The sequence below is a fragment of the Meridianimarinicoccus zhengii genome, from assembly GCF_003254465.1.
GTDB classification, from domain to species: Bacteria; Pseudomonadota; Alphaproteobacteria; order Rhodobacterales; family Rhodobacteraceae; genus Meridianimarinicoccus; species Meridianimarinicoccus zhengii.
On sequence record NZ_QDFI01000015.1, the window covers coordinates 1 to 57671 of the forward strand.

53 protein-coding genes and 2 tRNA genes (1 of these 55 running past the window's edge) are annotated in these 57671 nt (G+C 67.8%); 42 read left to right on the plus strand and 13 right to left on the minus strand.

The window, feature by feature from the left end; all coding sequences use genetic code 11:
- From DDE13_RS06835 to DDE13_RS06870, 8 genes are all read left to right on the plus strand, one after another.
- Positions 1-833, plus strand: an 833-nt coding sequence (locus DDE13_RS06835; RefSeq protein ID WP_222626044.1) for a heparinase II/III family protein, incomplete at its 5' end; no start/stop codon positions are given.
- Complete coding sequence (gene purH, locus DDE13_RS06840; protein WP_111402785.1) at positions 830-2413, plus strand: bifunctional phosphoribosylaminoimidazolecarboxamide formyltransferase/IMP cyclohydrolase; 1584 nt, start codon at positions 830-832, stop codon at positions 2411-2413. The genes DDE13_RS06835 and purH, both read left to right, overlap by 4 nt.
- A 6-nt stretch (positions 2414-2419) precedes the next feature.
- The gene (locus DDE13_RS06845; protein WP_111402787.1) at positions 2420-2887 is read left to right on the plus strand and encodes a signal peptidase II; all 468 of its coding nucleotides are present in this window, start codon (positions 2420-2422) and stop codon (positions 2885-2887) included.
- Positions 2888-2954: 67 nt separating this feature from the next.
- On the plus strand, positions 2955-3467 hold the full coding sequence (locus DDE13_RS06850) for a DUF3035 domain-containing protein (RefSeq protein ID WP_111402789.1): 513 nt from the start codon (positions 2955-2957) through the stop codon (positions 3465-3467).
- A gap of 84 nt (positions 3468-3551) precedes the next feature.
- Positions 3552-4910, plus strand: a complete 1359-nt coding sequence (locus DDE13_RS06855) for a M16 family metallopeptidase (RefSeq protein ID WP_111402908.1) — start codon at positions 3552-3554, stop codon at positions 4908-4910.
- Positions 4907-6223, plus strand: a complete 1317-nt coding sequence (locus DDE13_RS06860; RefSeq protein ID WP_111402791.1) for a M16 family metallopeptidase — start codon at positions 4907-4909, stop codon at positions 6221-6223. Before DDE13_RS06855 ends, DDE13_RS06860 begins: the two co-directional genes overlap by 4 nt.
- A 44-nt stretch (positions 6224-6267) precedes the next feature.
- Entirely contained in the window at positions 6268-8100 is a 1833-nt protein-coding gene (gene mutL, locus DDE13_RS06865; protein WP_111402793.1) for a DNA mismatch repair endonuclease MutL, read from the plus strand.
- Positions 8097-9251 carry a DNA recombination protein RmuC gene (locus tag DDE13_RS06870; protein ID WP_111402795.1) on the plus strand — a complete coding sequence of 385 codons (1155 nt, stop codon included), beginning with the start codon at positions 8097-8099 and terminating at the stop codon, positions 9249-9251. Before mutL ends, DDE13_RS06870 begins: the two co-directional genes overlap by 4 nt.
- 76 nt (positions 9252-9327) lie before the next feature.
- On the opposite strand, the gene DDE13_RS06875 is transcribed toward DDE13_RS06870, so the two are convergent.
- Together DDE13_RS06875 and DDE13_RS06880 are read right to left on the minus strand one after the other, a co-directional pair.
- Complete coding sequence (locus DDE13_RS06875) at positions 9328-9975, minus strand: ChrR family anti-sigma-E factor (protein WP_222626045.1); 648 nt, start codon at positions 9973-9975, stop codon at positions 9328-9330.
- An 8-nt stretch (positions 9976-9983) separates the two neighbouring features.
- The gene (locus tag DDE13_RS06880) at positions 9984-10490 is read right to left on the minus strand and encodes a sigma-70 family RNA polymerase sigma factor (RefSeq protein ID WP_394340289.1); all 507 of its coding nucleotides are present in this window, start codon (positions 10488-10490) and stop codon (positions 9984-9986) included.
- A 321-nt stretch (positions 10491-10811) separates the two neighbouring features.
- Between DDE13_RS06880 and DDE13_RS06885 the strand changes: the two genes are divergently transcribed.
- The 8 genes from DDE13_RS06885 to DDE13_RS06920 all read left to right on the plus strand — a co-directional run bounded on the left by DDE13_RS06885 (position 10812) and on the right by DDE13_RS06920 (position 17825).
- Complete coding sequence (locus tag DDE13_RS06885) at positions 10812-12101, plus strand: NAD(P)/FAD-dependent oxidoreductase (protein ID WP_111402801.1); 1290 nt, start codon at positions 10812-10814, stop codon at positions 12099-12101.
- Complete coding sequence (locus tag DDE13_RS06890) at positions 12098-12862, plus strand: DUF1365 domain-containing protein (protein WP_235868621.1); 765 nt, start codon at positions 12098-12100, stop codon at positions 12860-12862. The genes DDE13_RS06885 and DDE13_RS06890 overlap by 4 nt, the downstream gene beginning before the upstream one ends.
- Positions 12859-14103 carry an MFS transporter gene (locus tag DDE13_RS06895; protein ID WP_111402805.1) on the plus strand — a complete coding sequence of 415 codons (1245 nt, stop codon included), beginning with the start codon at positions 12859-12861 and terminating at the stop codon, positions 14101-14103. The genes DDE13_RS06890 and DDE13_RS06895 overlap by 4 nt, the downstream gene beginning before the upstream one ends.
- Positions 14104-14106: 3 nt before the next feature.
- Positions 14107-14694, plus strand: coding sequence for a DUF3833 domain-containing protein (locus DDE13_RS06900; protein WP_111402807.1), 588 nt, complete (start codon positions 14107-14109; stop codon positions 14692-14694).
- Positions 14691-15434 (plus strand): SDR family NAD(P)-dependent oxidoreductase, encoded by a 744-nt coding sequence (locus tag DDE13_RS06905; RefSeq protein ID WP_111402809.1) that lies wholly within the window; start codon positions 14691-14693, stop codon positions 15432-15434. Before DDE13_RS06900 ends, DDE13_RS06905 begins: the two co-directional genes overlap by 4 nt.
- An 81-nt stretch (positions 15435-15515) precedes the next feature.
- Positions 15516-15887 carry a DUF3775 domain-containing protein gene (locus DDE13_RS06910; protein WP_111402811.1) on the plus strand — a complete coding sequence of 124 codons (372 nt, stop codon included), beginning with the start codon at positions 15516-15518 and terminating at the stop codon, positions 15885-15887.
- Positions 15888-16165: 278 nt separating this feature from the next.
- The gene (locus tag DDE13_RS06915; RefSeq protein ID WP_111402813.1) at positions 16166-16414 is read left to right on the plus strand and encodes a hypothetical protein; all 249 of its coding nucleotides are present in this window, start codon (positions 16166-16168) and stop codon (positions 16412-16414) included.
- A gap of 526 nt (positions 16415-16940) precedes the next feature.
- Entirely contained in the window at positions 16941-17825 is an 885-nt protein-coding gene (locus DDE13_RS06920) for a PAS domain-containing protein (protein ID WP_162630894.1), read from the plus strand.
- A 103-nt stretch (positions 17826-17928) separates the two neighbouring features.
- Here the strand turns inward: DDE13_RS06920 and ykgO are convergent, their stop codons facing one another.
- Positions 17929-18054: a type B 50S ribosomal protein L36 gene (ykgO, locus tag DDE13_RS06925; RefSeq protein WP_111402817.1), complete on the minus strand. Its 126-nt coding sequence runs from the start codon at positions 18052-18054 to the stop codon at positions 17929-17931.
- Positions 18055-18193: 139 nt separating this feature from the next.
- Positions 18194-18268: transfer RNA gene (locus tag DDE13_RS06930), tRNA-Val, on the minus strand.
- Positions 18269-18434: 166 nt separating this feature from the next.
- Between DDE13_RS06930 and DDE13_RS06935 the strand changes: the two genes are divergently transcribed.
- Entirely contained in the window at positions 18435-19286 is an 852-nt protein-coding gene (locus DDE13_RS06935; RefSeq protein ID WP_111402819.1) for an N-formylglutamate amidohydrolase, read from the plus strand.
- 267 nt (positions 19287-19553) lie between these two features.
- A complete protein-coding gene (locus DDE13_RS06940) occupies positions 19554-20330 on the plus strand; it encodes a transglutaminase-like domain-containing protein (RefSeq protein ID WP_111402821.1) in 777 nt (258 codons plus the stop codon).
- Positions 20331-20545: 215 nt separating this feature from the next.
- On the opposite strand, the gene DDE13_RS06945 is transcribed toward DDE13_RS06940, so the two are convergent.
- Entirely contained in the window at positions 20546-21583 is a 1038-nt protein-coding gene (locus DDE13_RS06945; protein WP_235868622.1) for a LacI family transcriptional regulator, read from the minus strand.
- A 185-nt stretch (positions 21584-21768) separates the two neighbouring features.
- On the opposite strand from DDE13_RS06945, the gene DDE13_RS06950 reads away from it, so the two are divergent.
- Together DDE13_RS06950 and DDE13_RS06955 are read left to right on the plus strand one after the other, a co-directional pair.
- Positions 21769-23157: an ABC transporter substrate-binding protein gene (locus tag DDE13_RS06950; protein ID WP_111402825.1), complete on the plus strand. Its 1389-nt coding sequence runs from the start codon at positions 21769-21771 to the stop codon at positions 23155-23157.
- Positions 23158-23236: 79 nt separating this feature from the next.
- On the plus strand, positions 23237-24574 hold the full coding sequence (locus tag DDE13_RS06955; RefSeq protein WP_111402827.1) for a GH1 family beta-glucosidase: 1338 nt from the start codon (positions 23237-23239) through the stop codon (positions 24572-24574).
- Positions 24575-24667: 93 nt separating this feature from the next.
- On the opposite strand, the gene DDE13_RS06960 is transcribed toward DDE13_RS06955, so the two are convergent.
- On the minus strand, positions 24668-25546 hold the full coding sequence (locus DDE13_RS06960; protein WP_111402829.1) for a DMT family transporter: 879 nt from the start codon (positions 25544-25546) through the stop codon (positions 24668-24670).
- Positions 25547-25668: 122 nt separating this feature from the next.
- Here DDE13_RS06960 and DDE13_RS06965 point away from each other — a divergent pair, with 122 nt between their 5' ends.
- The 3 genes from DDE13_RS06965 to DDE13_RS06975 are packed head-to-tail and all read left to right on the plus strand — an operon-like array spanning position 25669 to position 28667.
- A complete protein-coding gene (locus DDE13_RS06965) occupies positions 25669-26280 on the plus strand; it encodes a MarR family winged helix-turn-helix transcriptional regulator (protein WP_111402831.1) in 612 nt (203 codons plus the stop codon).
- A complete protein-coding gene (locus tag DDE13_RS06970; protein ID WP_111402833.1) occupies positions 26267-27427 on the plus strand; it encodes a P-loop NTPase in 1161 nt (386 codons plus the stop codon). Before DDE13_RS06965 ends, DDE13_RS06970 begins: the two co-directional genes overlap by 14 nt.
- A complete protein-coding gene (locus tag DDE13_RS06975) occupies positions 27420-28667 on the plus strand; it encodes a DUF6522 family protein (protein WP_111402835.1) in 1248 nt (415 codons plus the stop codon). The genes DDE13_RS06970 and DDE13_RS06975 overlap by 8 nt, the downstream gene beginning before the upstream one ends.
- 159 nt (positions 28668-28826) lie before the next feature.
- Here the strand turns inward: DDE13_RS06975 and DDE13_RS06980 are convergent.
- Positions 28827-28913, minus strand: a tRNA-Leu gene (locus DDE13_RS06980).
- A gap of 139 nt (positions 28914-29052) precedes the next feature.
- Here DDE13_RS06980 and DDE13_RS06985 point away from each other — a divergent pair.
- Complete coding sequence (locus tag DDE13_RS06985) at positions 29053-30036, plus strand: complex I NDUFA9 subunit family protein (protein WP_111402837.1); 984 nt, start codon at positions 29053-29055, stop codon at positions 30034-30036.
- 6 nt (positions 30037-30042) lie between these two features.
- Here the strand turns inward: DDE13_RS06985 and DDE13_RS06990 are convergent, their stop codons facing one another.
- Positions 30043-30846, minus strand: coding sequence for an undecaprenyl-diphosphate phosphatase (locus DDE13_RS06990; protein ID WP_111402839.1), 804 nt, complete (start codon positions 30844-30846; stop codon positions 30043-30045).
- 204 nt (positions 30847-31050) lie between these two features.
- Here DDE13_RS06990 and DDE13_RS06995 point away from each other — a divergent pair, with 204 nt between their 5' ends.
- The 8 genes from DDE13_RS06995 to DDE13_RS07030 all read left to right on the plus strand — a co-directional run bounded on the left by DDE13_RS06995 (position 31051) and on the right by DDE13_RS07030 (position 41317).
- Entirely contained in the window at positions 31051-32520 is a 1470-nt protein-coding gene (locus DDE13_RS06995; RefSeq protein WP_111402841.1) for an NAD(P)-dependent oxidoreductase, read from the plus strand.
- A 133-nt stretch (positions 32521-32653) separates the two neighbouring features.
- Entirely contained in the window at positions 32654-33208 is a 555-nt protein-coding gene (locus DDE13_RS07000; RefSeq protein WP_162630895.1) for a hypothetical protein, read from the plus strand.
- Positions 33209-33225: 17 nt separating this feature from the next.
- Entirely contained in the window at positions 33226-37764 is a 4539-nt protein-coding gene (gene gltB / locus DDE13_RS07005) for a glutamate synthase large subunit (RefSeq protein ID WP_111402845.1), read from the plus strand.
- Positions 37765-37893: 129 nt separating this feature from the next.
- Positions 37894-38451, plus strand: coding sequence for a hypothetical protein (locus DDE13_RS07010; protein ID WP_111402847.1), 558 nt, complete (start codon positions 37894-37896; stop codon positions 38449-38451).
- A gap of 65 nt (positions 38452-38516) precedes the next feature.
- Positions 38517-39245, plus strand: coding sequence for a monofunctional biosynthetic peptidoglycan transglycosylase (gene mtgA / locus DDE13_RS07015; protein WP_111402849.1), 729 nt, complete (start codon positions 38517-38519; stop codon positions 39243-39245).
- Between the two features lie 69 nt (positions 39246-39314).
- Positions 39315-39980 carry an FtsZ-binding protein FzlA gene (gene fzlA / locus DDE13_RS07020; protein WP_111402851.1) on the plus strand — a complete coding sequence of 222 codons (666 nt, stop codon included), beginning with the start codon at positions 39315-39317 and terminating at the stop codon, positions 39978-39980.
- Between the two features lie 11 nt (positions 39981-39991).
- Complete coding sequence (gene queG / locus DDE13_RS07025; RefSeq protein ID WP_111402853.1) at positions 39992-41059, plus strand: tRNA epoxyqueuosine(34) reductase QueG; 1068 nt, start codon at positions 39992-39994, stop codon at positions 41057-41059.
- Positions 41060-41128: 69 nt separating this feature from the next.
- On the plus strand, positions 41129-41317 hold the full coding sequence (locus tag DDE13_RS07030; RefSeq protein ID WP_111402855.1) for a hypothetical protein: 189 nt from the start codon (positions 41129-41131) through the stop codon (positions 41315-41317).
- Here the strand turns inward: DDE13_RS07030 and rlmJ are convergent.
- Both rlmJ and DDE13_RS07040 read right to left on the minus strand, forming a co-directional pair.
- Entirely contained in the window at positions 41305-42087 is a 783-nt protein-coding gene (gene rlmJ, locus DDE13_RS07035; protein WP_111402857.1) for a 23S rRNA (adenine(2030)-N(6))-methyltransferase RlmJ, read from the minus strand. The two genes, DDE13_RS07030 and rlmJ, sit on opposite strands and share 13 nt — an antisense overlap.
- Before the next feature lie 15 nt (positions 42088-42102).
- Positions 42103-42972: a branched-chain amino acid aminotransferase gene (locus tag DDE13_RS07040; protein ID WP_111402859.1), complete on the minus strand. Its 870-nt coding sequence runs from the start codon at positions 42970-42972 to the stop codon at positions 42103-42105.
- Positions 42973-43129: 157 nt separating this feature from the next.
- Here DDE13_RS07040 and DDE13_RS07045 point away from each other — a divergent pair, with 157 nt between their 5' ends.
- From DDE13_RS07045 to DDE13_RS07080, 8 genes are all read left to right on the plus strand, one after another.
- Positions 43130-43615, plus strand: coding sequence for a MarR family winged helix-turn-helix transcriptional regulator (locus DDE13_RS07045; RefSeq protein ID WP_111402909.1), 486 nt, complete (start codon positions 43130-43132; stop codon positions 43613-43615).
- Between the two features lie 4 nt (positions 43616-43619).
- Positions 43620-44333, plus strand: a complete 714-nt coding sequence (locus DDE13_RS07050) for a response regulator (RefSeq protein ID WP_235868624.1) — start codon at positions 43620-43622, stop codon at positions 44331-44333.
- Between the two features lie 142 nt (positions 44334-44475).
- Entirely contained in the window at positions 44476-45438 is a 963-nt protein-coding gene (locus tag DDE13_RS07055; RefSeq protein WP_111402861.1) for a histone deacetylase family protein, read from the plus strand.
- Positions 45435-45677, plus strand: a complete 243-nt coding sequence (locus tag DDE13_RS07060; protein ID WP_111402863.1) for an exodeoxyribonuclease VII small subunit — start codon at positions 45435-45437, stop codon at positions 45675-45677. Before DDE13_RS07055 ends, DDE13_RS07060 begins: the two co-directional genes overlap by 4 nt.
- Positions 45674-46567, plus strand: a complete 894-nt coding sequence (locus DDE13_RS07065; RefSeq protein WP_394340288.1) for a polyprenyl synthetase family protein — start codon at positions 45674-45676, stop codon at positions 46565-46567. Before DDE13_RS07060 ends, DDE13_RS07065 begins: the two co-directional genes overlap by 4 nt.
- A 44-nt stretch (positions 46568-46611) precedes the next feature.
- Positions 46612-48540, plus strand: a complete 1929-nt coding sequence (gene dxs / locus DDE13_RS07070) for a 1-deoxy-D-xylulose-5-phosphate synthase (protein ID WP_111402865.1) — start codon at positions 46612-46614, stop codon at positions 48538-48540.
- A 568-nt stretch (positions 48541-49108) separates the two neighbouring features.
- Complete coding sequence (locus tag DDE13_RS07075) at positions 49109-50947, plus strand: hypothetical protein (protein ID WP_162630896.1); 1839 nt, start codon at positions 49109-49111, stop codon at positions 50945-50947.
- The gene (locus tag DDE13_RS07080; RefSeq protein ID WP_162630897.1) at positions 50940-53213 is read left to right on the plus strand and encodes a hypothetical protein; all 2274 of its coding nucleotides are present in this window, start codon (positions 50940-50942) and stop codon (positions 53211-53213) included. Before DDE13_RS07075 ends, DDE13_RS07080 begins: the two co-directional genes overlap by 8 nt.
- A 123-nt stretch (positions 53214-53336) precedes the next feature.
- Here the strand turns inward: DDE13_RS07080 and DDE13_RS07085 are convergent, their stop codons facing one another.
- The 3 genes from DDE13_RS07085 to DDE13_RS07095 are packed head-to-tail and all read right to left on the minus strand — an operon-like array spanning position 53337 to position 56055.
- A complete protein-coding gene (locus DDE13_RS07085) occupies positions 53337-54077 on the minus strand; it encodes an ATP-binding cassette domain-containing protein (protein WP_111402871.1) in 741 nt (246 codons plus the stop codon).
- Positions 54074-55033 carry an ABC transporter permease gene (locus DDE13_RS07090; RefSeq protein WP_235868625.1) on the minus strand — a complete coding sequence of 320 codons (960 nt, stop codon included), beginning with the start codon at positions 55031-55033 and terminating at the stop codon, positions 54074-54076. Before DDE13_RS07090 ends, DDE13_RS07085 begins: the two co-directional genes overlap by 4 nt.
- Before the next feature lie 50 nt (positions 55034-55083).
- On the minus strand, positions 55084-56055 hold the full coding sequence (locus DDE13_RS07095; protein ID WP_111402875.1) for an ABC transporter substrate-binding protein: 972 nt from the start codon (positions 56053-56055) through the stop codon (positions 55084-55086).
- Between the two features lie 166 nt (positions 56056-56221).
- On the opposite strand from DDE13_RS07095, the gene DDE13_RS07100 reads away from it, so the two are divergent.
- Both DDE13_RS07100 and DDE13_RS07105 read left to right on the plus strand, forming a co-directional pair.
- A complete protein-coding gene (locus DDE13_RS07100) occupies positions 56222-57172 on the plus strand; it encodes a sugar-binding transcriptional regulator (RefSeq protein WP_222626046.1) in 951 nt (316 codons plus the stop codon).
- 129 nt (positions 57173-57301) lie between these two features.
- Positions 57302-57671, plus strand: the beginning of a protein-coding gene (locus DDE13_RS07105; RefSeq protein WP_111402877.1) for a tagatose-bisphosphate aldolase. It continues 536 nt past the right edge of the window; only the first 370 of its 906 coding nucleotides appear in the window; the start codon lies at positions 57302-57304; its stop codon lies beyond the right edge, outside the window.

Consider the following 57671-nt stretch of genomic DNA (forward strand, 5'->3'; position numbering starts at 1 on the left):
CCGTGTCCAGCGCGCGCCGCGCGCCGCCGCCCGCGCTGCCGATGGGCTACGCGCGGTTGGCGCGCGGTCCCGTGACGGTGATCGCCGACATGGCCGCACCGCCCGAAGCAAGCCCCGGCACCGCCCACGCGGGCACGCTGGCGTTCGAAATGACGGTCGGAGGGGCGCCGCTGATCGTCAGCATCGGCAGCGGTGCGGGCTTTGGCCCGGACTGGCAGGAAGCCGCGCGCCAGACCGCGTCGCACTCCACGCTCGTGCTCGGGGGGCGGTCGCTGGCCACACTGGCGCCGGGACGCGGCGGCACGGTGCTGCGCGACGGGCCGACCGAGGTGGAAACCGACCTGCACCTGGACGTGCCCGATTGCCATGTGGTCGGCGCCCATAACGGCTATGGCCCGGCCTTCGGGCTGGTCCATGCCCGCAGGCTGGACCTGTCGCTGGCGGGCGACGAACTGGCGGGCGAGGACCTGATCAGCGCCGTCAGCGCGGCCGACCGAGCGCGGTTCGCCGGTATCGCGGGCGGCGTGGCCTTCGCGCTGCGGTTCCATCTGCATCCGGACGTCAAGGCCGATCTCGACCCGGACAGCGGGTCGGTGACCCTGCGACTGCCGGGCCGGGATGTGTGGCATTTCTCCCATGACGGGGGGGCGACGATCCGGCTTGACCCCGGCGTCTATCTGGAGAAAACCCGCCCCGAACCCGCGACCGGCCGTCAGATCGTGCTGGCAGGACGGATCGCCGCGCCCGCGCTGACCCTGCGCTGGCGTCTGACCCGCGACCGCGCGACCCCGGCCTTCGCGCCCCGGAACCGATACGAGGACACCAACCCATGACCGATCGCACCCCCATCGCCACCGCGCTGATTTCCGTGTCGGACAAGACCGGGCTGGTGGCGTTCGCCACGGCGCTGGCGGGGGCGGGTGTGCGTCTGCTGTCCACGGGCGGCACGGCGCGGACCCTGCGCGACGCGGGCCTGGCGGTGACGGACGTGGCCGAGGTGACGGGCTTTCCCGAGATGATGGACGGGCGCGTCAAGACGCTCCATCCAGCGGTGCATGGCGGGCTTCTGGCGCTGCGCGACAACCCCGACCATGTCGCCGCGATGCAGGCTCACGGGATCCGGGCGATCGACCTGCTGGTGGTGAACCTCTATCCGTTCGAGGCGACGGTGGCGGCGGGCGCCGATTATGACACCTGTATCGAGAATATCGATATCGGCGGCCCGGCAATGATCCGCGCGGCGGCGAAGAACCACGCCCATGTGGCTGTGGTGGTGGACCCGGAGGATTACGGCCCCGTGCTGAATGCTGTCGAAGCGGGCGGCACCGACCTGATCTTGCGGCAACGGCTGGCGCAGATCGCCTATGCCCGCACGGCGGCCTATGACGCGGCGGTTTCCACATGGATGGCGGGCGCCATCGATGAGCCGACTCCGCGGCGGCGCGCCGTGGCGGCGACGCTTGCGCAGCCCATGCGCTATGGCGAGAACCCGCACCAGGCCGCGGCGTTCTACACCGATGGCAGCGCGCGGCCCGGCGTGGCGACGGCGGTGCAGCACCAGGGCAAGGCGCTGTCCTACAACAATATCAACGATACCGATGCCGCGTTCGAGCTGGTGGCCGAATTCGCGCCCGAAGACGGCCCGGCCTGCGTGATCGTCAAGCACGCCAATCCCTGCGGCGTTGCGCGCGGCGCGACGCTGGCCGCGGCGTATGGGCGCGCCTTCGACTGCGACCGCACCTCGGCCTTTGGCGGGATCATCGCGCTGAACCAGCCGCTGGACGGCCCCACCGCAGAGGCGATCAGCGGCATCTTCACTGAGGTCGTGATCGCGCCGGGTGCCGACGATGCTGCGCGCGCGGTCTTTGCCGCGAAGAAGAATCTGCGCCTGCTGACCACCGATGGCCTGCCGGACCCGACAGCACAGCAACTGACATGGCGGCAGGTGTCGGGCGGGTTTCTCGTGCAGGACAAGGACACGGGCCGGATCGGCGCCGGTGACCTGAAGGTGGTGACAAAGCGCGCGCCGACCGATGCCGAACTGGCGGACCTTCTGTTCGCGTGGCGCGTGGCCAAGCACGTCAAGTCGAACGCCATCGTCTATGCCAAGGACGGGGCCACGGTAGGCGTGGGGGCTGGGCAGATGAGCCGGGTGGACAGCACCCGCATCGCCGCGCGCAAGGCGCAAGACATGGCCGAGGCGCTGGGGCTGGACGCAGCCCCGACCCACGGATCGGTCGTGGCCTCCGACGCGTTCTTCCCCTTCCCCGACGGGCTGCTGACTGCGGCCGAGGCCGGCGCGACCGCCGTGATCCAGCCCGGCGGGTCCATGCGCGACGCCGAGGTGATCGCGGCGGCCGACGCGGCAGGGCTGGCGATGGTTTTCACCGGCCAGCGTCATTTCCGGCACTGACCCGCGATGCGCGGGCTGATCATCGCGGCGCTGATCGTCTTCGCGCTGGACCAGGGCAGCAAGTGGGTGGTGGTCCACTGGCTGGGTCTGAAGCACCGGCTCGCCATCGACGTGCTGCCGCCTGTGCTGAACTTCCGCATGGGCTGGAACGAGGGCGTGAATTTCGGCCTGTTCGCCGGGCATCCCGTGGCGGTCCGCTGGGTGCTGATCGCGCTCGCCGTGGCGATCTGCGCCTGGGTGATCCGTTTTGCGCGGCGCGACGGGCGCCCGGCGATCATGTGGGCCGCGGGTGCGCTGGTGGGCGGTGCGATGGGCAACGTGCTCGACCGGGTGGTCTATGGCGCTGTGGCCGATTTCCTGAACATGTCGTGCTGCGGGATCACCAACCCCTTCGCTTTCAACGTCGCGGATGTCGGCGTCTTCGGGGGGGCCATCGCGCTGGTGATCTGGGCACAGCCCGAAAAGACCCGGTGACGGCGCGCGCGGCCTGCGCTAGACACGGGGCCGCGACCCGACCCGAGCCCGACCCGAGGATGAAACCGTGACCCTGCGTGTGCCGACCCTGATCCTGCTTCTGCCCTGCCTGCTGGCGGCTTGCGGCGCATCGGACCCGCAGCTCATGAGCTTCCCGGGCAGCCGTTCGCCGAGCGAGTTTCTGGTGGCGCCCGCGAAACCGCTGGAAACGCCACCCGATCCGACCGCCCTGCCGCCGCCCGCGCCGGGCATCGCGAACCGTGCGGATCCGACGCCGGTCGAGGATGCCATGGTTGCGCTTGGCGGCCGGCCCGATGCCGGGGTGGCGGGGGACAGTGCGTTCCTGACCCATGTGTCGCGCTATGGCCGCGACCCGGAAATCCGCGCGACCCTCGCCGCCGAGGATCTTGCCTTCCGGCAGTCCAATCCGGGGCGCGTGCTGGAACGGGTCTTCAACGTGAACCGCTATTTCGACATCTACGCAGACCTGTCGCTGGACCAGCAGGCGGAACGCGACCGGCTGACGGCGGCGGGCGTGCCGACCAGCACCGCGCCGCCTGCCGCGCTCCAGCCGGACTGACCGCTCACGAAACCGCGCGCGGCCTTGCGCGGGCCGCGCCGGGGCGTATCTGTCACCAAACGGAGGATCGCCCCGATGATGTCCATGTCCCGACGGTGCAGCGGGTTCGTCGCCGCTTTCGCGCTTGTCGCGGCCCCGCTGGCCGCCATGGCGGCGCCGGATGCCGGCGTCAGCCAGTTCACACTCGACAACGGCATGGAAGTCGTGGTGGTCGAGGATCATCGCGCGCCCGCCGTGGTGCACATGGTCTGGTATCGCACCGGGGCGGCCGATGAACCGGCGGGCGTGTCGGGCATCGCGCACTACCTCGAACACCTGATGTTCAAGGGCACCGATGACATGGGACCCGGCGAATTCTCGGACGTGGTCCGCGCCAACGGGGGACAGGACAACGCCTTCACCTCGTGGGATTATACCGGGTATTTCCAGCGGGTCGCGGCCGACCTTCTGCCTGACATGATGGCCATGGAAGCCGACCGGATGACCGATCTGGTGCTTACGGATGCCGTGGCCCTGCCCGAACGCGACGTGATCCTCGAGGAACGCGCGCAGCGGGTGGACAGCGACCCCGGATCAATCCTGCGCGAACAGATGCGGGCGGCGCAGTATCTCAACCATCCCTACGGCGTGCCGATCATCGGCTGGCGGCACGAGATGGAACGGCTGGATACCGAAGCGGCGATCGATTTCTACCGGACGCATTACGCGCCCAACAACGCCATCCTGATCGTGGCGGGCGACGTGACGCCCGGAGACGTGCGCGCGCTGGCCGAGGAACACTATGGCCCCATTCCGGCCAACCCGGAGATCGGGGCGCGCATGCGTCCCGCCGAGCCGCCGCAGATGGCCGCGCGCCGTGTCGTGCTGGAGGATGCCCGCGTGGCGCAGCCCTACGTCGCGCGCAGCTACCTCGCCCCCGAACGCGACGCGGGCGATCAGGGCCGCGCCGCCGCGCTGACGCTGCTGTCGGACCTGCTGGGCAGTGGAACGGACAGTTTCCTGTCGGAACGGATGCAGTTCGGATCGGGCAACGCGATCTATACCGGCGCGTGGTACGGCGGCATGTCGCTGGATGCCACGACCTTCAACGTGACCGTGGTACCGGGCGAGGGCGCGACCCTTTCCGAGATCGAGGCGGAACTGGATGTGGTACTGGCCGACTTCATCGAAACGGGCGTGGATGCCGACAAGCTCGCGCGGCTGAAACGGCAATATGCCGCCGATGCGGTCTATGACATGGACGACGTGCAGCGGCGTGCCCAGCGGATCGGATCGGCGTTGACGAGCGGGCTGACGCTTGATGACGTGGCCGCATGGCCCGACGCGATCCAGGCGGTGACCGCCGACGACATCCTTGCCGCAGCGCGCGACGTGCTGCGCCCAGAGGCTTCGGTCACCGGCTGGCTGACCGCGCCCGCCGAGACCCCCGAGGTGACCCAATGATCCCCCGCATCCTCTTCGCCGCGCTCGCGGTTGCTACACTGGCGCTGCCCGCCGCGGCCGAGATCGACATCGAGGAGATCGAAACCCCCGGCGGCATTTCGGTCTGGCTGGTGGAGGAACCGACGATCCCCTTCGTGGCGCTGGAAATCGTGTTTCGCGGTGGAACATCCCTCGATCCGGCAGACAAGGGCGGGGCGGTCAACCTGATGACCGCGTTGCTGGAGGAAGGGGCCGCCGACATGGATGCGCGCGCCTTCGCCGCCGCCCGCGACGATCTGGCCGCGAGCTTCCGCTTCGACGCGAGCGATGACAGCGTCAGCGTGTCTGCGCGGTTCTTGTCGGAGACACAGGAGGCCGCCGCCGACCTGCTGCGCGTGGCGCTCGTGGAGCCGCGCTTCGACGACGATGCGGTGGAACGGGTCCGGGCGCAGGTCCTGTCCGGTCTGCGGTCCGATGCCGAGGACCCCAACGCCATCGCGGGGCGGGCCTTCGCCGCGGCGGTCTATGGCGACCATCCCTATGCCCGGCCCGGCGACGGCACGCTGGACAGCGTGGCGGCGCTGACCCGCGACGATCTTCTGGACGCGCATGCCGGTGCCCTGGCCCGCGACCGGGTGCATGTGGCGGCTGCGGGGGACATCACCGCCGAGGATCTGGCCGCGCTCGTCGACCGGGTGCTGGGTGGGCTGCCCGAAACGGGGGCCGAATTGCCCGGTCCGGCGGCGCGGTCCTTCGACGGCGGCACCGCGGTCATCGACTTCCCGACGCCGCAATCGGTGATCAGTTTCGGGCAGCCGGGCATAGACCGCCATGACCCCGATTTCTTCGCGGCCTATGTGGTGAACCAGATCCTTGGCGGCGGCGGATTCGGGTCGCGTCTGACCGAAGAGGTCCGGGTGAAACGCGGGCTGACCTACGGGATCTATTCCTATCTCAGCGCGAAGGATCACGCGGACCTGTATGTCGGGGGTGCGTCGACCGCCAATGCCCGTGCCGCCGAAACCGTGGATGTCGTGCGCGCGGAATGGGCGCGCATGGCCGCCGAAGGCCCGACCGAGGCCGAGGTGGAGGCCGCCAAGACCTATCTGATCGGCGGCTACCCGCTGCGGTTCGACAGCAACGCGTCCATCGCGCGGATCATGGTTGGGATGCAGCTTGACGGGCTGACGCCCGATTACATCGCCACGCGCAACGACAAGGTCGCGGCCGTGACGGTCGAAGATGTGCGGCGCGTGGCGGCTGAACTGCTCGACCCCGATGCGCTGACATTTTTCGTGGTGGGCCAGCCCGAGGGTCTGACCGCCGGGAACTGATCGCCCCCTAGTGAATCACCTCCGCTCATGCTAGGTCTGGTGTCATGCAGGCACCAGACCCCAACATCCACCAGGCTACCCCCAGGATTGCGCAGCTTTCCGAGGCGGCGATCAATCGTATCGCGGCGGGGGAGGTCGTGGAACGCCCGGCATCCGCGGTCAAGGAACTGGTGGAAAACGCGCTCGACGCGGGGGCGCGGCGCGTCGAGGTGGCCTTTGCCGATGGCGGGCGGACGCTTCTGCGTGTCACCGATGACGGGCACGGCATACCCGCGGCGGACCTGCCGCTTGCGCTTGCGCGGCACGCCACGTCCAAGATCGACGGGTCGGACCTGCTGAACATCCACAGCTTCGGCTTTCGCGGCGAGGCGCTGGCGTCGCTCGGGGCGGTCGGGCGGCTGACCGTCACCAGTCGCCATGGCGGGGCCGATGCCGCCAGCATTTCCGTCGCTGGCGGGCGGCAGGGCGATGTGCGCCCCGCGGCACTGCGGGTGGGCACGGTGGTGGAGTTGCGCGACCTGTTTCACGCCACACCCGCCCGCCTGAAGTTCCTGCGCACCGACCGTGCAGAGGCGCAGGCGATTGCCGACGTGGTCAAGCGGCTGGCGATGGCGGAGCCCTTCGTGGGCTTCACCCTGCGCGACCTGACCGGCGGCGGCGATGGGCGCGTGGTGCTGCGCGCGGATCCCGAAGGCGGCGATCTGTGGGGGGCGCTGGACGGGCGGCTCGGGCGGATCATGGGGCGCGATTTCGCGGACAACGCGCTGCGGATAGATGCTGTGCGCGACGGGATCGCCCTGCGCGGTCTGGCGGCGCTGCCGACCTATTCCCGCGGGGCCGCGGTAGCGCAGTTCCTATTCGTTAATGGCCGCCCGGTGCGCGACAAGCTGCTGATCGGTGCGCTGCGGGCGGCCTATGCCGACGTGCTGTCGCGGGACCGGCACCCGGCGGCGGCCCTGTTCATCGATTGCGACCCGGTGCTGGTGGACGTCAACGTGCACCCGGCCAAGGCCGAGGTGCGGTTCCGCGATCCCGGCCTCGTGCGCGGGCTGATCGTGTCGGCGCTGCGCCATGCGCTGGCGGAAGCCGGGCACCGGGCATCTTCCACCGTGGCCGGGGCGACGCTGGGCGCGATGCGGGCCGAGGTTCCGGCCGCGCGTGTCTACCAGATGGATCGGCCCGGACTGGGCGCCCGGGCGACGGGCTATGCCATGCAGGCGCCCGAACCGATGGGCTTCGCGGAAACCGCCGCGCCCTCTGCCCGCCACGATCCCGTGCCCGCCGACACCGCGCCGACGGACCGCCCGCTTGGCGCGGCGCGGGCGCAGGTGCACGAGAACTACATCATCGCGCAGACTGCGGAAGGCATGGTGATCGTGGACCAGCACGCTGCCCATGAACGGCTGGTCTATGAGCGCCTCAAGGCGCAGCGCGCCGCCAATGGCGTGGCCGCACAGGCCCTGCTGATCCCCGAGATCGTGGACATGGGAGATGCCGCCGCCCTGATCCTCGACCATGCCGAATCTCTCTCAGCGCTCGGCCTGGTGGTGGAACCTTTCGGGGCGGGCACCGTGGCGGTGCGGGAAACCCCGGCGATCCTCGGGCTGGTGGACGCGGCGGGGCTCTTGCACGACATCGCCGACGAACTGGCCGATCTGGGCGCGTCTGGCCAGCTGGAGGCACGAATCGACGCGGTGCTGTCGCGCATGGCCTGTCACGGCTCTGTCCGGTCGGGGCGGCGCATGGGCGCCGAGGAGATGAACGCGCTGTTGCGCGAGATGGAGGCGACGCCACTGTCGGGCCAGTGCAACCACGGTCGCCCGACCCATGTGGAACTCAAACTGGCCGATATCGAACGGCTGTTCGGGCGGACATGATCGCGGTCGGGCCATGGCAGATCGACCCGGCGGACCCGGTGGGGATGGCCGTTCTGGCGGGCGCGGGCGTGGCGGCCCTGCTGGTGCTGCTTGTCCTGCTGGCGCTACGCGGGCAGGCGCGGGCCGCGCGCACCATCGAACCGTTGGCGCAGCACCTGACCGCCGTGGCGCGGCGGGTGGAGGACGTGAGCGACGCGCAGCAGCGCCTGTCGGGCGGTCTGACGCAGGTGGGCGAGGCGCAGGCCCGCGCGCAGGCCGCGACACTCGCGACGATGGAAACACGGCTTGCCGAGGTCACGCGGGCCATGGGCGACAGCCTGCAAGGGTCGGCCACGCGCACAGCACGATCGCTGGGCGAATTGCAGACCCGCCTGGAGACCATCGACAAGGCGCAGGCCAATATCGAGAAACTGTCGGGCAACGTGCTGGGCCTGCAGGACATCCTGTCGAACAAGCAGGCGCGCGGCGCGTTCGGGGAAATCCAGCTCAACGACATCGTGTCCAAGGCGCTGCCGCCGGACAGTTTCACGATGCAGGCCACGCTGAGCAACGGCAAGCGCGCCGATTGCCTGATCCACCTGCCGCAGCCGCCAGGGCCGCTGGTGATCGACAGCAAGTTCCCGCTGGAACCCTACGAGGCGCTGATCGACGCCGATACGGACCACGCCCGCTCGCAGGCGGCGCGCGACCTGCGCATGGCGGTGCGGCGGCATATCAAGGCAATCGCCGAGAAGTACATCATCGAGGGGGAAACCGCCGACGGCGCGCTGATGTTCGTGCCCTCCGAAGCGGTCTACAGCGAGTTGCACGCGCGGTTCGGCGAACTGGTGCGCGAAGGCTTCGCCGCGCGGGTCTGGCTGGTGTCGCCGACGACTTGCATGGCGACGCTGAACACCCTGCGGTCGGTACTGAAGGACGTGCGGATGCGCGAACAGGCCGGGCTGATCCGGCGCGAACTGCACCTGCTGCACGCGGATGTGGAGCGGCTGGTCGGGCGGGTCGAGAATCTAGATCGACATTTCGGGCAGGCGCAGAAGGATATTTCAGAGATTCGCATCTCTGCCGAAAAGGCCGGACGCCGCGCCCAGCGGATGGACGCGTTCGATTTCGAGGATGCGTCCGCGCCTGCGGTCATCGAGAAAGCGGGCTAATAGGAGGGCGTGCAGCGTTTGGGTGATACCCTATTGCGCAGTGCTGGCAGGAACCGCCCTGACGATGGCACGGGCGCTAGATCCGCAGGAAAGGCTGGGCGAGCCGCGGCAGCACGGACGTGAAGCGAAGCCGCGCATCGGTGGCTGTCAGGCAGATACAGTCGTCCGTGCCGAACGCGACGGGCGTGTGCTGCACGTCTTCATCCGCTACCTCGATGTCGCCGCGGTGATACGCGCCGTCCGCATCCCGGTAAGCGCCCTGAAGCACCAGCGTCATCTCCGTGCCGCCATGGCTGTGATCGGGCATGGCCATGCCGCTGGGGATGTAGAGCAGCCGCACCTTCGCGCTATCCTGCGTGGGCAGGATGGCCTGCTTCACGCCGCGTCCGACATTGCGCCATGCGACCGACCCGACATCGCCGCCGACATAGCGCTGCACCGCGTCGGGCAGGACGCCCGGCGTTCGGCGGGGTGTCGCCGCGCGCGCGGTGGGCGCGTGGCCCTTGATCCGCGCAAGCGTCGCCGACAATGCGCCATCGTCCATGTGCGCCGGGTCCACTGTGTCCAGAACGGCGCCCCCCACCGTCTCGTAGGCGCCGAGCCGTGCGCGGCTGTCATCCGAAAGGGATACATGGGCCGCCACGACCACGCTGAAAGCTTCGGGAAGCACGCCCGCGGCATAGGCCATCAGGAATTCATCGCCGATATGATGCGTTACAGCCATTCCACGTCTCATTTCATCTCGTGCCGCAATCGTTCAAGTGCCAACCTAATCCGCGACTTGATCGTGCCCAGCGGCAATCCCGTTTCTGCGGCAATTTCGCCATGGGACAGATCCCCGAAATAGGCGCGTTCCACCAGCACGCGCTGTTTCTCGGGAAGTGCCTTCAGGGCTTCTGCCAGCCGTTCGCTTTCCTGCTGAAGGACCAGGATGTCCGCCTGGTCCGGTTCGTCCTCCGGCCCCCAGGCCAGATCGTCCGGTTCCGGGCGCCGTTGCCGGCGCAGCATGTCGATCTTGCGGTTGCGCGCGATCGTGAAGATCCACGTTGCCACGCTGGCACGTGTGGGGTCGAACAGGTGCGCCTTCTGCCAGACCGTCGCCATCACGTCCTGCGCGCATTCCTCGGCCATCGTGTTGCTTGCCCCCGACTTCATCAGGAACCCCTTCACGCGCGGCGCAAAATACTGGAACAGCGTCACGAAGGCAGTTTCGTCCCGATCCGCACGTATCCGCGCGATGCAGTGTGCCCATTCCGCGTCCCGTGTGTCGTTCGTCGTCACCGTGAAGTCCCAAACCGCAGCATCGCGTGTCGTGTCGCAACATATGCGTGGCATGTCACGCGTCTAGCGGCTGCCTTCGGCCAAACCTCACATCTTCGGCATTGTATAGTGCCGAAAGCCACGTTCGGATCATTCTTTGTCGCCTGCGGATCGCATGCGCGCATACGGACCGTTCTTGGAAACGTGGGCACGGGCACCGGCCTTGTCGCCCATTGTCATCCGCTTGTGTCTGGCCTGCGTATGCCTTTCAACGGTGTAAGAAAAGATATCGGGGTAGGTATGCCATACGACACGACAGGCGGGGTGCCCTTGCGGGTGGCCGTGATCGGCGCGGGTATTTCGGGGATGGGCGCGGCGTATCGCCTGGGTCAGCATCACGACGTGACCCTGTTCGAGGCAGAACGGCGCCTTGGCGGTCATGCCCGCACGGTGATCGCGGGTCGGCGCGGGGACCAGCCCGTGGATACCGGGTTCATCGTGTTCAACTACGCGACCTATCCGCATCTGACGGCGCTGTTCGCGGAACTGGACGTGCCGGTGGCCGAAAGCAACATGACCTTCGCGGCGTCCATCGACGGCGGACGGATCGAGTATTCCATCGATACGCTGAATTCGCTGTTCGGGCGGCGGCGCAACGCGATCAGCCCCGGCTTTCTCGGTATGCTGCGCGACATATTCCGCTTCAACGCGCGGGCCGAGGCACTGGCGCAGGACGATGCCCTGACGATCGGCGATCTGCTGGACCGGCTGGGCACGGGTGCGCGGTTCCGCGACCATTACCTTTTGCCCTTCTCGGGCGCGATCTGGTCCATGCCGGAGCGCGACATCCTCGATTTTCCGGCGGCGGCGATGGTGCGATTCTTTCGCAACCATGCCCTGCTGGGCGCTACCGGGCAGCACAAGTGGTTCACCGTGCGGGGCGGGTCCATCGAATACGTCCGCCGACTAGAAAATGCGATGCGCGCCCGCGGTGTCGATATCCGGCTGGATGCGCCCATCGCCCGCGTCGAACGGGACGGGCCCGGCGTGCGGATAAAGGCCGAAGGTGCGGAGTGGGAATCCTTCGACCATGTTATCTTCGCCACGCATGGCGATGACAGCCTGCGGATGCTGGGCGACGCCGACAGCGTGGAGCGTGCGGCGCTCGCCGGAGTGCGCTATCAGCCGAACACCGCGGTGCTGCATTGCGACGAGAGCCTGATGCCGGTGCGGCGGCGCTGCTGGGCATCGTGGAACTATGCCGAGGGTCTGGGTGGGCGCGACCATATCGGGCTGACCTACTGGATGAACTCGCTCCAGCCGATCCCGAAGGAAGATCCGCTCTTCGTGACGCTGAATGCCACGCGCGAGATCGACCCGGCGAAGGTCTACGACACGGTGCAGTTCGGCCATCCGGTGTATGATCTGGGCATGGCGGCGTCGCAGCGGGCGGTGGCCACCCTGAACGGGCATCGCAACACGTGGTTCTGTGGCGCATGGATGCGCAACGGCTTTCACGAGGACGGGCTGGCCACGGCGATGGACGTGGTCAACGCGATCTCGGACCGGACGGGGGTGCTGGCGGCGTGACGCAGGACGGCGTGGATCATGTGCGGGGCGTGACCTTTCACGGGCGCAAGGGCCGGGTGGCCAATGCGTTCCGGTATTCGGTCGATTACGTCCTTTGCGATCCCGACCGCGCTGTGGGGCCGCGCCTGTTCTCGCGCAACCGGGGCAACCTGACCGCGCTGCACGATCGCGACCATGGCGGGGCGCCGGGGGAGGGGCATGGCGTGGCCTGGGCGCGCGAGGTGCTGGCGACGCACCAGTTGGATCGCTGCGATGGGCCGATCCTGTTGCTGGCGCAGCCGCGGGTGCTGGGCCATGTGTTCAACCCGGTCAGCTTCTGGCTGTGTCATGGCGCCGATGGCAGCCTGCGCGCGGTCATTGCCGAGGTGTCGAACACCTTCGGCGACCGCCATTCTTACCTGTGCCATCATCCCGACCAGCGCCCGATCACCCGGCACGAACGGCTGCAGGCATCCAAGATCTTCCATGTCTCGCCGTTCCAGCCGGTGGGGGGCGATTATGTCTTCCGATTTGACATCCGCGACGATCGGGTCGGCGTGTGGATCGACTATCGCATTCCGAACGGCGAGCGGCTTTATGCAACTCTCACGGGGCAGCGTGGGCCGCTGACCGACGGCGCGATCCTGCGGGCAGCGCTGCGCCGGCCCTTCGGGTCGCGGAGAGTGCTGGGGCTGATCCACTGGCAGGCGCTGGTCCTGTGGTGGAAAGGCGCGCGCTGGCATCCGCGCCCCGCACCACCCGCCGAGGAGGTGTCCCGATGACCGCCACGACCCTGACCGCCCCCGGCGCGCGCCTGCCTGCATGGGCGCTGTTCGGGGCCGTCCTGTCGGGGGCGGGGCTGCCGATCTACATCTACGCGCCCAAGTTCTTCGCCGACAGCTACGGTGTCAGCCTGACCCTGCTGGGGGCGGTTCTGTTCGGGCTGCGGCTGTTCGACGTGGTGCAGGACCCGGTGCTGGGCTGGGTGTCGGAACGGCTGGAGAGGGCGCGTGGCCGGGCCGTGGCTGTCGGGACCGCACTGCTGGCGCTGTCGATGGTCGGTCTGTTCGCGGTGGCCCCGCCGGTGTCGCCGGTTTTGTGGTTCGCGCTGACGGTGACGGGGCTGTTCACGGCGTTCAGTTTCCTGACGATCACCTTTTATGCGCAGGGTGTCGCCAAGGCGGGCGGGCTGCCCGGCGGCCACGTGCAACTGGCCGCATGGCGCGAAAGCGGCGCACTGACCGGCGTGTGTCTTGCGGCCGTGGCGCCGACCTTGCTGGCGGGCGTGTCGGCCACGCCCGAGGCGGTCTTTGCGTGGCTCTTCGCCGCGGTGGCGCTGCTGGCCGCACTTTCCATGGCGCCGGAATGGCGCGGCAGCATCTCACGCGAGGAGCCCACTCCCATCGGCGCGATCCTGCGCGACCGCACCGCGCGGCGGCTTCTGATTCTCGCGTTGGTGAACGCCGCGCCGCTTGCGGTCAGTTCCACCCTGTTCCTGTTCTACGTCGAAAGCCGTCTGGGCGCGCCAGGCTGGGAAGGGCCGCTTCTGGTGCTGTTCTTTCTTGCCGCCGCGCTGTCCGCGCCGGGCTGGGGCTGGCTGGCGGGGCGGATCGGGGCGAAGCGCGCGCTTCTGGGCGCGATGGTGCTGGCCATCGCCAGTTTCGCCACCGTGCTGGCCCTTGGCGACGGCGATACCCTGCCATTCGCCATCATCTGCGTGCTGTCGGGTGCGACCATCGGCGCCGACCTGACGCTGCTACCGGCCCTGTTCGCGCGGCGCATGGCCGATATCTCACCCAATGGCGGGCAGGGCTTCGGGCTCTGGTCGCTCGTTTCGAAATTCACCCTTGCGCTTGCAGCGGCGTCGTTGCTGCCGCTGCTGGAGGCCGGGGGGTTCACCGTGGGTGGGGACAACGATCCGGCCGCGCTGTGGCGCCTGACGCTGCTCTACGCACTTGTCCCCTGTGTTCTGAAACTGGTCGCCATTGGCCTGCTGGCCGCGACCAAGCTGGAGGAGAGCTAGACCATGGACGTTCTGATCTACGTCGCCCTGGGGGCCATCCTTGCATGTCTCGCCCAGGTACTGGCCCGCAGATTCGTCGGCTTCGGGGCGCAATCGCCCGAAGACTACGCCGGGCAAGGCCCCGATTTCGACATCCGCCGTCATCTGACCGGCGACATCGCCAGCGAAGGCGTGATCTACGGACCCACGGGCCGGGTCGCGGCGCGGTTCGTAGCCGAGATGCATGCGGAATGGGATGGCGATACGGGAACGATGACCGAGCATTTCCGGTATGACAGCGGCACCGTGCAGGATCGCTCATGGGTGTTGAAGGTCGGGCCGGAGGGTGCGATCACCGCCACGGCGCCTGATCTTGTGGGCGAAGGACGGGGTGCCCAGAAGGGGACCGGCGTGATGCTGCGTTACGCGATCCGGCTTCCCGAAAGCTCGGGCGGCCACGTCCTGCAGGCGACCGACTGGATGTATCTCATGGAAAACGGCACGATCATCAACCGCAGCGAGTTCCGCAAGTTCGGCTTCCGTGTCGCCGAACTCGTGGCGACGATGCGCCCTGTCGCGGCCGCCGAGTCCGAAAGGGTCGCCGCTGAATGAAAAGGGAATGGATCGGCAAGCGATATTGGCTCGTCGGGGCGTCCGAGGGCCTTGGACGCGCACTGGCGCACCGTATGAGCGCGGCAGGTGCCGAACTGATCCTGTCGGCGCGGGATCGTGGTTCCCTCGATGCGCTTGCGGCGGAGTTGCCGGGTCGCTGCCACGTCCTGCCGATGGACGCCACCGACCCGGAGGCGGTCGCCACCGCCGAGGCGCAACTGGGCCGCGTCGACGGGCTCGTGTATCTGGCCGGGGTCTACTGGCCCATGAAGGCGACCGATTGGGACAGCGATCGCGCCGCGCAGATGATCACCGTGAACGTGAACGGGGCAATCCGGTCGGTGGGTGCGGTGCTGCCGCAGATGCTGGCGCGCGGCGGCGGGCATATCGTGCTGACCGGCAGCCTGTCGGCGTATCGCGGCCTGCCCGGCACCATCGGCTACAGTGCCAGCAAGGCGGCGATCATGTCGCTGGCGGAGTCGATGCAATGCGACCTGCACAATTCGGGGATCGACGTCCAGCTTGCCAATCCGGGCTTCATCCGCACGCGCCTGACGGACAAGAATGATTTCAGGATGCCCTTCCTGATGGAACCCGACGCGGCGGCGCGGGCCATGCTGAAACACATGGAAAGCGACCGGTTCGCGGTGGATTTCCCGTGGCTTTTCTCGACCGTGTTCCGGCTGAGCCGCCTGTTGCCCGAGTTTCTCTATACCCGGATCTTCGGCGCGCGGGCGTGACATGCACGCGCCTTGCACCTGGATGGCGGCGGGCGCATGATCCCCGTGACAAGCCCCGTGTTGTGACGAAAGGATCGGGACATGCCTGAGATCCATGCGGACGTGATCGCACAGGTGATCGCGCTGGCGCGTGAAATCGACGAGTCGACGGTTGTCGGTGCCCATGACGGGATGCGCGACCCCGCCGCGGGTTCGCTGGCGGCCCGGGAACTCAGGGACTTCATCGGGAACCTGACCGAGGAAGAGCAATACAGCCTTGTGGCGGTCATGTGGATCGGGCGCGATAGTTTCGACGCCGAAGACTACGACGAAGCTTACGCGACCGCGCAGCAGGAGGCGACGAACGCCACGGAAGCGTATCTGTCAGGCATCCCCATGCTGGCGGATTACCTTGAAAGCGGTCTGGAATCGCTCGGGATCGCACCGGGCGAGGCTGACAAGGGCGTGTACTGACATCAGGGCCCGGCAGACGCCGCACCTTGGACCGATTCGGTCATCCACCGCCCCCGTGCCCTGTCCGAGCCATGCCGATGACGGGCGGATCGGCGGCCGGGTTCTGAACCGGAAAGGTTCAGAATGGATTTCTTTGACCATCGCATGTCTTGACACGCTGCGGCGCAGCAAAAATCGCATACATCATATGCACTTGACGCAACCCTTTATCCTCGGGCATGACGGATGCGTGCCAGCCTGTTTCAGCACGCTGACATCATCGGCAAGGGGAACCTGACATGCGCAAGCTTTGGGCGATTCTGTGTGTCGTCGGCTTCACGGCCTTCTGGACGTACGGGTTCATCGCGCTGTCCGGCGTTCTGGGGGAGCGACCGACCCACGCGATGACCTTCGTGCTGTGTCTTGCGGGGCTTGGTGCGGGATTGGCGGGCTGGTTCCAGGTGATGCGTTCGGCCCCCTCCATGCATCGACGGCGCGCTGCGGCGCGTTCCCGGCTTGAAGAGGAATATCTTCAAAGCGCGGGGTGAGCCGCTCACGCAGGGAGGAGCGTGTTGCGGACATCATGTCGTTGGCATGGGGGTGCGGGCCGGTATCGCCGGGGCCACCGTCAATAGCAGGGGGGCTTTCGGCATCGCCGGGAGCCCCTTTGCGTATCTGGCCATGTGACCGGGCGCTGCCTTTCCGGTATCGGGCGAAGGAAAACGGCGACACCGCGTGAGGGAGGAGGAGCGGTGCCGCCGTTGATCGCGCATGACCCAGGGAGGAGGAGGGGCCAGCGGCAATCCTTCGAGGCAGGGAGGGAGGAGGAACCCTGCTCGTGAAACGTACATAGGCCGCCATGCCGCAGATGCAAAGTGCGTGGCGCAACAATGCTGCATTGCACTGTCTGCATGACTTTCCGCAGTGCAGCAAGTGCCCGATCTGGTGAATATGATCTGGTGATGCGGCGTGATACGCCATGTGAAGGATGATAGGGCATATCAGGGGGCCGGTGCGGCCCGGAGGAGCCCGGAGGCCAACTGGACAGGATTGGGACATGCGATGGCAAGCGACATGACGACCCCGCCGGCCAGAGCCGCGATCAACGCTGTCGAATCGCTGGCCGCGACTCTGGCACAGGGCCGGTCCGATGCGGCGGGTGCCCTTTTCGCGGCGCATGGCGCCCCGTCGCCGATGATCGTGTGGCGCCCGACACTGGCCGATGCCCGCCACCCGATCCTGCGCAGCTTCCTGCGCGGCTGCGGGGAAGACGGCGGGCCGCTGCCCTTGTCCTGGCTCGATAGTGAGGAATTCGCGGCGCTGGCGGATTGGGCGATGGTCGTGGCCCCGGTCGGTAACGACGGCGACGATTATGTCTATCGCCATTACGGCACCAAGATTGCCGAGGTCTACCAGACCGATCTGACCGGGCAGCGCACGTCGTCCATCGGGGGGCATGTCGCGCTGTTCTTCACGGCGCTCTATAACGCGGTATCGATGCGGCGCGAATCGGCCCTGAGCGTCCACGAGCCGCCAAGGCAGGTCTTCGTGCGGGCGTGGCGGCGCGTGATCCAGCCGCTGATGGATGATGACGGGCGCATCGTCTGCCATGCCGTCGCCAATGTTCCCGACAACGATCTGCGCGCAGGGCTGGAAGTTCTGCCCCATGCGGTGATGGTCGTCACGGCAGGCGGGGAAGTTTGCTACGCCAATCGTGCGGCCTGCCTGCTGTTCGGCCAGTCGCGCAGCCCGCTGGCAGGGATGGGGATCGGCGCCTTTACGGGGCTGGACGTGCGGTTGCCGGAAAGCCCGGACCGACTGATCCTCGATGGGCGCCCGCATGAGGATCGGGCCCTCATGGCCCGCGGCGGGATTGTCGTGCCGATCCGGCTGACCGTCGGCGCCACGTTCTACAGGGACCTGCCGCTCTATGTCGTGTCGGCCCGCGAGGATCTCTGACGACGTCAGGGCCTGTCGCTTTGGCCGGTACGAATGACAGGACCGCGCCGGAGCGGTTCTCCGGCGCGGTCCTGTCAAATTCTCCAGCGGCAGTGCCGGGCTGTCAGCCCTGGCGTGCCTTGAATTTCTTCTGGGTCTTGTTGATCACATAGACCCGACCCTTGCGGCGCACCACACGGCAATCGCGGTGACGCTGCTTGAGCGAGCGAAGCGAGTTCCTGACCTTCATGGTCTACTCCTGTTCCTCGCGGCGCGCGGCAGGCGCCGTGTTGCGTTTCGTGCCCCTTCGGGCGGTTCGGGGCGCGCCTTTGGCGCGCAGTCGTATCGCACCAGCGGCGCGAGGTCGTCTTCCGCGCCAGAGGGGCGCATGGTGGGCGGTACTGGGATCGAACCAGTGACCCCTACGATGTCAACGTAGTGCTCTACCGCTGAGCTAACCGCCCCGCCGTGGTGCCCCTGCGACAGCCCGATGCGACACATGCAACAGTCCGCCGCGCGGTGGCGCCCGCGTCGGTGCGCGGTCTATAGAGGGAGTCGCAGGGCGGTTCAAGGGGTATTGGACCCCTCGCGAATCCGGATATAACCAAACTGTTGCAGCAAGGAGCGCCGGTGCATTTCGACCTGATCCAGCCGTCCGAGGTTCTGACCGGCGCGGTGTTCGCCTCACCCCATAGCGGACGGGACTACCCGTCCGACCTGCGCATGGCGACCGTGCTGGACGAGCGTGCGTTGCGGTCGTCCGAGGATGCGTTCATGGACCTGCTTGTGAGCGATGCGCCCAGCCTTGGCGCGCCCTTGCTGCTGGCGCGGACGCCGCGGGCCTATGTGGATCTCAATCGCAGCGTGGACGAGCTGGACCCGGCGGTGATCGACGGGGTGCGCCGCGGGCCGCACAACCCGCGCGTGACTTCGGGCCTGGGCGTCATCCCGCGGGTGGTGGCCAATGGCCGGGCGATCTATCGCGGCAAGCTGACGCTCCAGGATGCCCGCGCGCGGCTTGAAACACACTGGCACCCCTATCATGCCGCCTTGCGCGATCTGCTGGCGCGCCAGCAGGCCACGTTCGGCACGGCGGTGCTCGTGGATTGCCACTCGATGCCCCACGAGGCTATCGAGGGCATGGCCGGGCGAAATGGCCGCGCACCGGATATCGTTCTGGGCGACCGCTTCGGTGCGGCAGCTTCGCGCGAGATGGTGGACCGGATCGAGCACGCCTTCACGGCCGAAGGGCTGACCGTCGCCCGCAACACGCCCTTCGCCGGCGCCTTCATCGCGCAAAGGTATGGCAGGCCCGCGCAAGGTTGCCACGTCGTGCAGGTGGAACTGGACCGGGCCCTTTACATGGACGAGGCGACGCTGACGCCGCGGCCCGACTTCCACGACCTGCGCGCCACAATGGCCCGCGTGATGGCGCGGATCGTGGACATCGCCCGCCCGGCTGTCCCGTTGGCGGCGGAATAGATGCGGCGCGGCAGGATCGCGCGTGGCCGCCAGTCGGCCCACGCTTCCCGTCGGCATGGTGGTGGACCGGGATAGACGCCAAATTCAGCGCCGCTATGGCGTGCCTGTGCGGGAACGGGATCGCGCGCGCATGGCCCCTGTCCGGAACAGCTTGCACATGGCGCCCGTCCGTGTTGTGCACGGTGCCTGCCAGATGGCGTCGCGCTGCCGCCTGCGCCTGGCGCGCCAGGGTGCCGCCCGTCAGGTCCCGACCCGGAAGGAAACCCGATGCGCATCCAGATCGACCTTGCCTTGCACTATCGGTTTTCGCAGCCCAACACCGTGTTCCTTGCGCTGGAAGCGTGCAACACGGACGGGCAGGCGATCGTGCAGAGCGAGCTTTATCCGGGCGATTCCGCCCTGACCCGCATTCCCGGCGATTCCAATGTCGGGGAACGGATCTGGGCCCGGGTGCCGGGCTACGAACTGAGCCTGCAATACCGCGCGCTGGTCGACATCACCCGGTCGCGCGCCGTGCTCGAAGGCCGGAGCGCGATGCCGCGGCATCTCATTCCGGGCGATGTGGCACCCTATCTCCGCCCGTCCCGGTATTGTCAGTCCGACAAGTTCATGGGTTTCGTCCAGAAGCGCTTCGGCCACCTGTCCGGCGGCGACAAGGTCGCGGCCATGCGGGCCTGGATCGAGGACGAGCTGACCTATGTCCCCGGCAGTTCGGACGCCGATACAAATGTGCTGGAAACCTTCGCGGGGCGGCAGGGCGTCTGCCGCGACTACGCGCATCTGATGTGCTCCATGGTGCGCGCGGCCGAGATCCCGGCGCGGATGGTTGCCGCCTACAGCCCTTACGTCGTGCCGCCCGATTTTCACGCCGTCGCCGAGGTCTGGCTGGACGGGCAATGGCACCTTGTCGACGCGACAGGCATGTGCGGGGCCGACACGCTGGCGATCATCGCCGTGGGGCGGGACGCCTATGACATCGCGTTCATGGACTCACAGGCCCCTGCGAACATGCTGTCGCAATCCGTTTTCGTGACGCGGGTCTGACGCGTCTCGGGGATGCGGCGCGGGCTTTGCCCTGCCGGTCCATGCAATCTCCTTTCCGCGCACCGCTGCCGCGCGCGGCGTTGCGGGCGCAGACATATGGGGCGGGATGGCCGCGGTCGCATGACCCTCGGGCCGACCCAGTCTTTGGACATTGCCCGGCCGGGTTTCAGGGGGCGCGAGCCCGAAGGCCGGGCCCCGTGCCCGCGACGACAGGTTCAGGCGGAATCGTCGCCGCCGTCCCTTCCGCCTCGTCCGCCGGCCCCCGGCCATCCCGGCGGCGCGTCGATCATCTGCATCGGTGGCGCATCAGGGTCCGCGATCGCGGCGAGTGCCGCGCGAGCGAGGAATTCGCCTGCCTTTCGCACGTCCTCCTCGATGATCAGGATGGGGTCGCGGAACAACCTCAGGAACGGGATCGCGTCCTTCGACAGCAGGTCCACGTCGCGCCCCATGGATCGCCCGCAGGATTCCAGCCCGGCAACGGCGGCCATGGCCGCCAGGGGCGTGCCCACCAGAACCCCGTCGATGGCCGGGTCGTGGTGCAGCGCGGCGACCACGGCGGACGTGATCGCGCCGATGGAATCGTCGCTCGATACACCCGGGGCGACGATCAATGCCGCGCCGGCCCTTTCTGCAGCACGTGTCGCGCCGCCGATCATGTGATGGGCATAGCTTTCGCCCCGTGGCGGGGCGATCAGCAGAATGCGCCGCCGTCCGGCCCGCGCCAGCCGCGACACGCCCAGTTCACCGAAGGCCGCATTGTCGAAATCGAAGAAGGCATGTTCCGCGGACCTTTCGCCGCGCCCATGGGTGGCAAAGGGAAAGCCCTTGTCGAGAAGGTAATCGACGCGCGCATCGCGTGGTGCGATCTGGTTGAGGATGATGGCATCCGCCGATCCCGTCTCCACGATGGTGCGCACGGGATTCATGCGGTCGTCATCGGGGAAATAGGGGGTGATGGTCAGGTGATAGCTGGTACCACGCAGCCCGGATGCGATGGCCGAGATCAGCCGCGCGGTCAGGTCCATCATCTCGTGATCCGTAGGCAACACGAGGCTGACGACATTCGTCCGCCCGGTCCGCAGGCGCACCCCCGCCCGGTTGGGCACATAGCCGATCCGTTCGGCGGTCTGGCGGACCTTCAGCTTGGTGATGGCGCTGATATCCGGCGCATCGCCGAGCGCGCGCGACACGGTGGGCACGGCGAGCCCCGTAAGGTCCGCGATGGTTCTGAGGGTTGGTTTGCGTGACACCGGCGTTGCTGCGGCTCCCGTAGGGGGTTCAGGGTTATTGCGGCACATGAGCACCACCCGGCTACCCTTTTGCAAGCCTGCAAGCGCTTGCCCGCCGCGACTGCACGGCACAGCCGGATACGTCTTGAAACTACATCTAAATCGTTTTAGAAAAATCTACAACGATTTAGGAGGGGGAATCACCTATGACTTACGCTTCGAAGTTGCTGCCTTTCGCCCGACGGCACGACGCAGTGGCCGCTTGCCTTGCAACGGCCCTGGTCCTGCCGACTGCAGCGCTGGCCGACAGCCATCTGCTGTTTCCCATCGGCGAAGGGCCGTTCGACTGGGCAGGCTACGAGGCGTTCGCCGCCGAAAACGACTTCACCGGCGAGACGCTGACGATGACCGGGGTCGGGACTGGCGACGATGCCGCGCGGCTGCGCAATCTCTATGCCTATTTTACCCACGCCACCGGGGCCGAAGTGCAGTATTCCGGGTCCGAAAGCTTCGAGCAGGACATCGTGATCGCCACGCGCGCCGGCTCCGCCCCGCATATCGCCACCTTCCCGCAACCAGGCCTTGCGCGGGACCTGGCAGCACAGGGTTTCCTGACACCGATCGACGGCCTGTCTGACTGGGTGGCGGAAAACTATGCTGCGGGATCGTCATGGGTCGATCTTGCCACCTTTGCCGGGCCGGAGGGCGATGCCGGGCTTTACGGGCTGTTCTACGGGGTCGATGTCAAGTCGCTGGTCTGGTACGTCCCCGAAGCCTTCGAGGAAGCGGGTTACGCCGTACCCCGGTCGATGGAGGACCTGAAGGCGCTGACCGAACAGATCGTGGCCGATGGCGGCACGCCGTGGTGCATCGGCATCGGGTCGGCGGCCGCGACCGGCTGGCCCGCGACCGACTGGGTCGAGGACATGATGCTGCGCACGCAGCCGCCCGAGGTCTATGACGCCTGGGTTGCCAACGACATGCCGTTCGACGACCCGCGCGTCGTCGCGGCGATCGAGGAATACGGCTGGTTCGCCCGCAACCCCGATTTCGTGGAGGGCGGGGGCCGCACCGTCGCGGCAACCGATTTCCGCGACAGCGTGCTTGGGCTGTTCTCGTTTCCGCCGGATTGTCTCCTGCACCGGCAGGCGTCGTTCATCCCCAACTTCTTCCCCGAGGGTGTCGAACTTGGAACCGATGTCGATTTCTTCTACTTCCCGGCCTACGCGGGCAAGGACCTGGGCCGGCCAGTGCTGGGGTCCGGCGGGCTCGTGACGATCACGCGGGATGCGCCCGTGGCGCGCGCCTTCATCGAATTCCTGAAAACGCCGGTCGCCCACGAGATCTTCATGGCGCAGGGCAATTTCCTGACGCCGCATCTGGGCGCGAACGACGCGACCTATGCCAATGAAACCCAGCGCGCGATGGGGCAGATCCTGACCGATGCGACCACGTTCCGTTTCGATGCGTCCGACCTGATGCCGGGCGAGATCGGGACATCCGCGTTCTGGAATGCCATGGTGGAGTACACCACAGGCACGCCGGCCGAAGAGGTCACGCGCGCCGTGCAGGATCGCTGGGATTCGATCCGCTGACGACACGGTGCCGGGCGCCGTCGCCACCGGTGACAGGCCCGGCCCATCACGACACAGGATAACAAGAAAGGAAGCCACCATGGCGCTTTCGCTGAGCAGAGCAGACTTTCCCGAGGGCTTCGACTTCGGCGCGTCCACCGCGGCCTACCAGATCGAGGGCACGCGCTGGGGCGGGGTCGGCCCGTCGCACTGGGACAGTTTCGCCGCAACGCCCGGCAACGTGGTGCGCGGTGAGGACGGGGCGGTCGCCTGCGACCACTTCCACCGCTACGCGGAAGACTTGGACCTCTTGCGGGACGGCAATTTCGACGTCTACCGGTTCTCGACATCGTGGACCCGCGTGATGCCCGACGGGAAGACCGTGAACCCGGAGGGCCTGGATTTCTACGACCGGCTGGCCGATGCCATCGTCGCACGCGGGCTGAAGCCGTCGCTGACGCTGTACCACTGGGACCTGCCCTCGGCGCTGGCCGATCAGGGCGGATGGGCCAACCGGGATGTTGCCGACCGTTTTGCCGACTACACGCGCGCGGTCATGGAACGCATCGGTGACCGGATGGACAGCGTGGCGACGATCAACGAACCGTGGTGCGTCGCGTGGCTGAGCCATTTCCTTGGGCATCATGCGCCCGGTCTGCGCGACATCCGCGCGGCATCCCGCGCCATGCATCACGTGCTGCTGGCCCATGCGCGGTCGCTGGCGGTTATCCGCGACACGCAGCCCGATTTGCGCGCGGGGATCGTGCTCAACTTCGCGCATCCCAACCCTGCCAGCGGCGGCGAGGCAGACCGCGCCGCGACCACCCGCTTCGACGGGATCCACAACCGCTGGTTCATCGAGGCGCTGACGAAGGGTGCCTATCCCGAAGACATCCGCGCAGCGCTCGCGCCGCACATGCCGCAGGGCTGGCAGGACGACATGGGGGACATCGCGGCCCGGATCGACTGGCTGGGCGTCAACTACTACACGCGCAATACGATAAAGCATGACGCGGACAGCCCGTGGCCGCGATTCCACGAGGTGCCGGGCACCCTGCCCAAGACCGACATGGGGTGGGAGATCTACCCCGACGGGTTGCGCGCGCTGCTGCTGCGACTGGCCCGGGACTATACCGGCGACACGCCGATCTACGTCACCGAAAACGGCATGGCGGGCGACGATCACCTTAAGGACGGCGCGGTCGATGACCCGGTGCGGGTGCAGTATTTCGACGATCACCTGCGCGCGGTGCATGGCGCGATTGCCGAGGGCGCGCCGGTGCGCGGCTACTTCGCGTGGTCGCTGCTGGACAATTACGAATGGTCCTTCGGCTACGACAAGCGGTTCGGGATCGTCCATGTGGACTACGCCACGCAGGCCCGGGTGCCCAAGGCGTCCTATCGCGCGTTGCAGGCGGCTTTCGCCAGCAATCGCTAGGGTCCGGCGGCATCCCGCACCGGCAAGGGGCCCCGGGTCACGCCCGGGGCGGCATCCGCGTGCAACCGGTGTGCCGCGTGGTGGCTGGCGGTGTCATGGCTGCCGCGCCTCGCGCAGGATGATGATGACGCCGCTCATCACGATGATGGCTGCGCCCGCCATGGTCCAGACGCCCGGAATGTCGCCCCAGATCGCCCAGCCGAGACCCGTGGCCCAGATCAGCGCGGTGTAGTCGAAGGGTGCGACGATGGCCGCCGGGGCCATGCGGAAGGCCTGCCCGATCAGCGCGAGCCCGAGACTGCCGCACACGGCGATGGCGGCGAAGAGCACCAGGTCGGCGGTCTGCACGGGCGTCCAGACCGCCAGCGCCGGACCCGCCGCGTAGATCATCGGGAACAGCATCGCGAACAGCATCATCGTCCAGAGCCGTTCGTCCCGTCCGATCCAGCGCGCCGTGATCATGAACAGTGCGTATCCCAGCGCCGTGCCCACGGGCAGCAGCGCCGCCGGCTGGAACGCGGCGCTGCCCGGGCGCACGATCACCAGAACCCCGACGAACCCCAGCATTACCGCAGCCCAGCGGCGCCAGCCGACCTGTTCCCCCAGCAGCGGCACCGACAGCGCGGTGATGAAGATCGGCGCGGAGAACACGAGCGCCGTCGCCTCGGCAAGCGGCATGAGCTTCAGCGCGGTGAAGAACAGCGCCGCTGCCACGACCATCAGAAGCCCGCGCAGGGCATGCAGGCGCAGGTGGCGGCTGCGCAGGCCCGTCCGTCCGAAGACGGCAAGGATCACCGCGGCGATCAGCGGCACGGCGATCAGGTTGCGCAGGAAGATGATCTGGATGGGCGCGTAGCGATCGGTGAGCAGCTTGGCCATCGCATCGTTCGCCACGAGGAACATCACACCCGCGCAGATCGTCAGGATCGCCATGGGCGTCTCGCGGGCATTCAGGGTGCCAAGGCTGCGCATGCGCGGTCCTCCGGTTCGAACTGGTGATCGGCTCTGCGCTACCAGAGCGGCACGCGGGATGCGAGGGCCGTGGACCCCGCCGAGTGCTTGTCACGGAAGTATCGATTCGATACCAAGAGGCGATGACTGCATCGCCCGAGACATCCGACAGGATCGCCGAACTTCTTGTCCATCTGGGCCGCGCGGCGCGCTGCGAATCCGGCGGGTCGGACCTGACTGCGGCGCAATGGACATGCCTGCGGTTCTTCGCCCGTGCGAACGGCAGCACCCGCACGCCGTCGGGTTTCGCCAGTTTTCAGGCGACGACCCGCGGCACGGCGTCCCAGATCGTCAAGAGCCTCGAATCCCGCGGCCTCGTCGTGCGGACCCGGTCGGACCGGGACGGGCGCAGCGTGCGGTTCGATCTGACGGGCGCGGGCCATGCCATGCTGCGCCGCGACCCGCTGCGCGACATGATCGGCGTGATCGGGCGGCTCGACGCCGACGACCGGGTCCGGTTCCTGGCCACGCTGTCACGGCTGGTGTCGGGGCTTGCCGACCGACGCGCGGCCCCCACCTTTGGCACCTGCCGCGATTGCAGCCATTTCGCGCCGCAGCGCGACGGAGGTTACTGCGCCTGCATGGCCGCCGAACTGGTGCCCGACGAAATCGACAGGCTGTGCGCGGTGTTCGCACCGGCCTCCACCCCAAAGACCGCCCCGCAGACGGAAGGACAGCAAGATGCCAGCACCTGACACGACCGGACCGCGCATGATCGCCATCAGCAGCGGCAAGGGTGGTGTGGGTAAATCCACCGTGACCGCCAATGTCGCCGTCGCCATGGCCGATGCGGGGCTGAAGGTGGGCGTGGTCGATGCCGATGTCTACGGCCCGTCGATCCCCGGCATGCTGGGCATTCCTGCGGACAAGCCCGCCATGACGCCCGGCGGTGCGGTGGTCCCGGCAGAGGCGCACGGGGTCAAGGTCATCTCCATGGCGATGCTGACCGATGACGACAAGCCTGCGATCCTGCGCGGCCCGATGGTGACGAAATACCTCCAGATGTTCGTGAAGCAGGTCGCGTGGGGCGAACTGGACGTGCTGCTGCTGGACCTGCCGCCGGGTACGGGCGACATCCAGCTGACGCTGACGCAAGCGTTCCCGCTGTCGGGCGCCGTTGTCGTCAGCACACCGCAGGATGTGAGCCTGAAGATCGCGCGGCGGGGCCTGCGCATGATGGAACAGGTGGGTGTTCCGATTCTCGGCGTGGTCGAGAACATGAGCGGCTTTACCTGCCCGTCCTGCGGCACCGTCACCCATATCTTCCATGATGGCGGCGGTGCGGCGATCGCGGACCAGCTTGGCGTGCCGTTCCTGGGCAAGGTGCCGCTCGATCCCGCCGTGGTGGATTGCGGCGATGACGGCGCACCGCTGGTGCGGGTGGCGCCCGAAAGTCCCGCCGCACAAGCCTATCGCGGGATCGCGTCGGCGCTTTCGGGGGCCGCGGCCGTGGCCGGGATCGCCACGCCCTTTGCCTGGAACCTCACAGATGACAGCGGCAAGCCCGCGCCGATGGCCACGACACCCGATGGCCCGGCGGACAGGCTGGCCGCGCTCGATCACGGCCCGGGCGGGCTGCGGCTGGTCTGGGCGGACGGGCATGCGCAGACGCTGGGCACCCGCGATCTGCGCCTTGCCTGCCGGTGTGCGAAATGCCGCGACGAGATGACAGGCAAGCGCCTGCTCGACCCGGCCGTCGTGCCGCTCGATATCGGGATCACCCGGATCTGGAGCATCGGGAACTACGCGCTCGGCATTGCCTTCGGCGACGGGCACGACACCGGCATCTACACCTTTGCGGCCCTGCGCGCCATGCAGGGCACGGAGCTGGAGGATGTCTGACACCCCGCGCCGCCGCATCCGCGCGCAAGGCTCCGCCCATGACGCCGACGCCATGGGCTTCGTGCTGGACGCAGACGTGCAGGCGGGGCAGTCGGCGCGGTTCGACGGGCCGTCGGATGCACCGCTCGCGCGTGCGCTCTTTGCGCTCGACGGCGTGACGCGCGTGGAGGTCGCCGCCGCGACGATCTGGGTGCGCAAGACCGCCACTGCGGACTGGGCCGCGCTGAAGCCCGTCATCGCCGCGGCGATCCGGGACGTGCTGGACGCGACCGATGCGCCGCTCGGGCGTGGCGGGAACGACGACCCGGACGCGGCCCTGCTCACGGCGGTGCGGGACCTGCTCGACCGGCAGGTCAACCCCTCGGTGGCGGCCCATGGCGGGCACATCACCGCCGAGCGGGCCGCGGGCGCCACGGTCTTCCTGCGCATGTCTGGTGGCTGTCAGGGCTGTGCCGCGTCGGCAGCGACCCTGCGGCAGGGCGTGGAACGGATGTTGCGCGCCGCGCTGCCGCAGATCCGCGAGATCGTGGACATGACGGACCACGCGGCGGGTGACGCGCCGTTCTATGCGCGCGAACAGGGGTCCTCGCCGTTGCTGCACCGCAGCGTTCCGGCGGGGGTGATCGATCTAGTGGATGGGCAGGTGACGGTGGACCCCGCCTATCTTGCCCCCCGGCTGGGGCTGACGCCCGACACACTGCGTGCGGGACTGCGCAGCGGCGATGTGGTGGGCGTGACGGAAGCCGGGGAAGGCGCCGATGCCGGCCGGACACGGATCGTGATGCGCAGCGCAAGCCGCGCCTGGGCCGCCGAGATCGAGACGGATGGTACGGCGCGTGAAATCCCGCCGCCGCGGCCGGCCATGGCCCCCGGTGGCGGTGAACAGGCGCTTGCGGACCGTCTGCGCGCGCATATTTCGGGGTTGCCCGCGGACCGGACGACGGTCAGCTACGGCGCCCTTGCGCGGGCGATGGGGCTTTGGGCGCCGGGATCGATCCGGCGGATCACACGAGCGCTTGAAACCACGATGCGCGAGGACGCGGCGGCGGGTCGGCCCTTCATTGCGGCCCGCGCGGTCAGCCGTGCCGGGGGCGGCCTGCCGGGCCGCGGGTTCTTCGATCTCGCGGCGGACCTGTCGCGGGGTCCAGCCGGGGCGGAAGACGACAGCGCCTTTCATGCGCGGGAGCTGGCTGCGCTGATGGACCGGGTGGGGCACCCGGACACGGCGACCGCACCCTGACGACAAGGGCGTGCGGTCGCCTGAGTGCGTGATGAGCGATACGCACCGGCGGACTGGACCGATGGTCGAACGACGCGGTCCGCGCAGCAGACTTGGGCGACCTGAATTGGGTACATCAAGACAGACGTGCGTTTTCCACGTTTAATCGCCGGAAAACGATGGTGCCCAGGAGAGGACTCGAACCTCCACACCCTTGCGAGTACTAGCACCTGAAGCTAGCGCGTCTACCAATTCCGCCACCTGGGCCGGTGTCGTGAGCGCGGCTGATATCGAGACCCACACGGGGTGTCAACACGGTATCGCAGGTATTTTCGCCGCGACGTGATGCGCCTTGTCCGGGGCCGGGCGGAACGGTATCAGCGGGACAGCGAGAACGGAGGCCGTGATGTCGAAACTGGTGACCATCTTTGGCGGGTCCGGCTTCGTCGGGCGTTACATCGCCCGGCGGATGGCGGCCGAAGGCTGGCGCGTGCGCGTCGCCGTGCGCCGCCCCCATGAGGCGGGATTCGTCCGTCCCTATGGCGTCGTCGGACAGGTGGAGCCGGTGTTCTGCAACATCCGGGACGATGCCTCCGTCCGGGCGGTCCTGGGCGGCGCGGATGCGGTGGTGAACTGCGTCGGCGTGCTGAACGAGATCGGCAAGAACACTTTCGCGGCCCTTCAGGCCGAGGGTGCCGGACGGATCGCGCGACTGGCGGCGGAGGCCGGGATCGACACGATGGTTCATGTCTCCGCCATCGGCGCGGATGCCGGGAGCCGCAGCGCCTATGCCCGCACCAAGGCCGCGGGCGAGGCCGCGGTGCTGGAGCATCAGCCGCGCGCCGTGATCCTGCGCCCCTCCATCGTGTTCGGCGCAGAGGACCAGTTCTTCAACCGTTTCGCGGGCATGGCACGGCTGGGTCCGGTGCTGCCCGTGGTCGGCGCCGGGACGCGGTTCCAGCCGGTCTATGTCGATGACGTGGCTGCGGCGGCGGTCAAGGGCGTTCTCGGGCAGACCGCGCCGGGCGTATATGAACTGGGCGGTCCGGACGTGATGACGTTCCGCGACCTGATGCAGTTGATGCTGAAGGTGATCCGCCGCCGTCGGCTGGTGCTGAACATGCCGTTCGGCGTGGCGTCGCTGATGGGTTTCGGGTTCGACATGCTGCAGAAGCTGTCGCTTGGACTGATCGAGAACAATATGATCACACGCGACCAGGTCGCGAACCTGCGCAACGACAATGTCGTCGCCGACGATGCCCGCGGGCTGCCGGAACTCGGGATCGCGCCGACCGCTATGGCGGCCGTGCTGCCCGATTACCTGTGGCGGTTCCGGCCCGGCGGGCAGTACGCCGAATTGACGGATTCGGCCCGCCAGCTGAAGGGTTGACCGCGGTCAGCCATAGGCGATCGCCAGCAGGATGACGCCAAGCACGATGCGGTAGATCACGTATGGCGTGAAGCTCACCGACCGCAGCAGGCGCATCATCAGGGCCAGCGCGGCGAATGCCGAAACGAAGGCGAAGGCGGCGGCGATGGCCCCGTTGCGGGCGGCGGCCACGTCTGCGGTGCCGATCACGTCGGCGGCCAGCAGCACACCGGCCATGGCGATGGTGGGGATCGACATCAGCATCGACAGGCGTGCGGCCCCTTCGCGGCCATATCCCAGAAGCCGCGCGCCCGTGATCGTGATGCCCGACCGGGATGTGCCGGGGATCAGTGCGAGAACCTGCCACAGCCCCATGATGACCGCGTGGCGGATCGTCCAGCGTTCGGCGCTGCGGGTTTCGGGCCCCTTCTGGTCGGCCCAGTAGAGCACGATCCCGAAGACCAGCATGGTCCACCCGATCACGGCGGTGGAGCGCATCATTTCGTCGAGCCCCGTCAGCTTGATCGCCAGCCCGGCGATGACCACGGGCACGGTCGCGATGGCGAGGCACAGGGCAAGGAACGCGCCCGGCGTGTCCACCTTGCCCCGCATCAGCCGCAGGCTGCCGGCGGCAGCGGCGCGCACGTCGGACCAGAAGAACAGGATCACGGCGAACAGCGTGCCGACATGCACGGCGACGTCGATCACCAGCCCCTGGTCCGCCGCGCCGGTCAGCCGGGGCAGGAGAATCAGGTGCCCGGAGGAGGAAATCGGCAGGAATTCGGTGATTCCCTGAATGACGGCAACAAGGAACAGGTGGAACAGTGTCATGTTTCGGGGACCGGACTGGATGGAAAATCGTGAAGATGATGCTGCTTGGCGCACATATGTCAGCTTAGCTGACCTTATTTCGCCGGATCAGGGTGGCGCAGGTGCCGGAAAACGGTCCGAAGAGCCAATATAGGTCACCATTTATGACTTTTCTTTTCGTCCGACCGGTTCTAAAAGGCGGCAACCTAGGTTCGGAGGCAGCCCATGGCACAGCAGAAGATGCTTCAGTTCGTATCCGTAGCACGGGACATGCCGGAGAAACGAGCGCCCAATCTACGCAACACGGATTTCGGCGAGATTTACGCGGAGTTCGCCGCGGGAAAGGCCGCCGAGCAGGCCGGGCGGTGCAGCCAGTGCGGGGTGCCCTACTGTCAGACCCATTGTCCGCTGCACAACAACATTCCCGACTGGCTGAACATGACGGCCACGGGGCGGTTGCGCGAAGCGTATGAGTTGAGCCAGGAGACGAATACCTTCCCCGAGATTTGCGGCCGCATCTGCCCACAGGACCGCCTGTGCGAAGGCAACTGCGTCATCGAGCAGTCGGGCCACGGTACCGTCACCATCGGCGCGGTCGAGAAATACATCACCGACACGGCGTGGGAACAGGGCTGGGTGAAGCCCATCAAGCCCGCCACGGAGCGCGAGGAAAGCGTGGGCATCATCGGCGCGGGCCCCGGCGGGTTGGCGGCGGCGGACATGCTGCGCCGCGCGGGCGTGCAGGTGACGGTCTATGACCGCTACGACCGCGGCGGCGGGCTGATGACCTATGGCATCCCCGGCTTCAAGCTGGAGAAAGAGGTCGTCATGAAGCGGATGGACCAGCTTGAAAAGGGCGGTGTCCAGTTCCGGCTGAACTGCACCGTGGGCGAGGATATCAGCTTTGCCGCCATCCGCGGGGCACATGATGCGGTGCTGATCGCCACCGGCGTCTACAAGACCCGCGAATTGCAGGGGCCGGGCAGCGGCGCAGACGGGATCGTGCGGGCCATCGATTACCTGACCGCGTCCAACCGCGTGGGCTTCGGCGATACGGTGCCCGAGTTCGACAGCGGCGAGTTGAACGCTGCGGGCAAGCGGGTGGTCGTGATCGGCGGCGGCGACACGGCGATGGACTGCGTGCGCACGGCGGTGCGGCAGGGCGCGGAAAGCGTCAAGTGCCTCTATCGCCGGGACCGGGCCAACATGCCCGGAAGCCAGCGCGAGGTCGCCAATGCCGAGGAGGAAGGCGTCGAATTCGTCTGGCTCTCCGCGCCAAAGGGCTTTTCCGGTGACCCGGTCGAGGGCGTGATGGTGCAGAAGATGCGGCTCGGGCAGCCCGATGCGACGGGGCGCCAGATGCCCGAACTGATCGAGGGCGCGGATTACGTGGAACCCGCCGATCTGGTCATCAAGGCGCTGGGCTTCGAGCCGGAGGACCTGCCGACACTCTGGGGCGAGCCGGAACTGGAGGTCACGCGCTGGGGCACGGTGAAGGCCGATTTCCGCACCCATGAGACCAGCATGGACGGGGTCTATGCCGCGGGCGACATCGTGCGTGGCGCGAGCCTCGTGGTCTGGGCGATCCGCGACGGGCGCGAGGCGGCGGAGGCCATGCTGGAGCGGTTCCATGCGCGGGTCGGCGCGCCGATTGCGGCCGAATATGCCACGCGGGAGGCTGTCGAGATCCTGTAGGAAGTCCATATGACTCGCGTATGACTTTTGTATGACTCGCGTAGGCGCCGCGCATCGGCAGCGGCACGGACGAAGCCAGGAAATGTCAGCACGACTGACGCGGTTTGCAGCCCATGGCAGAAAGGTGACAGCGATGCGGAAATGTCTTGCTGCGGCTTTGACCGCCCTGATCCTGTCCACTGCCCCCGTTTGGGCGGCGGACGCGCCATATGCCGGGATGGAGAGGCGTGCCATCGCCAGCCTGTCCGAGGCCGATATCGCAGCACTGCGCGCGGGCGAGGGCTGGGGGTTGGCGCTGCCCGCGGAACTGAACGGCTGGCCGGGGCCGCGCCATGTGCTCGACATGGGCGACGCGCTGGACCTGAGCGACACGCAGCGCGGGCAGGTGGAACGGCTGTTCGGTCTGATGCAGGGCGAGGCGCAACGGGTCGGCGAAAACTACATCGAGGCCGAGCAGGCGCTGGATGCGGCCTTCGACGACCCGACGCTCGACCCGGTGGTGCTTGCGGGGCTGGTGGTGGCGGCCACCAACGCGCTGGGCGAGCTGCGGATGATCCATCTCGCCGCGCATATCGAGACGCGGCAGATCCTGACCGACGCACAGATCGAGACCTATAACATGCAGCGCGGCTACGGTGCCGATGCCCATGGCGGACAGGCCGGGCATGGCGGCCACGGCGCGCATTGAGACAAGGAGCCACGACGATGACCAAGTTCGATCAGGCCTGGGTGGCCGAGCAGGAAGCGCAGCGCGCCTATGTGGCGGAGCACGGGCTTTACAACCCGGAGGACGAGCATTCGTCCTGCGGTGTGGGCCTTGTCGTGTCCATCGACGGCACGCCGTCGCGTGCGGTGGTGGAAAGCGGCATCACCGCGCTCAAGGCGATCTGGCACCGGGGCGCGGTGGATGCCGACGGCAAGACCGGCGACGGGGCGGGCATCCATGTGCAGATCCCGGCCACGTTCTTTTACGACCAGGTGCGCCGCACCGGGCACGAACCCGCGATGGACCAGTTGATGGCGGTGGGCCAGGTCTTCCTGCCGCGCACGGATTTCAACGCGCAGGAAAAGTGCCGGACCATCGTGGAGGCCGAGGTCCTGCGCATGGGATACTACATCTACGGCTGGCGGCACGTGCCGGTGGACATCACCTGCCTTGGCGAGAAGGCCAACGCGACGCGCCCCGAGATCGAACAGATCATCATCGCCAACAACAAGGGCGTGGACGAGGAGACGTTCGAGCGGGAGCTGTACGTCATCCGCCGCCGGATCGAGAAAGCCGCGGCGCAGGCCCATGTCAACGGGCTCTATATCTGTTCGCTGTCCTGCCGGTCGATCATCTACAAGGGCATGATGCTGGCCGAACAGGTGGCGGAGTTCTATCCCGACCTGACCGACGAGCGGTTCGAGAGCGCCTTCGCCATCTATCACCAGCGGTATTCGACGAACACCTTCCCGCAATGGTGGCTGGCGCAGCCGTTCCGGATGCTGGCCCATAACGGCGAGATCAACACGCTCAAGGGCAACATCAACTGGATGAAGTCCCACGAGATCCGGATGGCGCATTCCGCGTTCGGAGACTTTGCCGAGGACATCAAGCCGATCGTGCCGGGCGGGTCTTCGGACAGTGCCGCGCTGGACGCGGTGTTCGAGGTGCTGGTGCGCGCGGGCCGCAACGCGCCCATGGCCAAGACCATGCTGGTGCCGGAATCGTGGTCCAAGCAGGCGCTGGAACTGCCGCCGGCGTGGCGCGACATGTATTCCTATTGCAACTCGGTGATGGAGCCGTGGGACGGCCCCGCGGCGCTGGCCATGACCGACGGGCGCTGGGTCTGTGCCGGGCTCGATCGCAACGGGCTGCGGCCGATGCGCTATGTCGTGACGGGTGACGGGCTGCTGATCGCCGGGTCCGAGGCCGGGATGGTGCCGGTGGACGAATCCCGCGTGAAGGAAAAGGGCGCGCTGGGACCGGGGCAGATGATCGCCGTGGACATGAAGGCGGGCGCGCTGTTCCACGACACCGAGATCAAGGACAAGCTGGCCGCGGCCCAGCCCTTCGGCGACTGGGTCGGCAAGATCAACGACCTGTCGGACGAGCTGGCCGGGGCCGAGGAGGTCGCGGGCTTCGACGGGGCGGAGTTGCGCCGCCGCCAGATCGCCGCAGGCTACACGATGGAGGACCTGGAAACGATCCTCGCCCCCATGGCCGAGGACGGCAAGGAGGCCATCGCGTCGATGGGCGACGACACGCCCGCCGCGGTGCTGTCGGAAAAGTACCGCCCGCTGAGCCATTTCTTCCGCCAGAACTTCAGCCAGGTGACGAACCCGCCCATCGACAGCTTGCGCGAGTTCCGGGTGATGAGCCTGAAGACGCGGTTCGGGAACCTCAAGAACGTGCTGGACGAGGACAGCAGCCAGACCGAGATCCTCGTGCTGGACAGCCCCTTCGTCGGCAATGCGCAGTTCGAGGCGCTGAAACGGCATTTCAACGCCCCGGCGGTGGAGATCGACTGCACCTTCGCGCGCGGCGCGGGGCCGGATGCGCTGCGCGCCGGGTTGCAGCGGATCCGCGACGAGGCGGAGGATGCGGTGCGGTCGGGCGCGGGGCACATCATCCTGTCGGATGTGGGGCAGGGCGAGGCGCGCGTGGCGATGCCGATGATCCTTGCGACCAGCGCGGTGCATAGCTGGCTGACGCGCAAGGGGCTGCGGACCTTCACGTCGCTCTGCGTGCGGTCGGCGGAGTGCATCGATCCGCACTATTTCGCCGTGCTGATCGGCGCGGGGGCGACGGTGGTGAACGCCTATCTGGCCGAGGATAGCCTGGCCGACCGCATCTCGCGCGGGCTGCTGGACTGCACGCTGTCCGAGGCCGTGGCGCGGTATCGCGCGGCCATCGACCAGGGCCTTCTGAAGATCATGGCGAAGATGGGGATTTCCGTCGTGTCGTCCTATCGCGGCGGGCTGAACTTCGAGGCCGTGGGCCTGAGCCGCGCGATGTGCGCCGAATACTTCCCCGGCATGCCGTCGCGCATTAGCGGCATCGGCGTGACCGGCATCCAGCGCAAGCTGGAACAGGTCCATGCGCAGGGCTTCGGCGGCGGGCGCGACGTGCTGCCCATCGGCGGGTTCTACAAGGCGCGCCGGTCGGGCGAGACCCATGCATGGGAAGCGCAGGCGATGCACATGCTGCAGGCGGCCTGCGACCGGGCAAGCTTCGAGATGTGGAAGCAGTATTCCGCGAAGATGCGGTCGGCCCCGCCGATCCACCTGCGCGACCTGCTGGACATCAAGCCCGTGGGCAAGGCGATCCCGCTGGAGGAGGTGGAATCGATCACCTCCATCCGCAAGCGGTTCGTGACGCCGGGCATGTCGCTGGGCGCGCTGTCGCCCGAGGCGCACAAGACCCTGAACGTCGCCATGAACCGCATCGGTGCCAAGTCCGACAGCGGCGAGGGCGGCGAGGATCCGGCGCATTTCGTGCCCGAACCCAACGGCGACAACCCGTCCGCCAAGATCAAGCAGGTCGCGTCGGGGCGCTTCGGCGTGACGGCGGAATACCTCAACCAGTGCGAGGAGCTTGAGATCAAGGTCGCGCAGGGCGCCAAGCCCGGCGAGGGCGGGCAGTTGCCCGGCATGAAGGTGACGGCGCTGATCGCGCGGCTGCGCCATTCGACGCCGGGGGTGATGCTGATTTCGCCCCCGCCGCATCACGACATCTATTCGATCGAGGATCTGGCGCAGCTGATCTATGACCTCAAGCAGATCAACCCACGCGCCAAGGTGACGGTGAAGCTGGTGGCGCAGTCGGGTGTCGGAACGATCGCGGCGGGTGTGGCCAAGGCCAAGGCGGACGTGATCCTGATTTCGGGCCACAATGGCGGCACGGGGGCGTCGCCTGCGACCTCGATCAAGTATGCCGGGCTGCCGTGGGAAATGGGCCTGACCGAGGCGCATCAGGTCCTGTCGATGAACAACCTGCGCGACCGGGTCACGCTGCGCACCGACGGGGGTCTGCGCACGGGGCGCGACATCGTCATCGCCGCCATGATGGGGGCCGAGGAATACGGCATCGGCACCGCCGCCCTGATCGCCATGGGCTGCATCATGGTGCGCCAGTGCCAGTCCAACACCTGCCCCGTGGGCGTGTGCACGCAAGACGAGAAACTGCGCGACAAGTTCACCGGCACGGCGGACAAGGTGGTGAACCTCATCACCTTCTACGCGCAGGAGGTGCGGGAGATCATGGCGGGCATGGGCGTGCGGTCGCTTGACGAGATCATCGGCCGGGCGGATCTGCTGTCCCAGGTCAGCCGCGGGTCGGCGCATCTGGACGATCTGGACCTCAACCCGCTGCTGATCACCGTGGATGGCGCGAAGAACGCGCGCTATGACCGCGGCAAGCCGCGCAACCCGGTGCCCGACACGCTGGATGCCGAGATCGTCAAGGATGCCGCGCGGTTCCTCAAGGACGGCGAGAAGATGCAACTGTCCTATGCGGTGCAGAACACGCTGCGCAGCATCGGCACGCGCACGTCGAGCCATCTGGTCAAGTCCTTCGGGATGCGCAACAGCCTGCAACCCGACCACCTGACGGTGAAGCTGACCGGCAGCGCGGGCCAGTCGCTGGGCGCGTTCCTGGCGCCGGGTCTGAAGCTGGAAGTGTCGGGTGACGCCAACGATTACGTGGGCAAGGGCCTGTCGGGCGGCACCATCGTGGTGCGCCCGAAGCAGGTCAGCCCGCTCGTGGCCAGCGACAACACGATCATCGGCAACACGGTGCTTTACGGCGCGACGGACGGCTACCTGTTCGCGGCGGGCCGCGCCGGTGAGCGGTTCGCCGTGCGCAACTCGGGCGCGCATGTCGTGATCGAGGGCTGCGGGTCCAACGGCTGCGAATACATGACCGGCGGGGTCGCGGTGATCCTTGGGTCGATCGGGGCCAATTTCGGCGCGGGCATGACCGGCGGGATGGCGTATCTGTACGATCCCGAGGGCAAGGCCTGGGACATGATGAACCTGGAGACTCTGGTGACCTGCCCCGTGACCGTGGACCACTGGGAAGCCGAACTAAAAGGGCTGGTCGAACGGCACCACCGGGAAACCGGCAGCCGCCGCGCTGGTGACATCCTGCAGCACTGGGAGACCGAGAAGGGCAATTTCCTTCAGGTCTGCCCGAAGGAGATGCTGAACAAGATCGCGCATCCGCTGGGGATCGAGGACGCGCGCGTTCCCGCGGAGTGACGGCCTGAAACGCCCCCGCCGGCGGCCATCCCGCCGGCGGGGCATTCGATAGGGTTTCAGGAGTCGCGGTCGCTGTGGTACCTTAGGGTCATTCAACGATATCCATTGGCCGACCCCACGAGAGACCGCATGACCAAGACATTCGCCGCCATCGCCGCTTTCCTGACCGTTCTGGGGGGTGAGCAGGCCGATGCCGCCGCGCTGCGCCTGATCTATTCCGGGAACGACATTCCGCTGGTGTCCGGCCCGCCGGACTACGTCGGCGACCTGTACCCGGCATTTTCTGGCGAGATCGTGCTTGACGAGGCTGTGTTCGGGGGCAGTGTCGCCAACCAGACACTGTCCTTTTTCGCGAGCAGTTCGCCATTCGGCCCGGGCAACGACGTGGATGGCATCCTGTCCTGGACCCATGGGGTTCCGCTGTATTCGGTCGGCGGGACGACCGTGTCGCTGACCTTTGACGGGTCCAAGAACGTCGTGTCGTGGTTCATCGACGCGCTGGACGGGCCGCCGGACTATACCTCCACCACCACGCGGGATTTCTATATCGGGGGCAATGGCGGGACCTATTACACCGATGCGGGGACATGGGTGACGGCGGCGATCCCGGTGCCCGGGGCGGGTCTTGCGCTTGGGTCGGCGGGGCTGGCGCTGTTGTGCCTGCGTCGGAGGCCGCGCGCCGCGTGATCCCTGCGACATGGCGTGTGTGCCGCGCCAATTGACCCTTTCGAATCCGCGTGATTGATGGCGCAATGGCGCGGCGCAAGACCCCCACAACCAAGGCGAACGGGTCCGCCCCTGCGAAGGGGCGGTGCTGGCCCGTGCGCCGGTGGTTTCGCCGTTTCGGCCTTGCGGCTGTCGCGCTGCTGGCGCTGTGGGTCGCGGCCGCGGGGCTGCTGCCGGTGCCTGCGACGCCCTACATGCTGGCCGAACGGGTGCGGCACGGGACGCTGGCCCATGACTGGGTTGCGATCGGCGCAATCGCCCCTGTGATGCAGCGCGCGGCGGTGGCGGCGGAGGATGCCGATTTCTGCAGCCATTGGGGGTTCGACATCGCGGCGCTGCGGGCGGCCATCGATGGCGGGCTGCGGCGCGGCGGATCGACGATCAGCCAGCAGACCGTGAAGAACGTCTTCCTGTGGCAGGGCCGGTCCTGGCCGCGCAAGGCCGCCGAGGCGATCCTGACCCCCGTGGTGGAACTGGCCTGGTCCAAGCGGCGTATCCTCGAGGTCTATCTGAACGTGGCCGAGTTCGACACCGCCGTGTTCGGGGTGGAGGCTGCGGCGCAGCATTATTTCGGCGTGGCCGCGCGCGACCTGAGCGGCGTTCAGGCGGCCCGGCTCGCCGCGATCCTGCCCAGTCCCAAGACCCGTTCGGCTTCCAGCCCCGGCGATTTCACGCGCGGGCGGGCGGCGGCGATCCTTGACGGGGCCGAAACCATCCGCCGCGACGGGCGCGCGGCCTGTTTCCAGCCCGGCTGACATGTGCCCGCCGTTGCAACCGGGCGCAGTTCGCGGCAAGACGGGGGCATGGCCCAACCGGAACCCGCGATGACCGTGCTTTACCATGCGCCGCTATGCCCCTTCAGCCGGAAGGTGCGGCTGACCCTGCGCGAGAAGGGGATCGACTGCGACCGGCAGGAAGAACGCTACTGGGAGAAGTCGGCCGATTTCCTGCGTCGCAACCCGCTGGGCAAGGTGCCCGTGCTGCGCATCGACGGGCTGACCCTGTGCGAAAGCATGGCGATCTGCGAATACCTGGACGAGGTCTATCCCAACCCGCCGCTTTTGCCGCGCGACCCGCGGGAGCGGTTCGAGGTGCGGCGGCTGGTCGGCTATTTCGACGATGCCTTCTATCACCAGGTGACGCTGAAGGTGCTGGGGGAGCGGGTTCTGAAGAAGCTCACCGGCGCGGGCTATCCCGACAGCCGCAACGTCAAGGAGGGCGTGACGGCGATCAAGGGGCACCTGGACTACATGGCGCATCTGCTGGATCACCGCCGCTGGCTGGCGGGCGACGTGATGACGCTGGCCGATTTCGCCGCCGCGGCGCATCTGTCGGCGCTGGACTACCGGTCGGACGTGGACTGGCACCGGCAGCCGCTGGTGAAGGACTGGTACGCCAAGATCAAGTCGCGCCCTGCGTTTCGCGGGCTGCTGGCCGACCAGGTGGCGGGCTTCCCGCCTGCCGATCATTATGCCGATCTGGATTTCTGATCCCGCGCCCGATGCGTGACGCCGCCGCCCTGAAGGCGGCCATGGCCGCGCGGGCACGGGCCGAAGGGTTCGCGGCGATGGGGGTCTGCCGCCCCGACGCGGTGCCCGAGTTGCCCGCGCGTCTGGCCGAATTCGTCGGGCAGGGGCGGCACGGGCAGATGGGCTGGATGGCCGAACGCATCGCATGGCGCGGCGACCCGACCGCGCTGTGGCCCGCGGCGTGCAGCGTGGTGATGCTGGCGGAGGCCTATACACCGGATCACGACCCGCTGGAGACGCTGGCATTGCGGGACCGGGCGGCGATCAGCGTCTATGCGCAGGGGCGCGACTACCATGATCTGGTGAAGAAGCGACTCAAGCGGCTGGGGCGCTGGCTGCTGGACCAGCCCGAAGCGGCGGGCGCGGCGATCAAGGTCTTCGTCGACACGGCGCCGGTGATGGAAAAACCGCTTGCGCAGGCGGCGGGGCTGGGCTGGCAGGGGAAGCACACGAACCTTCTGGGGCGGAGCTTCGGCAATTGGGTGTTCCTGGGCGCGATCTTCACGACCGTCGATCTGCCCCCCGATGCGCCCGAGGGCGAGCATTGCGGCAGTTGCACGGCATGCCTCGATATCTGCCCGACCGAGGCGTTTCCGGCGCCCTTCCAGCTGGATGCGCGGCGGTGCATTTCGTACCTGACGATCGAGCATCATGGGCCGGTGGACCCAGCGTTGCGGGGCAAGCTGGGCAACCGGATCTATGGCTGTGACGACTGCCTGGCGGTCTGCCCGTGGAACAAGTTCGCCGTGGCCGCCACCGAAACCCGCTATGCCGCGCGGGACGAATTGCGCGCCCCGCCGCTGGCAGACCTCGCACGGCTGGACGATGCGGCGTTCCGGGCGCGGTTTTCCGGCTCGCCAATCAAGCGGATCGGGCGCGACCGCTTCGTGCGCAACGTGGCCTATGCCATCGGCAACAGCGGCGACCCGGCGCTGGTCGGCGCGGCGCAGCGGTTGGTGGACGACCCCGACGCCGCGGTGGCCGATGCCGCCCGCTGGGCCGTGGCACGGTTGCGGGGCGGGGGTTGTGCGCGTGGCTGAAGACCCCATTTCTGGGGTATACGCGGTGTGGTATCGTCACCGCATGACGCAACGGATGGAGGATCGATCATGAGTCGCCATATCATCGACGCCATGACCAAGCGCAGCACATCGGGCATGAAGCTGACGATGTCGCGCATTCCGATGGACGAACTGCCCCGGCGCACGACGCTTGCGTTGCAGCGCCGGCCGGTGTCGCGCCCTGCAAGCACGCGCGCACGGGAATACGCCCGGATCGAGCGCGGCTACACCGCCTGAAGCGTGGCGAAGCGGCGGGCGAGCGCTGCCGCTTCCTCCGCCCAGCCATAGGGCGGGTTCACGACGAACAGCCCGCTGCCACGCAGCCCGTGACCGGGCCGCGCCGGCGGGAATGTAACTTCGTGCCGGAAGGCGTTCGGTAGCCCGAGGCGGTCAAGCGCGGCGACCATCGGGCGATGCGCCCCGTTGGCCAACACGGAATACCACAGCATCAGCACGCCGACATTCCACCGCCGGTGAAGCGCGGCGAGCAGGTTTGGCATCGCGTCCCAATCCGATTTCAGTTCATAGGACGGGTCGATCAGCATCAGCCCGCGGCGTGGCGTGGGTGGCACCAGCGCCTTGGCCATGGACGGGCCATCCTCCCCCCTCACGATCACGCCGGGCAGCGCGTCTTGCAGGGCCGCGCGTTCGCGCGGGTGCAGTTCCGCCAGGATTATGGGATCGTCGTCGCGCAGAAGCGTCTGCGCGATTCGCGGCGAACCGGGATAGGCCTGCGGCCCCGCCAGCGCGCGGGCATGGGCCAGCGCGCGGGCATAGGGGTGATCGGCGGCGAACCAGTGTTCCATCCGCCCGATGCCCGCCGCGCACTCGCCTGTTTTCACCGCCTCGGGCGCGGAAAGATCATACATCGCGCGCCCGGCATGCGTTTCGACATAGCACATCGGCTTGGGCTTGCGCGCCATGTAGTCGAGCGCCACGGCGAGCAGCGCGTGCTTGTGCACATCCGCGGCGTTGCCCGCGTGATAGATGTGCTGGTAGGACAGCATCCCGCGCGGCGCCCGTCAGGCGCGCACGCGTTTCTCGTAGGCCTCGGCGATGTCGCGGGCCATCGCGCCCACCTCGAAATTGTAATCGCCGATCTGGCCCACCGGCGTCACCTCGGCGGCGGTGCCGGTCAGCCAGCATTGCTGGAAGCTTTCAAGCTCCTCGGGCATGATGTGGCGTTCGTGCACGGCGATCTGGCGGTCCTTGAGCATCTGCACCACGGTCTGCCGCGTGATGCCGTTCAGGAAGCAGTCGGGCTTGGGCGTGTGCACCTCGCCGTCCTTGACGAAGAAGATGTTGGCGCCCGTCGCTTCGGCCACGTAGCCGCGATAGTCGAACATCATGGCGTCGGAACAGCCCTTCGCCTCGGCCGTGTGCTTGGACATGGTGCAGATCATGTAGAGCCCGGCGGCCTTGGCCTGGCTGGGGGCGGTTTCCGGGCTGGGCCGCTTCCATTTCGCGATGTCGAGCTTCGCGCCGCGGGTCTTGGCGTCGCCGTAATAATTGCCCCAGGTCCAGGCCGCGACGGCCATGCGGACCGGGTTGCGGGCCGAGGCGACGCCCATGTCCTCGCCCGCGCCGCGCCACGCGATGGCGCGCACATAAGCGTCGGACAGGTTGTTGGCCTGCATGACCTCGTATTTCGCGGCCTCGATTTCATCGACGGTCCAGGGGATGTCGAAATCGATCAGGTTGGCCGACGCGCGAAGGCGTTCGGAATGGCGGCGCGATTCGAAGATGGTCCCGCCATAGGCGCGCTCGCCCTCGAATACCGACGACGCGTAATGCATGGCATGGGTGAGAATATGCACATTGGCGTCCCGCCACGGCACCAGTTTGCCGTCGAGCCAGATCATGCCGTCGCGATCGTCGTAGCTTCCCGCCATGGAATTCCCTTTCCGCCTGCCGGTTTCCGGATGTTGCGCAATTCATGGCCGGCTCGGACCATTTATTGCCAAAAATCTGCGCGGTTCTAGCCGCGGGCACTTGGAAAGTCAACAAGGCTGACATAAACTTCCCGCAAGCGTGGCGATGGAGACGGACATGGACGGACAAGGCGGGGAAAAGCTGCTGTTCCTGACGGACGAACAGCTGCGCCAAGGGATCGAGGCGATGTTCTTCGCCTACCGGGGGTTCACGTCGGATCCGGACCGCATTCTCGACCAGCATGGCTATGGTCGGGCGCATCACCGGGCGCTTCATTTCATCAACCGCAGCCCGGGCACAACGGTGACGAACCTGCTGGCGATTCTCGGGGTGACGAAGCAGTCGCTGAACCGGGTGCTGCGGACGCTGATCGCCGATGGCCTGGTCGAAGGACGCGTGGGCGCGCAGGACCGTCGCGAGCGACACCTGCACCTGACAGCGGCAGGAGTGGCGCTGGAATCGCAGTTGTCGGACGCGCAGCAGGCCCGGATGCGGCAGGCGTACCGGCAGGCGGGCCCCGAAGCGGTGGCCGGGTTCCGCCGCGTGCTGGAGGCGATGATGGAGCCCGAGATCCGCCGCCAGTATGCGCGTCTTGCCGAGTGAACCGATGAGTGCGACCGACATGCCCGACACCCATCTTCTGGTGGTGGACGACGACGAACGCATCCGCGGCCTTCTGCAGAAATTCCTGCGCCGTCACGGGTTCTGGGTCAGTGTCGCGCGGGACGCGGCACAGGCGCGGCGGCTGCTGGAGGGGCTTGATTTCGATCTGATCGTGCTGGACGTGATGATGCCGGAGGAGGACGGGATCACCCTGACGGCCAGCTTGCGCGAGGATATCGCGACGCCGATCCTGCTGCTGACCGCACGGGGCGACACCGCGGACCGGATCGCGGGGCTGGAGGCCGGGGCCGACGATTACCTGCCCAAGCCCTTCGAGCCGAAGGAGTTGCTGCTGCGGATCAACGCGATCCTGCGGCGTATGCCGCCACCCGATCCGGGTGCCGCGGGGGACGGGGCGATCCTGAGCCTTGGTCCGGTGCGGTATGACACCGAGCGCGGCGAGATGTGGCAGGGGACGGAGGTGATCCGGCTGACGGCGACCGAGCAGCACCTGATGCGCATATTCGCGGCGCGGCTGGGTGCGGCGCTGAGCCGGGCACAACTGGCGGAGGAGCTGGGCCGCGACAGGGGGCAGGCGCAGGAACGCGCCGTGGATGTGCAGATCACCCGCCTCCGGCGCAAGATCGAGGCCGATCCGAAACAGCCGCGCTACCTTCAGACCGTGCGCGGCGCGGGTTACATGCTGGTGAGCGACTGAGCCTGCGCCGTGCTTGCCACAATGCGCCGCGTGCCGCGGCACGACATGTCCCCACCGCCGCTTTTGCGGCGTCGGGTCCCGTGGGTCCCACGGTTGCGGGCGCCCGATTGCGGAGGGCCCTGCGCCGTTCTAGGGTCGCGGCATGACAACGGCCCTGTACCATCACCCGGATGCGGCGTCCCACGTGACCCCGCCCGGTCACCCCGAACAGGTCGCGCGGTATCACGCGATCATGAAGGCTCTGGACGATCCGCGCTTTGCCGCGCTCGACCGGCGGCTGGCGCCCATGGTCGCGGATGAGGCGCTGTTGCGCTGCCATCCGCAATGGTATCTCGACCGGGTCGCAGCTGCGGCCCCGGCGGAGGGCTGGGCATCGCTGGATGCCGATACCCATGTGATGGCCGCGAGCGAGACCGCTGCGCGCCGGGCCGCAGGGGCCGCGGTGGCGGCAGTGGACGCCGTGATGACAGGCGAGGTGGGGAACGCCTTTTGCGCGTTGCGCCCGCCGGGGCACCATGCGGAACGGGAAACGGCAATGGGGTTCTGCCTCTTCGGAACCGTGGCGGTGGCGGCGAAGCACGCGCTGGAGGCGCATGGTCTGGCCCGCGTGGCGGTGATGGATTTCGATGTGCATCACGGCAACGGCACGCAGGATCTGCTGTGGGACGAGCCGCGCGCGACCTTCGTGTCCACGCACCAGTCGCCGCTCTACCCCGGCACGGGTGCGGCGGGGGAGCGCGGGGCGCACGGGCAGATCCTGAACCTGCCGCTGCCCGCGGGCACCGATGGGGTCGCGTATCGCGCGGTGTTCGAGGCGCGGGTGCTGCCGGCGCTGCGCGCGGCCCGGTCGGAACTGTTGCTCGTCTCTGCCGGGTTCGATGCCCATCGCGCCGACCCCTTGGCGCAGATGGCGCTGGGGACGGACGATTTCGCCTGGATCACGGAACGGCTGTGCGATGTCGCGGACGAGAGTTGCGGGGGCCGGGTGGTCTCGGTACTCGAAGGGGGATATGACCTCGACGCGCTCGCCGACAGCGTCGCCGCCCATCTGGGCGTGCTGATGGATCGCGGCGGGGCAGGAACCAAAGAGGGCCGCGGACAATGACCGAGACGGATGTGAAGGACATGAGCTTCGAGACCGCCATGGCGGAACTGGAGAAGGTCGTGGGGCGGCTGGAATCCGGCGACGTGCCGCTGGAGGATTCCATCGCGCTTTACGAACGCGGCGCGGCGCTGAAAGCCCATTGCGCGGCGCGACTGCAGGCGGCCGAGGAAAAGGTGGCGACCATCACGCTCGACGAACAGGGCCAGCCCAAGGGGTCGGTGCCCATGGACACCCAGTGACGTCGGCGGAGGACGGCGCGCCGTCGTTCGAGGCGGCACTGGTGGCGGCGGCGCGGGATATCGAAGGCTGTTTCGATCATGTGCTGTCGGGCGGGCCGGACCTGCCGGTGGTCGCGGCGATGGGGTACGCCACGCGCGGCGGCAAACGTCTGCGCGGGTTTCTCGTGCTGGAATCGGCGGCGTTGCACGGGGTCGCGCGGGCCGATGCGATCTGGCCCGCCACGGCGATCGAGGCGCTGCACGCCTATTCGCTGGTCCATGACGACCTGCCCTGCATGGATGACGACGACCTGCGCCGGGGTCAGCCCACGGTGCACCGCGCCTGGGACGAAGGCACCGCCGTGCTGGTGGGCGACGCGTTGCAGACGCTCTCGTTCGATCTCGTGACGCGGGCGGACGGGATCCCGCCGGAGCGGCGGCTCGATCTGGTGGCGTCGCTGGCCCGCGCGTCGGGGATGGCGGGCATGGTGCTGGGGCAGGCGCAGGACATCGCCGCCGAAAGCGCCGCCGCGCCGCTGACGCTGGACGAGATCACGACGCTGCAGGCCAACAAGACGGGCGCGCTGATCGGCTGGTCGGCAGAGGCGGGCGCGCGCATGGCCGGGGTCGATCCGGCGCCTCTGACAGCCTATGCTGCGGCGCTGGGGCTGGCGTTCCAGATCGCGGACGACATCCTGGACGTGGAGGGCGACCCGGCGGCGGCGGGCAAGCGTCTGCGCAAGGACGACGCTGCGGGCAAGGCGACGTTCGTGTCGCTGCTGGGGCTGGATGCGGCGCGGGCGCGGGCAAGGTCGCTGGTGGAGGACGCCTGCGACGCGCTGGCATCCTATGGCGACCGGGCCGAAACCTTGCGGGCGGCGGCGCGCTTCGTTATCTCCCGCAGCCACTAGAGCGGCGCCCTGCCGCCCCACGCCGCCCCGGCGGGAAGGACAGCATGACCGACCGACCGCAGACGCCGCTTCTGGACCGCGTGGCCAGCCCTGCCGACCTGAAGGCCCTGTCGGATGCCGAACTTCGACGGTTGGTCGACGAGGTCCGGGCCGAGACGATCAGCGCCGTGTCGGTCACGGGCGGGCACTTGGGCGCCGGGCTGGGCGTGGTGGAACTGACCGTGGCGCTGCACGCGGTCTTCGACACGCCGCGGGACAAGCTGATCTGGGACGTGGGCCACCAATGCTATCCGCACAAGATCCTGACCGGGCGCCGGGACCGCATCCGGACCCTGCGCCAGACCGGGGGGCTGTCGGGGTTCACCAAGCGCAGCGAGAGCCCGTTCGATCCGTTCGGGGCGGGGCATTCGTCCACCTCCATCTCGGCGGCGCTGGGGTTCGCGGTGGCGCGCGACCTGGGTGGTGCGCCGCCCGAAGGCGCGGGCGATGCCATTGCGGTGATCGGCGACGGGGCGATGTCGGCAGGCATGGCGTTCGAGGCGCTCAACAATGCGGGGCATCTGAAGAAACGCCTGATCGTGATCCTGAACGACAACGAGATGTCGATAGCGCCGCCCACGGGGGCGCTGTCGTCCTACCTCTCGCGGCTTTATGCCGGGGCGCCGTTCCAGGAGTTCAAGTCGGCGGCCAAGGGCGCCGTGAGCCTGCTGCCCCCGCCGTTCCAGGAAGGGGCGAAGCGCGCCAAGGACATGCTCAAGCACCTCACGGTGGGCGGCACCATGTTCGAGGAGCTGGGCTTCAGCTATCTCGGCCCCATCGACGGGCACGACATGGACCAGTTGCTGCCGGTGCTGCGCACGGTCAAGGCACGGGCCACGGGGCCGATCCTGATCCATGCGATCACCCGCAAGGGCAAGGGTTATGCCCCGGCCGAGGCGCGCGCGGACCGCGGCCATGCCACCGCGAAGTTCGACGTGCAGACCGGCGCGCAGGCCAAGGCCAAGTCGAACGCGCCGAGCTATACCAACGTCTTCGCCGATGCCCTGCTGGCCGAGGCTGCGGCGGACAGCCGGATCGTGGCGGTGACGGCGGCGATGCCGGATGGCACGGGGCTGACCCGTTTCGCCGACCGCTACCCGTCGCGGATCTTCGATGTGGGCATCGCGGAACAGCATGGCGTGACATTTTCCGCCGGGCTGGCGGCCGGTGGCCTGCGGCCCTTCTGCGCGATCTATTCGACCTTCCTGCAGCGCGGATACGACCAGGTCGTGCATGATGTGGCGATCCAGCGGCTGCCCGTGCGCTTCGCCATCGACCGCGCGGGGCTGGTCGGCGCGGATGGCGCGACCCATGCGGGTGCCTATGACGTCGCCTTCCTGTCGAACCTGCCGGGATTCGTAGTGATGGCTGCCGCGGACGAGGCCGAGTTGATGCACATGGTGGCCACCGCCGCCGCCCATGACGATGGCCCCATCGCGTTCCGCTATCCGCGGGGCGAAGGGGTGGGCGTGGAGATGCCGGCGCGCGGCACGCCGCTGGAGATCGGCAAGGGCCGGATCGTGCGGCAAGGGTCCGGTGTGGCGATCCTGTCCTTCGGTGCGCGGCTGGCAGAGGCGGAGAAGGCCGCGGAACGGCTGGCGGCACGGGGTATCACGCCGACCCTGGCCGATGCGCGCTTCGCCAAGCCGCTGGACCGCGACCTGATCCTGCGGCTGGTGGCGGAGCATGACGCGATGGTCACCGTCGAGGAAGGCGCCGTCGGCGGATTCGGCAGCCATGTCGCGCAGCTTCTGGCGGAGGCGGGCGTGTTCGACCGGGGGCTGAAGTTTCGGTCTATGGTATTGCCGGACACGTTCATCGACCACGCGAGCCCGGCGGAGATGTATGCGAACGCCGCCATGGATGCTGCGCATATCGAAGCGAAGGTGCTGGACGTTCTGGGGGTGGAGCGGCTGGACGCGCGGCGGGGGTGAACCGACCGCCAGTCTGACCGGAACCCCGCAGGAAGCCCGTCGGGAAACCTCGCGCTCGGGTGCGCAAGCGGCGCGGACAGGTCCCTGCCGAAGGACCCGGCCACCGCCCCATGACAGGCATCTCGCGGCGGCTTTGCCTGCATCGGCTGTCCGGTGCGCGACCATGGATGCCGCAACCTGGGTGCACATCCGGTTAACCGCTTTGGACCTTTGTGCGGATGCTCTGCGGGGCTGCGATTTTGCCGACCGTGCCTCGGTCAGATCGGGGAAGGGAGGATCGGAACGGCCCGTGGAAGCGCGTGCTTCGGCTGACGTTGTTGTATGAATTTTTCATGTCACACGACCGCGGCGCTACGGTGACGCCAAATACAAAATACTGAAAAAATGCACTTTTGTCTGGAGCTGCAATTCTCGGCGAGCGCTGCACAAGAAGTGGGCGCGAATTTGTCTAGGCGATATCCCAGACTTCGCTATCCTTTCGGCGTCGAAACCGGAGTTCGAGTCGCTCATGTTGTCCAGTCCGCTCATGTCCGCACGCCATGCCACGCTTCGCTTGGCGATCATTGCCGTGTTTGCAGCACTTCTTGCCGCCGTTCAGGCCCGCGCCGCCGACGTTCAAGCCGACCCGCGCCGCGCCGCGCTGTTCTGGCACCAGGAAACCGGGGTCCAGCCGAGGTTCGATCTGATTGCACTGACCAGCGAAACCTATGCCCGCGCCGCGGAGATCGACCGCCCCGGGATCCTCCAGTCGCAGGTCGCGCGGATGGAGGCGGACGTGGCCTCCATCGACATCACCGACGATATCTATGTCCTGCGCATCCGGTCGCGGCTGTCGGAATACGACCCGCGCGAGGGCGGCTTCTTCGACAGCCTGTTCGCCGGGGCCTCGTACATCCCGCTGCCGCTGGAGGGCAATCCGTTCACGGAGGACAATTTCGCGGGACGCGCGCTCGACGGAAACTACGAGCTGCATTTCCTGAATGCGCCGGATTTCCATTTCTGGCCGGAAAGCGAGGACAAGGCGCGCGCGATCATGGCCTCCGCCGGGCGCGAACCGTCGGTCGTCGTCGAATTCCGGCTCCAGCCCATCGCGGCCCAGCCCGCGCCGCCGGTGCGGGACGCGACCCGCCGCATCTATGGCCGGGTCCTGTCGGCGCAGGTGGAAGACGACCGGGGCAATCCGCTGTTTTCCCGCAGTGTGGACCCGGTCGCCGCGGCGGACATGCCGGCGGCCCGCGCGGCGGCGCGCGACGTGATGGCGAGCCCCGACGATCTGACCATGGCGATGCTGTGGCACAAGATCGTGGACGGTCCGACCCCGGACTGGGCGCGGCTCGTATCGCAGGATCCGGTGCTGGGTCGCGCCGACATCTTCGCCCGCGACGCGGTGGAACAGGTGCTGATCGCGCAGGCGCAGGACTATTACGCCCGGATCGACCCCGCCCGCGCCTTCCGGCTGACGGTGAACGCCGATGTGGGTCCCTATGACATGGCGACCGGGGTGTTCCCGATCACCATGGGCGGGGTGGTCCGGTACGAGCACGATTTCCCTTTCGTCGCATATCCGGATGACGTGGAACGCCGGAGCCGGTCGCAGCAGGTCATCCGAGCGCCCGAACGGACCACCCACTTCGGGCTCGCCTTCGAGAACGGCGACGCGCTCGAAGGCTTTCCCGCCGATCAGGACACGGCCCGCGCCATCGGGTTGAACCTGCGCGGCATGGCCGAGGTCGTGGTGCGCCCGGTCAAGGCGGAGACGGTGGAAAACCGGCTCGGCACGGATGCCGAGAAGTTCCTTCTGGCGCGGATCGAAGCGATCCGCGTGACGGAGGGCAACAGCGGCAAGCTGCTGCACGAGGCGACATACCCTCGTTATGTTGGCCCGGTCGAGATCGCCCTGCGCACGCCCGCGCCTGAAACCTTCGAAGGAGTCGATCCCTATGACGTGGAAATCCGCGGCCTGACGCTGGGCATGTCCGAGGCGGAGTTCACGGCCGCGGCCCAGGCCGTGTTCGGCGCGGCCGGCCCCGACAGCGAGGATCCGGCGCGCATCCGGTTCCGGGGCGGGGCCAATGAACGGGGTTATGCCGTCCTCGACATGGACCGGAACGTGAAGGCGATTTCCTATGTCCGGAGCTGGGAAGGATCGCTGGCGCAGCCCGTCTACGAGGCGACGATCACCAAGTACGGCGTGCCGGGGCGCGGGTCCGAGGTGCGCACCGATCCGCTCACCCGCAGCGACCAGGAAGCGCTGATGCACTGGACGACGAACAGCCAGCGCGTGGGCGGGTTCACGGGCCGGGTGTGGTACTGGGACTACCAGGAGGAAACGACCCTCTATCTCGACCTCGAAGACCGGTCCAAGGACACCTTCGCACCGCCGCCCGCGGTCATCAGCCTTGACTAGCGGATTGTGGCGCGCCGCGGCACTGGCCGCGGGGCTTGCGGGCGGTGCGGCGGCGGCGGGCCCGATGGCGATCTGCCAGGCCGCGAACCCGCAGTTTCCGCAGTTGTGCGGCTGTGCCATAGGAAGATCGCAGGCGGAAGGGATCGACGGCGCGGCGCTGGACAAGCTCCTGGCCAACGACTTCATGGGCGTGCCGCTGGATGCGATGCAGCGTTACGGGCTGATCTTCGTGGAATGCACGCAGGCGGCGGTGATGCAGCAGCTTTCCCCCGGCATGGCGATGCCGGGCGTTCCCGGGCCTCCCCCGGTGGCGGGCGTTCCAGGGGCACCTCCGGTAGCGGGCATCCCCGAAGCCCCTCCTGTGGCAAGTCTTCCCGGTCAGGCACCGTCGGTCGCAACCTCGCCCGAAGCCGCCGGCCCGTCGAGGCATGCGGCCCCGGCTCCGGTCGAAGCTCAGCCGGGCGCACCGTCTTTCGCGCCGCCGCCCCTGACTGCCGTGACCCCTCTAGCCCCGCTGCCGCCCATGCCTGGCGCGGTCGCGGCGGCACCGGTTCCGGTCCCGTCCGGACCCGGCAGCATGCGGATCGACCTTGACCCGCTGACAACTGCGGGCACCGCCATCAACCTCGACCCGTCAACTTCCGGTACCGGGGCGGCCATCGATCTCGATTCACCGGTAGCGTCCGCACCGATGATCGACCTCGACCCGCCCGCCGCCAACGCAGGATCGGCGATCGACCTCGATCCGCAGACAAGCAGCACCGGGGCAGTCATCGACCTCGACCCGCCTGTCGGAACGTCACCGGTGATTGACCTCGACGCGTCCACCGGTACCACGCAGACCATCGACCTCGACCCCGCGCCGCGCGCGCCGCCTGCGACCGGAGGATTCAGGCTCGTGGTGCAGGACGGTACCCAGATGCCTCCGCCGGGGTCGTGGTTCGCCTACGCCGAGCTGATCCGCAACGATCCATTCCCCGCATGGGCCGACCGGATCATCGGCGGTAGCGGCGTGACCGACGAGCGGGGCACGATCCTCATGGCTGCCTGCAACGCGCGCTCCGCACCGGCCCTCGTGGTCGGCCCGCTGCGCGACCCAGCCGCGCTGTACGCCATCACGCTGGAGGTGCGGGGCGCGGGCGGCATCCTGCACGAGCAAACCGTCCCCGCGCGCTGGATCGAGCAGGACCTTGGCCATGCCGAATTTCGCACTGGCCTGATGAACGCCCTGCGCCGGGGCAGCTCCGTGATTGTGCGCCTGAAGGACGCGGGCGGGACCGTGACCGACACTCTCACCTTCGGTCTGCGCGGATCGTCCGACGCGCTGCCCGGTTTCGACTGCGCCAACAAGCAACCCTGGCTCAGCACGACACCGGGCGGCTTCGGCGGCGAATGGGTGCGCGGCGCTTGGATGCCGACCGAGCGGTGGGACGACGACCCGCGCGGCGCGCCCGCGCTGACTCTGGGCCAACCCAACACCGTGCTGGAACGGCTGACGCTGACCTGCGACCGGCGCTTCGTGCTCGATCCCGCGGGCAAATACGTGCCCCCGCCCGGTTTCGAAGCAAGCCTCGCCTTCACGCTGGCGCTATCGGTGGATGGGGGGCCTGAGACCGAACTGCCCGCGCGCTTCGCATCGTCCTTCAGTACGGAACTGGTGACGGTCGATCCCCTTCCCGCGTCACTGCTGGCGGCGATGGCCACGGGGCAGCGGCTGATGGTGGGGCGGCCCGACATGGAACCGGGCGACATGCTGACGCGCAGCTTCGATCTGGCAGGGCTGGCGGCGGGGCTGGGCGGGCTGGCCTGTCCGCCGCCGCCCGAAGCCCCGGCGGCGCGGCCGCGCACCGACCTGACCGGGCTGGGGCTGCTATGGCAGGCGGGGGATATCGGCGAAAGCCTGCCGCGGGATTTCAACGGCAATGTGCAGCCGACCCCGGTCGCGTGGCTTGACCTGCAGCGGACGGACCTGCCCAATCTTGGGCTCTATTGCGGCGGCTATCCCTATTTCCTCGGCGGTGATTTCCCGGTGCGCGGCGACGCGACGCTGCGGCTGACCGTGGACGGTGACCCCACCCTGTCGGAGGACGTCGCCTTCGGCAGCTACCGGGCCTTCATGAACGGCAGCCCAGATCCGGCGCTGGCGCAAGCGATCCTGTCGGGCCGCACCCTGCGGGTGACCCTGCTGGAGGACAGCCGCATCGATGTGCTCTACCCGCTCGACGGGGCCGCCGCGACCCTGCGCGCAGCGGGCTGCGCCGGGTAACCGGGGTGCCGGGGTGCGGCGGTGGCGGTCCGTCCGGTCCCTGAGTAACTTGTTCCCGGCGCATGCTTTCGACGCATCTGCCGCGTCGCAGCGGCCCCGGTGCAGACCGGGACCGCGGTCAAGTCAGAGCGTGGCACCCATCATCATGCGCACGATTTCCTCGTCGCTGGTCTCGGCCGGCCGACGTTCCCCCGCGACGACGCCACGGGCGAGCACAATGATCCGGTCCGCGGCGGCGAAGATGTCCGGCAGGTTGTGCGAGATCAAGATGATCCCAACGCCCTTCGACTTCAGCCGGTCGATCAGCGCCATGACCTCCCGCTGTTCGGGCACGCCGAGCGCCGCCGTCGGCTCGTCCATGATGACCAGCCGCGCCTGCCAGTGAACGGCGCGCGCGATGGCGATGGCCTGCCGCTGCCCGCCCGACAATTCCCGCACCGGGGCGGACGGGTCAGGGATGACGATGCCGAGATTGCGCAGAACCTCCACCGCGTTGCGCCGCATCTCGGGACGATCGAGGAAGGGCAGACCGCAGACCCGCCGCGTCCGTTCCCGCCCGAGATAGAGGTTCAATCCGGGGTCGAGATTGTCGGCAAGCGCGAGATCCTGGTAGATCGTCTCGATCCCGGCACTGCGCACCGCCTCGGGCGAGCGTCCGGTCAGGAGCGACCCGTCGAACTGCACGTTTCCCTCCGTCGGGGCATGCACGCCGGAGATCATCTTGATGACCGTGGACTTGCCCGCGCCGTTGTCGCCGGCCAGGACCACGCATTCGCCTGCGTTCACGTCGAAGGTGACGTTGCTGACCGCTTCGATCCCGCCGAAGCGCTTCTTCAGCCCGCGTACCTGGAGCAAGGCTGTCATGGCCGTCCTCCCGTCAGCCGGCCCTTGGACTGGTCCACCAGCACAGCGACGATGATCACGAGCCCCACGGCGACGAACTGCCAGTAGGGTGGCAGACCGCAGAACACGAGCCCGAACTGGATCACCGCGATGATGAAGGCGCCGATGACGGTCCCAGTGACAGTCCCCTGTCCGCCGGTCAGCGATGCGCCGCCGATGAACACCGCGGCCACGGCGTAAAGCAGGATCGGTTCCCCCGCATTGGCGGCACCGGCGGAAAAGCGCCCGGTATAGATCAGCCCGCCGATCCCTGCCGTCACGGCCGAGATCACGAAGAGCAGGATCAGGTGGCGTTTCACGTCCACCCCTGCGCGCTCGACCGACGCCCGGTTCGCGCCGAGCGCATAGGTATGCACCCCGAACCGGGTATGCGTCAGCAGGTAGTGGCACGCGATCGCCAGCAGGGCCGCGATCACGACCGGAACGGGAAAGCCGAGGATGTCGCCATTGCCGAAGGCGCGCAATTCGTCGCTGCGCACGGACACGGTGGCGCCGCCCGCCACGATCAACGCCATGCCGCGTGCGATGCCGTAGGTGCCCAGCGTCCCGATGAAGCTGGGCACGTTCAGATAGGCGACGAGCCAACCGTTGACGAGCCCGACAAGACTTGCCGCCCCCAGCCCCACGAGTACGGCGAGCAGGAGCGCCAGCCAGCCGCCATCGACCCCGAGCCCTCGGATCACGAGTGCCATGACGACCGCGGCCAGCCCGGTGGTGAAGCCGATGGACAGGTCGATATGCCCCGCCACGATCACCAGTGTCAGTCCGAGCGCAAGCAGCAGAATCTGCGATGCCGCGACCGCGATGGCCTGCACGTTATAGGCGCGAAAGATGAAGGTGCCGCCGGTTTCCGACTGCGCATAGAGTTCAAAGAAGCCCAGGATGAGGATGAGAAACAGCCAGGACCAGGCGTTCAACAGGGACTTCAGGAATGAAGCCCCTGTCTTTGGTGTTGTCAGCGCGGGGTTCATTCGGAGTAGATGAACTTCGCGATGTTCTCGTCACCGACATTGTCGGCATTGATGACCGTGAAGCCCGTTCCGATGGATACGGGTACCGACTGGCCGGTCAGCACGGCATAGGCCGCCATCACGCCGAAATACCCGATTTCCGCGGGGTGCTGGGCAATGGCCGCGTCGACGAGGCCGGAGGAGATGTTGTCCACGATGCTTTTCGGCGCATCGAACGCGATGACCGTGACGTCGTCGGCCATGTTCGCGGAATCCACCCCGTTGCCTGCGCCGAGCGCCGAGAACAGGTTGGCGCCGAACACGCCCTTGATGTCGGGGTTGCGGGCCATCACCGCCTGGAACTGCGAAGCCGCGAGCGAGGCGTCATTCTCGTTGTACTGGGTGTCCAGCACCTCGATGTCGGGATAGTTCGCGGCCATCTCGGCCTTGAATCCTTCCTCGCGCTGGTCGGTGGTGGAGATGCCGGGCCGCACGTTGGACACGTAGACCTTGCCCTCGCCGCCGATCGCGTCGGCCATGAAACGCGCGGCCATGCGCCCACCGCCGACATTGTCCGACGCGATGTAGGACATCGGGAAATCGCCGTCGCCCGCGCCGTCCTGATACTGGCCGTCGTCGATGAAGGTGTCGACGGTGATGATCGGGATGCCGTTTTCATGGGCGCGGCGCAGCGGTTCGATCATCTGGGTGCTGTCCGTCGGCGCGATGAGGATCGCATCCGGGCCGCGCGCGATCACGGCGTCGAGGACCGGCGTCTGAAGGACCGGGTCGAATTCTTCCGCGCCCTGGAAATCCACCGTGATCCCAAGTGCATCGGCGGCCGCCTGCGCGCCCCGGTTCATGGTGATGTAGAAGGCGTCGGTCGTCAGGCCGGGCACCAGCGTGATGGTGATGTCGTCCTGGGCCTGTGCCACGGACGCGCCGGCCAGTGCCGCCACGAGGGCGCACGAAGTCACGAGATTTCGCATGGATCGGTTTCCTCCCTTTGATCCCGGCCTCTGAAAGCGGGCCGGTAATGCATCGCCGCGGTGACTCCGCGTCGAATCAAATCAAGTTTGACGAAAGAAGGATTGCCCAGCCCATGGCGACAGGGCAAGAATAAAATACCTGAAATTTGTTTCACGCATGGGGCCCATGACCGACCCGACCCGACCCACCCGCCTGATGAACCGCAGCCTGATGCATACTGCCGCGCGGCTGCATTATGTCGAGGGCATTTCCCAGATGGAAACCGCCCGCCGGATGCAGGTTTCGACGGCGACGGTGTCGCGGCTGCTGTCGCGGGCCCGCGACGAAGGCATCGTGCGCATCCAGGTCATCGATCTCGACGAGGCTGACGAGATCGGCGACCGGTTGCGCGCGGCGTTGCCGTTGCGCCAGGTGCGCGTGCTCGAAAGCGACCGGGTGGCGGCGCTGGCATCGCAGGTCGGGGCGTTGCTGGCCGAGGCTGCACTGCCGCGCGGTGCGGTTCTTGCGGTCGGCTGGGGCCGGACCGTGCAGGGCGTCATCTCCGCCGGTCTGCCCGCGTTGCCGGGCGCGGTGGTCGTGCCCACGACCGGGGGGATGCACCAGACAGCGTCGCATTTCCAGATCAACGAATTCGTGCGCATGGCGGCCGAACAGATGGCGGCGGAACCACGGCTTCTCTATGCGCCGTCCCTGCCGTCGCCGGAACTGCATGCAGCACTTCTGCGAGACCCGCAAATGGCCCATGTGATGAAATGCTGGGATCGTGTCGACGCCGCGATCGTCGGGATCGGCGCCTTTCGCAGCGCCGCGAGCCGCCGCGAGGTCGGCTTTCCCGCCGACCGCGCCGACCGCATCGCCGGCGACGTCGTGCGCCATTATTTCGACGTGACCGGGGCCGAGATCGCGTGGCCGGGTCAAGACCGGCTGATGGCCATGAGCTGCGCGCAACTGCGCCGCGTGCCGCTGGGGATCGGCGTTGCGACCGGACGCGACAAGGTCGATGCCATCATCGGCGCGGCCCGGTCTCGCATGATCAACGCGCTTGTCACCGATACGCGCACCGCGGGCGCGGTACTTGATGCGCTGGACCTGACCGGTCCGGAAGACATGGCCTAGCTGTCCGGCAGGGATGCGAGAAAGATATTTCAGCAAATTATTGTTGATAGGGCTAGCCGCGGCGGCTATGCCTCTGGGGGCGCCAAGCTGCGCGCCGCTGCCAACCCAGAAAGACGAGGATCCGGACCCATGCCCTTGACGATGACCACTTCGGAGCGGCGCGGATACCAGCAGATATGCGGGTCCAACGGGCTGATGATGGTCGTGGCCTGCGACCAGCGGGGGGGCATGCGCAAGGTGCTCGCCGACACGCCCGAAGCCCAGTCCGCCATCGATGAGGCGCAACTGGGCATCGTGAAGGCGGATATCGTGCGATACCTTGCGAACAAGGCGTCCTGCGTGCTTCTGGATGCGGTCTGCGCGGTGCCGAACGTGGTCGATGACGGAGTTCTGGCGCGGGATACCGGGCTGCTGATCGGGCTTGATGCGTCGGGCTGGGACGTGGACGCGCAGGGCTATCGCCTGTCGAAGCTCGTGCCGGGCATCACCGCGCGGCGGG

Coding starts and splice junctions, on each gene's coding strand:
- ykgO (WP_111402817.1), bottom strand. CDS start 18,054: ATGAAGGTCAGGAACTCGCTTCGCTCGCTCAAGCAGCGTCACCGCGAT.
- DDE13_RS06885 (WP_111402801.1), top strand. CDS start 10,812: ATGCCATACGACACGACAGGCGGGGTGCCCTTGCGGGTGGCCGTGATC.
- purH (WP_111402785.1), top strand. CDS start 830: ATGACCGATCGCACCCCCATCGCCACCGCGCTGATTTCCGTGTCGGAC.
- DDE13_RS06915 (WP_111402813.1), top strand. CDS start 16,166: ATGCGCAAGCTTTGGGCGATTCTGTGTGTCGTCGGCTTCACGGCCTTC.
- dxs (WP_111402865.1), top strand. CDS start 46,612: ATGACCGACCGACCGCAGACGCCGCTTCTGGACCGCGTGGCCAGCCCT.
- DDE13_RS06875 (WP_222626045.1), bottom strand. CDS start 9,975: ATGGCTGTAACGCATCATATCGGCGATGAATTCCTGATGGCCTATGCC.
- DDE13_RS06965 (WP_111402831.1), top strand. CDS start 25,669: ATGACTGCATCGCCCGAGACATCCGACAGGATCGCCGAACTTCTTGTC.
- DDE13_RS07000 (WP_162630895.1), top strand. CDS start 32,654: ATGCGGAAATGTCTTGCTGCGGCTTTGACCGCCCTGATCCTGTCCACT.
- DDE13_RS07050 (WP_235868624.1), top strand. CDS start 43,620: ATGAGTGCGACCGACATGCCCGACACCCATCTTCTGGTGGTGGACGAC.
- DDE13_RS07030 (WP_111402855.1), top strand. CDS start 41,129: ATGAGTCGCCATATCATCGACGCCATGACCAAGCGCAGCACATCGGGC.
- rlmJ (WP_111402857.1), bottom strand. CDS start 42,087: ATGCTGTCCTACCAGCACATCTATCACGCGGGCAACGCCGCGGATGTG.
- DDE13_RS07095 (WP_111402875.1), bottom strand. CDS start 56,055: ATGCGAAATCTCGTGACTTCGTGCGCCCTCGTGGCGGCACTGGCCGGC.
- mutL (WP_111402793.1), top strand. CDS start 6,268: ATGCAGGCACCAGACCCCAACATCCACCAGGCTACCCCCAGGATTGCG.
- DDE13_RS07055 (WP_111402861.1), top strand. CDS start 44,476: ATGACAACGGCCCTGTACCATCACCCGGATGCGGCGTCCCACGTGACC.
- queG (WP_111402853.1), top strand. CDS start 39,992: ATGCGTGACGCCGCCGCCCTGAAGGCGGCCATGGCCGCGCGGGCACGG.
- DDE13_RS06955 (WP_111402827.1), top strand. CDS start 23,237: ATGGCGCTTTCGCTGAGCAGAGCAGACTTTCCCGAGGGCTTCGACTTC.
- DDE13_RS06990 (WP_111402839.1), bottom strand. CDS start 30,846: ATGACACTGTTCCACCTGTTCCTTGTTGCCGTCATTCAGGGAATCACC.
- DDE13_RS06855 (WP_111402908.1), top strand. CDS start 3,552: ATGTCCCGACGGTGCAGCGGGTTCGTCGCCGCTTTCGCGCTTGTCGCG.
- DDE13_RS06940 (WP_111402821.1), top strand. CDS start 19,554: ATGCGCATCCAGATCGACCTTGCCTTGCACTATCGGTTTTCGCAGCCC.
- DDE13_RS07045 (WP_111402909.1), top strand. CDS start 43,130: ATGGACGGACAAGGCGGGGAAAAGCTGCTGTTCCTGACGGACGAACAG.
- DDE13_RS06900 (WP_111402807.1), top strand. CDS start 14,107: ATGGACGTTCTGATCTACGTCGCCCTGGGGGCCATCCTTGCATGTCTC.
- gltB (WP_111402845.1), top strand. CDS start 33,226: ATGACCAAGTTCGATCAGGCCTGGGTGGCCGAGCAGGAAGCGCAGCGC.
- DDE13_RS06975 (WP_111402835.1), top strand. CDS start 27,420: ATGTCTGACACCCCGCGCCGCCGCATCCGCGCGCAAGGCTCCGCCCAT.
- DDE13_RS07040 (WP_111402859.1), bottom strand. CDS start 42,972: ATGGCGGGAAGCTACGACGATCGCGACGGCATGATCTGGCTCGACGGC.
- DDE13_RS07010 (WP_111402847.1), top strand. CDS start 37,894: ATGACCAAGACATTCGCCGCCATCGCCGCTTTCCTGACCGTTCTGGGG.
- DDE13_RS06985 (WP_111402837.1), top strand. CDS start 29,053: ATGTCGAAACTGGTGACCATCTTTGGCGGGTCCGGCTTCGTCGGGCGT.
- DDE13_RS07085 (WP_111402871.1), bottom strand. CDS start 54,077: ATGACAGCCTTGCTCCAGGTACGCGGGCTGAAGAAGCGCTTCGGCGGG.
- DDE13_RS06905 (WP_111402809.1), top strand. CDS start 14,691: ATGAAAAGGGAATGGATCGGCAAGCGATATTGGCTCGTCGGGGCGTCC.
- DDE13_RS06995 (WP_111402841.1), top strand. CDS start 31,051: ATGGCACAGCAGAAGATGCTTCAGTTCGTATCCGTAGCACGGGACATG.
- DDE13_RS07060 (WP_111402863.1), top strand. CDS start 45,435: ATGACCGAGACGGATGTGAAGGACATGAGCTTCGAGACCGCCATGGCG.
- DDE13_RS06870 (WP_111402795.1), top strand. CDS start 8,097: ATGATCGCGGTCGGGCCATGGCAGATCGACCCGGCGGACCCGGTGGGG.
- DDE13_RS06960 (WP_111402829.1), bottom strand. CDS start 25,546: ATGCGCAGCCTTGGCACCCTGAATGCCCGCGAGACGCCCATGGCGATC.
- DDE13_RS06970 (WP_111402833.1), top strand. CDS start 26,267: ATGCCAGCACCTGACACGACCGGACCGCGCATGATCGCCATCAGCAGC.
- DDE13_RS06845 (WP_111402787.1), top strand. CDS start 2,420: ATGCGCGGGCTGATCATCGCGGCGCTGATCGTCTTCGCGCTGGACCAG.
- DDE13_RS06910 (WP_111402811.1), top strand. CDS start 15,516: ATGCCTGAGATCCATGCGGACGTGATCGCACAGGTGATCGCGCTGGCG.
- DDE13_RS06860 (WP_111402791.1), top strand. CDS start 4,907: ATGATCCCCCGCATCCTCTTCGCCGCGCTCGCGGTTGCTACACTGGCG.
- mtgA (WP_111402849.1), top strand. CDS start 38,517: ATGGCGCGGCGCAAGACCCCCACAACCAAGGCGAACGGGTCCGCCCCT.
- DDE13_RS06950 (WP_111402825.1), top strand. CDS start 21,769: ATGACTTACGCTTCGAAGTTGCTGCCTTTCGCCCGACGGCACGACGCA.
- DDE13_RS07100 (WP_222626046.1), top strand. CDS start 56,222: ATGACCGACCCGACCCGACCCACCCGCCTGATGAACCGCAGCCTGATG.
- fzlA (WP_111402851.1), top strand. CDS start 39,315: ATGACCGTGCTTTACCATGCGCCGCTATGCCCCTTCAGCCGGAAGGTG.
- DDE13_RS06920 (WP_162630894.1), top strand. CDS start 16,941: ATGACGACCCCGCCGGCCAGAGCCGCGATCAACGCTGTCGAATCGCTG.
- DDE13_RS06895 (WP_111402805.1), top strand. CDS start 12,859: ATGACCGCCACGACCCTGACCGCCCCCGGCGCGCGCCTGCCTGCATGG.